Origin of the sequence: Parapedobacter sp. 2B3, from assembly GCF_041925275.1 — a bacterium.
Classification (GTDB): domain Bacteria; phylum Bacteroidota; class Bacteroidia; order Sphingobacteriales; family Sphingobacteriaceae; genus Parapedobacter; species Parapedobacter pyrenivorans_A.
Genome location: NZ_JBHEUZ010000005.1, coordinates 1 through 56,665, shown reverse-complemented (window position 1 = coordinate 56,665; position 56,665 = coordinate 1). Strand labels below are relative to the sequence as shown.

Below are 56,665 nucleotides of genomic sequence, written 5' to 3'. Positions count from 1 at the left end.
CAGGCGCTCATCGATGAATTGATGTTTTTCATCCGCCATACGGGTCCGTCGTTGGCACCCTTCAACGCCTGGCTGTTGTCCAAGAGTTTGGAAACACTGGGCTTGCGCATGGATCGTCACTGCAGCAACGCGCTGGCTGTGGCCCAAGCATTGGAAGCGCATCCCGAAGTGGAAGAAGTGCGCTATCCGTTTCTGCCATCGCACCCGCAATACGAACTCGCCAAAAAACAGATGAAGGCCGGGGGCGGCATCGTAACGTTTGTCATCAAGGGCGGATTTGACCGGGCCAAGCGGTTCCTTGATGCCCTGGAGATGCTTTGCATCACGTCTAACCTCGGCGATTCGCGTAGCATCGCTACCCATTCGGCATCCACTACCCACTCGAAGCTCACCGAAGCCGAGCGGCTGCAACTGGGTATCCAGCCGGGTAGCATACGGATATCGGTGGGGCTTGAGGATGTAGCCGACATCATCGGCGACCTCGAACAGGCACTAACAAATAGCAGATAATGAACATCACGTTAACGAAAGTCAACGACGCCGTCCATTTTGAGGGCGCCAGCAACACCACCCAGGTAAAAGTGCACATCGATGGTTCCCCAGATATCGGGGGCGAGGGGCTGGGCGCCCGGCCCATGGAATTGGTGTTGATGGCACTCGGTTCGTGCAGCGCGCTGGATTTGGTGAGCATCCTCAAAAAACAGCGCCAGCAGATAGACGACATGCACATCAATGTGGAAGGTGAACGGCGGGAGGCGATCCCTCACATCTTCACACGTATCCATATCTCGTTTGCCCTGAAAGGCACCATCGACCCGGTGAAAGCGGAAAAGGCGGCCGAACTGGCGGTAAAGAAATATTGCTCCGTGCATGATATGCTCGCTGCCGGTGGTGTCGATATCACCTACGATGTGAAAGTAGGGTAAGAAAAACTTAACCTAGTTCAATGCGCGTCTGTAAAACGGGCGGTACCTTTGTATCGAACAATTAAAAGAGATTATGGCAACTACATGGAAATTAGATCCTACCCACTCAGAGGTAGCATTCAAAGTAAAACACTTGGTGATCACCACCGTTACCGGTTATTTCCGGTCGTTCAACGGCACGGTGGTAACGGAAGATGAATCGAACTTTACCACGGGCAAAGTTGATTTTACCATCGATACCACCAGTATTGACACCAACCAGTCACAGCGTGACGAGCACCTGAAATCCGCCGACTTCTTTGATGCGGCGAATCACCCGCAGATGACGTTTACATCGACTTCCATCGAAGAAAAAGGTAGCGATGAGTTTGTATTACGCGGCGACCTGACCATTGGCGGAACCACGAAGCCCGTGAAATTCGATGTCGAGTTTGGGGGCACGGTAACAGACCCTTACGGTAATTTCAAAGCGGGGTTTGAAGTGTCGGGCAAGATCAGCCGTAAGGAGTTTGGCCTTACCTGGAGCGCTGTTACCGAGGCCGGTGCAGTGGTTGTGAGCGACGACGTGAAAATACAGGCAAGCGTCCAGTTTGTTAAACAATAACCAATGCGGCAAGTGGGTGTTCTAACCGGAGCACCCTATTTTATTTCCCCGCGCCATATCCGCTCGGCCCAGCGTCCGATGTACCAGAATGACAATGCCAGCAACAAGAAGAATACAGCCCGGTTGATATTGTCCCAGAGGTACTCGAAAAACCGTGTATAAATGTTGATGATCAGAAAGACAATGCCGAATTCGCGGGCAACATTGTCGTGTTTTTTCAACCCATACCAAGCCAGGCCCAACGATACGGCCGACGACAACAACCCCCAATAGAAGATGTGCCACTGCCGCACCTGCGACCACATGTCCAAATCACTGTAGTTGCCGAAAATGGATAACAACCACAGCGCAGTCATCAGGTAAGTAAGTCCGATGATATACGTGAGTTGCCGGAATTGGCCAATTGGTCTGATTCGGTGTTGCCAAAACACCGAAAATGCAGTGAGTAACGCGCCGAACAGCGTAAAGCGCAAAGGGTAGTTCATGCCCCAGAAACGGAACCCCCAGTTGCTGTGATAGGCCGTTTCGGTTGCAAACCAGATCCCGAAGGCGGCCAATGTGAAGACCCAGATTAACCTGGAAGATAGCTTAACAGACAGGATGCCATAAACAACCACCGAAGCGAGAAACAACAGCGAGAAATGCCCCGACCCTTTGTCGATGATTTTCCCCAGGTAACCGATAAATGCAGCGGTCGCAAATACGCCAACGGCCATCAGGGCCTCGTTGCTGAACGTCTTGTCGGGGTGTTTGCGCTTATTCCGGAAGCCCCAGGCATAAAACACGGAAGCCAATACAAAACAGAAAACACAGATCACCACATCCGGTGTGTCGTACAGCCGCTCGATCCAACGGAGCACCAGCTGATCGGCAAACAACGAGAGAAATGCCAATACCACGCACGAGAGGGCTACCCAGAACGCATACTGGGCCAGCCTTTTCCAGTCAAAGCCCTTTACTTCATATGATTCGCCCAACCGCTCTGCAGCAACGTCGTCAAGCAGTCCCGTCTCCCGCCAGTGGGCGATGGCTTCGTCGATGGTTTCTTTTTCCTGCTTATTGACCATTAATTTTTTCACATGCCGGGTTTTCAAACGCTAAGGTAGGAATAATCGGTGCATATACCTTTTTGGCCTATAGAAGACTCATCAGTTTGATGGGGATATCCATCAGTTCTTCATCCCGCCGGATAATCAGCCGCACGTGCTTTCTGGCCGATGTCAGTGCCTTTTTATATTGCGCAAAATTCTGGTTGGCATTGTTGTCGACCGCGATGACGATATCGCCTTCCTCGAGCCCCCCCAGATCGGCCGGAGAGCCTTTCACGATGGAACCGACGATGATGTGGTCATTTATGTAGTACAGTTCCATGCCCGAGTAGGAATACTCGAATGGCTCGCGGTATAACGAGTTTGGTTTCAAGTGGATTTCTCGCCGTTGGTAGTTGACGATGAGGTTAAACCGTTTCAGGATCTGGTTGCCGATCAGTCCGCCCAGGTAGGGATAGGACGTCACATTGAACTCATCTTCGAATATCATGGTGGGCACATTGCGGAAGCGGTAGGGGCCCAGCCTGAAATCCTTCACCAGCGTCATCTCCATATCGAGTTTTCCGCCTACGCCGTGCGCTTCTACGGGAAATCGCTTGCGTTTCTTGCGCACGACGGTGCTGTCTGCTTCGAATTCCTGCGACAAAACCAATGAGAGCCCGGCTCCGATGTCGAAAAGGAAACGGGAATTGATTTTACGATGGTCCGTGATCTGGGCGGCGTGAACGGGGAGGGTTCGGATGAAAGGCCGCAATAGATGCCCCCCACGTGGATATTTTATCGTCCCCTGCGAGCAAACCGTGATCTCGTGGTCATCGTAGTTTATTTTCAGGATGTATCGGCTCAGCAGCGAATAGCCGATTACCCCATCGATGCGGATTCCGTAAACATACGATAGGAACTCATAGTCATTGATATGGAAGTTGAGGCTGTCTACGATGAGGTCATTTAACTGGAGTTGCTGGTTATATAGAAATTCGGCTTTCCGGACCCCCGCAATGCCACGGATGTTGATATCCGACTCTTCGGGCACCAGGTTGAGCGCATCGGCCGTCGTGGAATCCAGGGAGATGCCGCTGCTTCCGGTATCCAGGATAAAGTTTAACGTATCCGGTTTCCCTACCAAGGTGGCTTTGATGAGAATTACGCTTTCGGCTGCCAATGAAAAGGGTACCGTGGTCAGCGCCTTTGACGGCGGCGGGATAAATTCCTCCTGCGCATACGCCCCTATCGCAGCAAAGGTGCTAACAGCTAACAAGGGAGCTATAATTGGTAAGGCTTTCATAGCGGTGCCTTTGGGTTTGTTTATCAAAGATACGATTATTATGCCAACGCGCAATCCCGTCATCGGTGTTTCCGAGTGTCAGCAGCAATCCGTATCTTCATCCCCAAATTAATGCGTGCCAATGACCGAGCATAATGCGTTCCCGGACGGCCTCCGGCAACCTGGAGAGAACCATCCCATCACTTCATTGATCCTGCTGTTGGCCCTTGTTTTTGCCGGAGCAGTTATATTCGGTATGCTCTCGGTGTTTATCGGGCTTGCCGTAACCAATGGGTCTGCCGGCATCGGCAATCTCGAAGGGCTCCTGTCGGGCGATAGTTCCAATGCCGCCTTCATGAAAATCGTACAGGCGGGTTCCAGCATCGGCATGTTCGTCTTTCCGGCATGGTTGATGGGGCCCATCGAAAAGCGACGCCATCGGTACCTCGACTTCAAAGCTCCGGTTAACCCGCAGCTGTGGTTTATCATCGTGGGCATTATGTTTTTCTCAGCGCCCATTTTCGAGCAGGCAATCAAACTCAACGAACGGCTGGTACTGCCCGAAGCACTGTCGGGCCTGGAAAACTGGATGAGGGCCAAAGAGGCTGAGCTGGAGCAGTTGACACGCATTTTCCTGTCTGATACCACCTATTGGGGGCTCATGGTAAACCTCCTTGTGGTGGCCGTCATCGCCGCCGTCGGCGAAGAGTTCCTGTTTCGTGGGTGTGTGCAGGGCATCCTCATCCGCTGGTTCCGTAACCCGCACCTTGCCATCTGGGCCACCGCCATCGTGTTCAGTGCGATCCATTTACAGTTTTACGGATTCTTGCCGCGGATGTTGCTCGGGGCGTTGTTTGGCTATATGCTACTGTGGGGGAAGAATATCTGGTTGCCCGTATTGGCCCACTTCATCAATAATGCCACCGCGGTGATAGCCGCGTTTTACCTTCAGCGGCAAGGAAAGTCACTCGACGATATGAACTTCGGCGAACAAATACCAGTATACCTTTATTTTATTAGCTTTGTGCTTACCGGAGTCTTGCTCTATCAATACCACAAAACGGCCACGGAAAAAAACACACGACGCCATGGAAAAACACTGGGTTAAACTATTTACTACCGCCAATCCCGTCCAAGCGGAGATCACCAAGCAGATGCTTGAAGAGCATGGCGTGTCGGCGGTGATTATGAATAAGCAGGATTCATCTTATCGGTTTGGCCAAGTGGAGCTGTACGTCCACGAATCTGAAGAGGTGTTTGCTAGGGGCTTGATAGCCCAAATGGAAGGAGAAGATAGCGAACAATAGCCCACATGAAAATACGTGCCATCACTGCCCTCTTTTTTGTCATCGTTATGGTGGCCTCCATGTTGTTGGGGAGTTATATCTTCGCAGGTTTTTTTATCTTGTTGAGTGCCTACTGCGTAAATGAATTTTACCGGATCATCGGCGACGATACCGGTAAGCCGAACAGGCTGTTGGGGGCGCTATTGGGTACGCTCGGATTTGGGCTATTCGCCGGTTACCGTTTAGTCGCTTTCGATGTGCGCTACCTGCTATTGCTGATTCCGCTGGTCACGCTTGCCTTTATCCTTCCGCTTTATCAACAGCATGAAAAGCCATTCGGCAGCATTGCCTACACACTGTTGGGTACGGTCTATGTGGTGTTGCCGTTCATTGCCTTTTTCTCGCTGGGTTTTGTGACGGATGCGTATGACCACCGCTTGCCGCTGGGTTTCATGCTAATCCTTTGGGGTAACGATACGGGGGCATACCTTACAGGAAAGTTTTTTGGCAAACGCCGGCTGTTCGAGCGCATATCGCCCAACAAGACGTGGGAGGGATTTGTCGGGGGTGTGTTGTTGGCGTTGGTAACCTCCCTTGTGTTGACCCACTATTTTGCGGTATTGGCCGGGTGGCAATGGGTAGGTATGGCGTTGGTCGTTTCGCTGTTTGGCACCTTCGGTGACCTGGTGGAGTCCATGCTCAAACGCAGCCAGCAAGTGAAGGACTCAGGTGCGGTGTTGCCCGGCCATGGGGGCTTGCTCGACCGTTTCGACGGGCTGCTGTTTGCCGCGCCGGCGGTACTCGTATTTCTTGAGTTGGTGTACTGATTTACAAAACACATCGCATCATGCAGACGAATATACATGCCAATACATTTGGTTTTTTGGAGGCAATCAAAACAAACAACGATAGGGAATGGTTCCAGGAACACCGTGTGGAGTATGATCGCGCCTGGCAGAACATGAAGGATTTTACCGCAGGGTTGATTCAAGGGCTCGCCCAATGGGACCGCTACATTTCGGCAGATATTCCGGTGTCCAAGTGCGTCTTCCGGATTTACCGCGATACCCGATTCAGTAAGGACAAGACGCCGTACAAAACGTGGTTGGGAGCGGGGATTTCCACGGCCGGCCGCAAACTGAATGGGCCTGAATATTACATCCACATACAGCCGGGCAATAGCTTTGCGGCGGCGGGATATTGGCGGCCCGAGAAAGAACACCTGGCGGCCATCAGGCAGGAAATAGATTACAACGGTGCCCGCCTATTGGATATTGTGAATGAATCGGCTTTCAAAGAGCATTGTCAGCTAGATACACAAGATGTGTTGAAAAGGCCACCGGCCGGGTTCAGTGAAGATAATCCCTATATCGATTGGCTAAAGCTTAAGAGCTTCACCGCCTTTGAGTCGTTTACGGATGCTGACTTGCAACATGCGGACGGCCTGGAGCGTGTTTTACAGGCCTACCGCCGGATGTACGATTTCAAGCTGTTTCTCCACGAGGCGCTCGGCGAAGAATAAGCTAAGCAGGGAAACTGATTTTTCCCATGCACACCGCCGGCGAATCGAAGATCGCGGTAGCATGGACGGCCTTCCCTGCCACGGTCTCATTGGCCAACAGAGCAAAAAGAGCAGCTTCTTTCGCATCGGGTAGGAGCCCCAGCACCTCGAACGAAGACACGGGTATTCCCGTAAGCCCGAGGGTTATGCGCTCTACCAGTAAGGGGTTGTGCAGTCCGCCGCCGCTGATGTAGACACAGGGATTGCGGCATGCCTGTACGGCACGTTGCACGGACGCAACGATGGCCGATGCGGCGAATGCGACCAAGGTGGCCATTACATCATGGGTACGGAGGCTTCCGGTGCCACTGGCCCGCTGAGCCCGCTCAAGGTATGGGAGGTTAAACAATTCCGGACCGGTGGTTTTTGGGAAAGGAAGTGCAAAAAAATCGTGGTCGCACAGGGCTTCCAGCAGCGGCTCGCTGACGGTGCCTTTGGCAGCCACTTGGGCGTCACGATCCATTTCTACCCCGAAATGCGCCAGCATGTATTGATTCATGAGCGTGTTGCCGGGACCTACATCCGTGGCAAAACAGGGATTGCCATTCCCATTGGCGGCAGGAAGGAGCGTGAAGTTGGCAATACCGCCGATATTAAGCAATACACGCGTTTCATGCGTGTCGGTGAAGAGCAAGTAATCGCCGTAGGCCGCCAACGGTGCGCCCTCGCCCCCTGCAGCAACGTGTTTTTGCCTGAAGTCGGAAACCGTAATGATGCCGGTGGTTACGGCCAAGTGATCGCCGTCGCCCAGTTGCAGCGTGCTATTCGGGTAGTCGGTGGTGCCCGTGAGCGATTGCGGTGCGTGGAAAACCGTTTGGCCGTGGCTAGCGATGAGGTCGACATCGGCCGGTGACACCCCCCAACCGCGCAATGCTTCGTTTACCAGTGTCCCATGGAGTTTCCCGATGAGGGCATGGAGCCCACTGAGTACCAGTTGGTCCACGGTGCGTTTGGCAAAGACCTGCCGTACCCGCTCGCGGAACTCGTCGGTATATTCCTTGGTGTCAAAGCGGAGGAGCTCAAGCGTGGTGCCGGTACCGCTGCCCGCAATACGGCAGAGCGCGATATCTAAACCATCGAGCGATGTACCCGACATGAGGCCGATCACCAACCGGCTTGGCTGCTTGGCTACCGCAGATAGCTTATGGACATATGGATTCATAATTCGCTAAGATATGTATTTTGCAGTTTTACCTTGCCATCCTATTTTCTTGTAGCCGCCGCATAGGGGTCGGCGGAGGAGCATTGGAAAAATTGCTTTTGTATTGTGTATTAAAAGCAATTTTATCTATGTTTGGAAGGTGTTTTAGACCGGCTTGTGTTCATTCACCATGCCGCGTCGTCAATGTATGCATGAAGTAGTAAGTAAATCGTATTCAAATGACTTTTCCTAAAGATTTAAAGTACACGAAAGACCACGAATGGATTCGCGTAACAGGTGAAGAAGCCATCATCGGTATTACCGATTTTGCCCAGCGTGAGCTTGGCGATATCGTATTCATCGACGTCAATACCGTGGGTGATGAGGTAGCACAAAACGAAGTGTTTGGTACCGTCGAAGCGGTAAAGACGGTGTCCGACTTGTTTATGCCTGTTACGGCCACGGTGCTGGAGGTCAATGATGAAATAGACAGTTCGCCAGAGCTGGTCAATCAAGATCCATACGGAGCGGGTTGGCTTGTCCGTGTGAAACTGAACAACCCAGCGGATGCAGCGGGGTTGCTTTCCGCGGCGGATTACGAGGCACAGGTAGCCGTATAACAAGGGGTATCTCCTCACAAACGACATCTGCCGTGGTGGTGGATGTCGTTTCTTTTTGGCATTATAATGGCTCGATAGCAGGCAAAAGGAGAACATGAAACCTGCCATGTCAGCGCCTGACGAAAAAAGGCGGTGAAGATGCAGGTTCCATGAGGCCGTAAAGGACAAAATTGTTTTCGAATGAAACATTACATATGGGCGGTGTTGTGGGCCGTGGTCGTGGTGGTGTTATGCGGCTTGCCATCGGCGGCCACAGATGAAGTGCCGAAGTTTCCTGGAATAGATAAACTGGTGCATACCGGCTTTTTCTTTGTTTTCACTGTATTGCTCTACTATGGCGCCATTCGGCGGGTAGGGACATTCAAACCGTCGTGGCGTATTTCCATCAAGGTAATCGTTTTTTCCAGCTTGTTCGCGTTGCTTACGGAATTCCTGCAATGGAAGATTTTTATTTACCGCTCGGCGGAAGTGTGGGACCTTTTCGCGGATGCAGTAGGAACAGGGATGGGTGTATTTGCCTACCTCCTTTTGCATAACGTTTACCGGGCGGAAACCGTGCCGTCCAAAATAGCCCATGCCAAGAACGAAAGTTATGAAGTATAAAATTGTCCGGCTTGCATTGGCAGCTACCGTGATGGTGTCCGTGTCTTCTTGCGGGATTTTCAGCAAGGGATGCAAGTGCCCGTCGGTACATCGCCAAAAGGCGGTGGCCCTAACCGCGGATCCTTCGTCAACACTACAGCGCTTTGGCAATGGTAACCGCACTCACGCGGGCAGCCCCGTTTTCCAGCAAGGTGCTGGCACAGGCCTCGAGCGTAGCGCCGGTCGTCAACACATCGTCAACCAGTAGTACGTGCCGATCGGCAATCGCATCGATATCGTTTGCTTCAAACGTCTGTAACATATTTTCATACCGCTCGTAGCGGTTCTTATGGGTTTGGCTTTTGGTAGGCCTCTTTCGAACCAAGCCGTTTTCCGCCATTGGCAACTGCATCGAACGGGCAATGCCGTTGGCGAAAAAAGCACTTTGGTTGTATCCCCGCTTGCGGAGTTTTTTGGGATGCAAGGGTACCGGCACGATGATATCCGCTTGATTGAAAGGGGCGGTATCGGTAAGTGCCGCCCCGTACCTTGCCCCGATGACGGTGCCGATTTCGGGGCAGTTGCGGTACTTCAGTTGGTGGATGATCCGTTTTACGCGCGAATCCTCGCGGAAATACCAATAGGAAGCCACTGCCTCGATACGGACCCTGCCCCAAAGCTGCCGGGCACTGCTATTCTGCCTGTCTTGATGGGAATGGGTGCGGGGGAGGTGGTACCAGCAGGTGGTGCAGATAAGCTTTTCGCCGCTTACCAACGGGGCATCGCACCCTGCGCATGTCTGCGCAAAAAAAAGCGATGTCAAATCGTTGAAGTATCGTTTGACATGCATGGGTACTCAAGTGGTAGGGGTGGCTGTTTCCTTGATGGCCAACTGCCCGCATGCGGCATCGATGTCTTTACCTCGGCTGCGGCGCACATTAGTCGTTATCCCCCGCTGCCGGAGAAAATCGGCGAACCGGTCGATTTTGTCTGCTGCTGCATTCTCGAAATCGGCAAAGGCAATGGGGTTGTACTCGATGATGTTGACCTTGCATGGCAGGTGTTTGCAAAAAGCGGCGAGTTCTTGTGCATCCGTAAGGCCATCATTCACGCCGTTGAACACAATGTACTCATACGTAACCGGGTTCTTGGTTTTGGCGTAGTAATATTTCAGTGCCTCGGCAAGCGCACGCAGTGAGTTTTGCTCGTTGATCGGCATGATTTCGTTGCGTTTACTATCGTTTGCCGCGTGCAATGAAAGGGCTAAATTGAAGCGTACCTGGTCGTCGCCCAGTTTCTTGATCATTTTGGCGATACCGGCGGTGGAAACGGTGATGCGTTTTGACGCCATGTTCAACCCGTCGGGTGCTGTAATCCGTTCGACGGACTTCATCACATTGCTGTAGTTGAGCAATGGCTCACCCATTCCCATGTATACGATGTTGGTGAGGGGTTGCCTATAATGTTCCTGTGCTTGCTTACCGATGAGGACCACTTGGTCATATATCTCGTCGGCGTTCAGGTTGCGCTTACGGTCCATATACCCCGTGGCGCAAAACTTGCAAGTGAGGCTACAGCCCACCTGGGAACTCACACAGGCCGTCATACGGTCCGGCGCGGGGATCAGTACCCCTTCAATGATGTGGTTGTCGTGGAGCGCAAAGCTACTTTTGATGGTGCGGTCGCCACTGTGTTGTTCCCGCTGTACCCGTACGGCATTGATGGCAAATTCCTGCTTCAACGTGTCGCGTAGCGGCTTGCTCAGGTTGCTCATTTCCTCGAAATCAACACTCGATTTCTGCCAGAGCCATGAATAAATCTGCTTTGCACGAAACGCTTGCTGGCCCATGGCCGACAACTGGGCCTGCAATTGCTCGAGCGTCAGGCTACGTATATCGATTTTCGATTTGACCGCACACACGGCACAAAGGTACGGCTTTTTTTGCCGGTATTTTTTCCGGTTGTTTGGTTTGGCACGAAAAAAAACACATATTTGCCTAAGAAGCTATCTAAATTTATATCGTTAAAATGTTTGTCGCTTATTTTTGAGCGAGACGAGGCATGTTTCAGAAGAGATAGCAGGGCGCCTACCTCAAGAAAACAGAACGAAGTAGTAGCCAAAAAAAAGGCAGTGTATTACGTCAAATTAAGCCTAACCTGAATGACACGATAGGTAATTGGCTCTGTGAAGGAAGTGATCCCAGGTCATCGTAACCTTGGGCAAGTGTGTTTCGGTTTATTTGACTGCGACCAACGATGAAACCCATGCGACTATGAATACCTATTTTTCGGCGAGCTATGTGCTGCCGATTACCGGAAAAGCCATCAAAGATGGTATTGTCGAAGTAACCGACGATGGTATTATCCGAGGTGTTTATCCACCCGCAAGCCGGGCCATATCCGGAAAGGCGATCCAGCGGCACGCCGGCATCATTACACCGGGCTTCGTAAACACGCATTGCCACCTCGAGCTTTCGCATATGAAAGGGGTTATTCCGAAAGGTACCGGATTGGTTCCGTTCCTGCAACAGGTGATGGCACAACGGACCGCCGACGAAGCCACGGTGGTAGATGCAATGAAGGCGGCAGACAAACAGCTTTACGACAACGGTATCGTCGCCGTGGGAGACCACGCGAACACATGTATTTCGGCCGCTATAAAAAAAGCCAGCAAATTACATTACCACACCTTTGTGGAAGTGCTGGGGTTTGAATCGGCCTTGGCCGGGGGCAAATTGGCCGAGGCAATGGCTGTCGCCGCCCAATTTGGGAAGACCGATTGTTCCATTACCGCACACGCACCCTATTCCGTATCCAAAGAATTATTCAAGCTGATCGATGAAGGGGCCCGTAGGCAGCGAATGCCGTTGAGTATACATAACCAGGAAAGCGAAGCCGAGAACCGGTTGTTCCGGTATAAGGAAGGGCAGTTTGTCGACTTTTACAGGGCCTTGGGCAAGGATATCACCGATTTCAAAGCGCAGGCACGAAATTCCCTGCATACGGTTATGCCCTACTTGGCGACCGACACATCGGTTTTGCTTGTACACAATACCTACACAACGGCAAAGGATATCTTTTTCATTGAACGGCAGCGGAGGAACGTCACTTGGTGTTTCTGCCCCAACGCAAACCTATATATCGAGGGAACGCTGCCAAAGGTTCCTCACTTTGTCCAGTATGGGCATACGATCACCTTGGGGACGGACAGTCTTGCCTCGAATGATTGCCTATGTATTTTATCTGAATTGAAGGCTATCCACCAATATTTTCCGGAGCTTTCGTTTACCGACACCATCCAATGGGCTACCATCAATGGCGCACGTTTCCTAGGTGTCGCTGACGCGTATGGGTCGTTGGAAAGTGGCAAGACGCCCGGCCTGAACCTGCTCACCAAGACCCGGGGGCTCGCCATTACCCCCGACACCGAGGTGATGCGCTTGGTTTAATGCAATATCCAAAATGCGATGCCCAGCAGCGTCCCCAAACCCATGCCTACCACCACCTCTTTCCAAATATGGCGGCCCAGGTGTATCCGTGACCAGGCCAGCGGTACGGCAAACAGCAGGAAACACACCCCCGCAATCCAGTTGAGTGAAAGGACCAGAAACCCCAGGAATGCATGGAAGGCCAGGTGCATGGAGGCCTTTATCCGCCTATTTACCAACTGTGCTAGCAACAGTAGCCCCAAAGCACAGGCTAAAGCCAGCCGAAGTGTCCACGCTTGATTCGTGGCCCACACGATGATGGTAACAAGCAATAGGAGGAGGATGGTGGCAACGAACCATTTTTGCCGTTGCGCTTGGTCTGATACATCTAGGTTGGTGTACGTTCCCTTCCGTACCCCCCAGATGGTCCTCACCCCGATAGGTAAGAAGATACCACCCACGATCAGTAGGGAGAGGTAGATGGCTCGTTGCGTTGATTCAATACTGAAAAGTAAGAAAACAGCAAATAGCGGAACGGTCAGAAAAGGGTGACCTACGGTGGATATGACTTTGGCTATTGTTGTCTTCAAATGCGTATACCCTTGAACGCAGACGCTGGATATACCGGGTTGCGATACCCTGTGCAACACCAGCGTTGCGCTGCGAAGGTAGCCAAACTTTTGCAGGTAGGCAACGGCAACCCAACTGATTTGTGATCGCGGCTTTTACCGATGGCGCACGCCCCTCCCCCGGAGGGCCACGTACATGGTGTCGATGGCCGCCGGTTGCAGCATCCGGGTGAGGGGCACAGACCTGTCCAATGCGAATGAAAAGACCGTGTCGGGAGGCGCTACCCGCCTCATGATATTCCGGTAGCTAAACTGTTCATGTCCGCCAAACGGACTCTGGAAGGCTGCTGTGAGCGTATTGAGCACCGAGGCGGGGCGGAAGCGGACACTGTCTTTGGCGGTGTCCATGTTCGTATTTACGATATTGATGCAAACCAGCTTGATGGTCTTGGCGGTGTCCGGGTATGATTCAATGTGCCGCTTCAGGGCTTCGTATACTTCCAACGTGGTCGTTGTGCCCGAGTTTTCGTAGATCCCGCCATCGATTAATCGGCCGGCACCGTCGAGGTAATTGTAAGCATTGATTACCGGAAAGGCCTGGCTTTGGTTGACGCAGGCGATGAAGGGGAGGTTGTACCTTGGGTGGTGCTGCTTAAAAAGGCCATACAGGTCGGCAGCCAGGCTGAAACCGGTAAGATCAACCGGCGAAAACACACCGCGTTCCCCCGATTCGACAATGGCACTGTTGATGAAAAAGAGAGGTAAATCGGCGCGGGGTGCCGCCGAACCTTCGGCAACGTAGGGCGTTAGGTAGTCGTCCCTGAAAAAGCCGTCTATTTGCGCAGCGTCGACCGTCGGTGTGGCACTTGTGTATCCGCGTACCTCTTCCTCCTGGAAATAATAGTTCCGATCTTTTGGAAAAGTCTTTTGCGGGTGCGCGAGCTTGCTGAAAACTTCGTGCTTGGCGCCTTCGAAGCTGTCGCCGACTAATATGCCCCAAAAGGAGCTGCTGAGGTAATTCCTGCCGTAGATGGTTTTCATGCGGGGCACGATCGACGCCGCGTTTCGCGGTATATCCAGGTACTTGTCAGCCAAGAACATGGCAGCACCCGATGTGGATCCTGAAACGGTGGATATGGAAAACACCCGGTCTGAAAACCGGCTGGCAGGCGTGCTTTCCAAGCTGTCTAGGTAGTTCATGGCCATGAAGAACCATACCGCCGCACGCGAGCCGCCCCCCTGGCCGGAAACCAGGTACACGTCAAGCGTGTCCCCTCGATTGGGCATGCGTTTTGCCGCCCAACTGTCGAAATAGTCGGTCAAACTTGGTCTGGCTGCTGCTGAAGGGCCCTGTTCGGGCGGCGCCATCATTCGGCGGATACGGTGCGAATTGATGGAGTTAAATAAGAATAGAAAGATAGCGGCCACAGCAACAACCCGTACCAACGGCCGATACCAGACCCACGCCGCTTTCGGTGGATTCTCCGGTCGCTCGCGACCGTATTTTGCGGGGTCGCTATTGTAGATGGCCGTCACATTCAGCTGGGCCGTTACCAGCACATCGGCCAGAAACAAGTATAGCGAGATCCCAATGATCAACACGAAAATGGGAGATAACTGGCCGATTTCAACTGGCCACGCCCGGCTGTTGCTGGTTTGCAGCAACACCGCTACAACCACCGTGAACGAAAGCGAAAGGATATGGATGTATTTGCTTACGAAGTAGGAGATATCGACCACGCGCACGTCCACGTTTTCCGCAAACTTCATGTAGGCATAGTTGGCCAGGAGACCCACGAAGTTGGCCCCCACCACGAGGGCCGTAAGGCCGGCCGTGGTGGCACGCAACCAAAATCCCAACGCGCCGACTACTACAAGGAAGAGGGCAAATACGAGGCTCATCACCCCTACGTAGCGCAGCGCTTTCATACGGTTGCCCGCTTTGGTCTCGGCAACATTGTCCCACAAACCCTGAAATAGCCGCGGCACCCTTTTGCGACGGTATGCCCAATCGAGCAGAAAGACCGATAGCACTAATCCGGCGATGACCGCCACGGCAATAACGGGTCGGGCAGGGAAAAAGGAGAGGACCGTTACATAGAGAAAGATTACCCATGGCAGACTGGCAAAATACCGGATGGGGAACTGCATCCGCCCGGTGACTGTATCGCCATTGTAAAGTGCAATCAGCCCACCGTATAGCCGCTGGGATTTCACTGGCCGCCGCATAATCAGTGCCCACAGATCAATAGCCACCACAGGGATGACCCAATTACTCAACGCAAGCAAGGAAAATGCGGCGATAAGCAGGGGGATATTTAAATAGCCGTAGCTGCCAGGCTCGGTGAGGCTGACCACAATGTCACGGCCTACCTGTACTTTCCACAATATCAGGGGCACGGCCAGCGACAGAAGAATGTAAAAAATATTGTGTTTGATGGTACGGTAGAATTTCAGGAAGAAATCATAAAGTATACTCGTTGCCATATTGTCTTCCATAAATAAATCCATGTGAATCTCGGCAAACGAGCGAGGACAGGCAATACCTATAAATAGGTATTTTACGGAGACGGGTTACTTTTCCTTGAACAGCAAGTAGCCGGTGGCGTATATACCGTGGCTCGACTCCTCGTGGGGTGCCAGGAAGTCGCCATTCACTTGGTCCAAGAGCAACGTTATCGTAAAATGGTTGTTTTCCCGGGTGGTTTCCATCTTTTCTGCAGGATATAGAAAGCCGGTCCCATCATTTCCCCGCTGAGTAAGCTGCCCATTTTTATGCGCTTGGTAGATTTCGTCGACCAAAGGTGCCAAATCGAACAAGAGGGTGCTGTCGTTTTGCATGGCTACCTTAATAGCCAGTACACCATCCCGTTCTACGGAAATGCGAACGTCGTTCGTCCCGATACGTGCCGTGGCCGAGTCGGTACGGTACGGCTCGATCCGATAGCCATAGTCGTATCCCTGTATCGGTATCACGTCCGGGCCCTCGCGGTAAATCGAGAGATACCTCCCTTCGGACGCTCCGCTGAGCGGCACTTCCAAGAGGGCGAAGATGGTGTCTCGTTTCAACCATGTGATGCGGTAGGGTGGCAGCTCAGCGTTGGTTGCATCGATTTCGCGATCAAGGCTGCGCAGATCCACTTGGGTAAACGCCTGTAGGGATTGCAGGCCATGCGCTTCCAACAGATAAGTGATGATGCTCGGCCGCTGGTCTGTACCTTCCGTAGCGGCGTTGAGCGTCTCGGCGAGCCGCCGCTGCTGCGAATGGCGCGATACATGGGTGGCGCTCTGCGGGCCGAAGGTGCTCAACAATGCCAATACGGCAAGACTGACCGGAATCAGTTGGATGTCGCCTTTTCGGAAGCACAGGAAATAGGTGGCCGTGCCGGCCAGCCATAGGGCAAGCACCACCAGTAGGTGGCGTTCCTCTGTAAGCCCATAGTAAGATACGCGCTGGTAAACGGCTAGGACCAGCAAGACGATGAGCGGTATCATGGTGAGGTAGAACGACTTTGAAAACAGGGTTAACCAACGGTTCCCTTCGTCGTCTCGGATGGGCCATACGAGCAACAACGACAGGATGCCAAACACCGCGTAACCTGAAATGAGCATAGCCACGATGCCCTTCGGCATTTCCCAGTCGACGAGTATCTTTACTTCATAGAGCAGCAAAATAGCCAAGTAGATGGTCATCAGCGGTATGAGCACATACTGCGTAAATATCTTGAGTCCTTTTGGGTAGGATGCCCCTGTTGTTGCGGAGTCGAACACGGTGGGTACGCCCGCCAGGAAAAACAGGGTGTTGAAGCCGATGGCCACTACGGCGAAAAGCTGGCCATAGATTTCCGAAGGTAGGTCGAGGTTGAAAAGCTCCTCCACCCCAAAGATAGCCACCGCAAGCCCCGCATATAAAGATGCCGAGTAAAGAACAGCGGTGAGCAAACGCAAGAACAGGGCTTTATTGAAGTGCCAGAATTGGATGTTGCTGCCACGTTTGATGAAAGGGGCGAAGGCCACCAAGTGGTGGAAGGCAAAAGCAAGCAGGCCCAACCGTACCACATCGGTACGATACAGGGCGGGGTCGAGCACAGCATACAGTACGGCACACAAGATGATCGCCGCAAGCCGAAGGACCCACTTGCGGATGCCAGCATACTCCCTCGATTCGGCAAAAAGGTCGACAGCAAGGCCTAGCGTAAGTAGCAGACCGCAGGTAGCCAATAGCTGCCAAAGTTGATTTTCCAGCCTCGCGTCGATGGTTGGCTCACCGATCAGGAAGCACGCCAATAGCGTGGCGAAGACCACGACGATGAACACCGTAGGAAACCGTTGGGCAATGGCAATGGCGTTTCTTGAAAGGCTGGCAAGCGAGGGGAATTTCATGGCGTGCGGATTTATTAACCGATTATGGGAGATAAAATTAAACATAAACCAGCGAATATTTTTTACTTTACTAGTAATTTGCCATGCAACATTTATGGGCAACCCGCGACTTAACAGTGAATCACATAACGAAGATCACTTGCAGCCTACGGATAAAAAGGATGAAATCGAATTAGTTGCCTTGTGCCACCAAGGGCATGACACGGGTTTTACGGCACTGTACAACAGATACGCCCGCCCCGTTTATAACTCCATCTGCCGCATCGTATCACATACGGCCGAGGCCGAAGACATCCTGCAGGAGTCTTTCTACCACGCCTTTTCCGATATCCATAGGCTGCAGAGCGCGACGAGTTTCGGCTCTTGGGTTCACCGGATCGCACTTAACCGCTCCATTACCCACCTGCGGAAGAGGAAAATCATTTTCTCCGATACGGGGGGGCTGGATATTCCCGATGAGGAGGGCTATGACCTAGAAGCGGATCAGCTGTTTGATTGCAGGGTGGAGGATGTAAAGGAGGCCATCGATCAACTGCCACAAGGGTATAAGACCATATTGAACCTGTATCTCTTTGAAGATATCCCACAAGAGGAAATTGCAGGGATGCTGGGCATTTCGCACAGTACGGTGCGCACACAATACCACCGTGCCAAGAAAAAAATAATCCAGTCACTGAAAGATAGGACATTGTTATGAACGACCCACTAAAGAAATTTGTAAAACAGCACCGAGAGGCGTTCGATCTGTTGGATCCGCCCACGGGTGTGCTCCAGCGCTTGCAGACGCAGCTTAAGCCGGAAGCGCGTATGCCGGAACCTACCAGCAGACGTCATGTTTTGCCACGGTACCGGCGTGCAGCCTGGCTGGTTGCGGCGTCATTGCTTATCGGGCTGTGTACCTACCTGTTTTTTGATGGCGACGGAACACAGCGCCCTGCCGAACCCCAAATCGTACAGCACGTTGTTGAACGGGTACCGCCTTCCGATGAGCCTACGGCTAAACCCGACGTGGGGGCGGCAGCAGAAGCGCCCGCCAAGGAACCCAAACAACCAGCCATACGCAACACCATGGTCCATCGTGAGCCGGCACCGGCTCCACTCGCCGTTCGGCTGGCTGACAGCACCTCGGCAAGCACGCGTCTGGCCGCTATCCTGGAAATCGAGCAGTCGGAACATATGGATGAACAGCTGGTCACCATGCTGTCGCAGACCATGAACCGTGACGGGAACACGAACGTACGTTTGGCCGCTCTCGACGTGTTGAGCCGCCACCTCGATGATCCGCAGGTGGCCGACCTGCTGGCTACGGCCCTTACTACCCAAGATGATCCATTGGTGCAGCTAGGTATCGTGCGGATTGCCGCGCAGATTGATCATCTCGGCATCGAAGAGGCATTGTTTTCGGTGGCACGGAACCCCTATACGTTCGAAGCGGTGAAAGACGAGGCCTATGCCGTGCTGCTATATCAAGAGAAACTTTAAGCATACATAAATTACAAAAATTGAATACGATGAAAAGACAGACAATTACACTGGCGTTGCTTTTGGCCTTTTGCCTTCCAGTGTGGGCGCAGAAGCAATACAAAGTGGCCAGACCTTCGGGAAAACTTTACGTCAACCTCAACGGAGCCCGCATCGAAGGCTATGCAGGCAATGAGATTATTTTCAGTAACCAGGGGGCTCCTGATGAAGAAGACGAACGGGCCAAAGGGTTGCAGGCGTTGAGCAGCTCGGGCTTCATCGACAATACCGGGTTGGGCATCAATGTGGCAAAAAAGGGCGATGATATAACGGTAAACCCTGTCGGGAACAGCGATCGTAGCGATGTCTTGTACATCCGGGTGCCGCATACGGTCGATGTCGTTTTCAGCAATAACAAGGCCATCTTTGCCGATACCTTGCTGATCAAGAACATGAAGGGTGAAATCGAGGTCTCTACGTCTTATAATGACGTCGTTCTGGAAAACAACAGTGGCCCCATGAACATCAAAAACCTTTACAAAAACATTGAGGCTACTTTTGCCAACGACATCAAGGGACCCGTATCCATCGTTTCGGTTTACGGCCATGTGGATGTGGCCATGCCGGCATCGACCAAGGCCAACCTGACCATGAGTACGGGTTATGGCAAACTGTATGCAGCGGGCGACTTCAATGTGGCGATTACGCCCAAGGCGCTGGATGATGAAAGGAGCGCGGCTAGGTTAGCTGAAGAAGAAGCCAGGGCTAAGCTGGCAGAAAGGCTGGATTCCATGCCCGACATTGTGATGTCAGCGCCGCCATCGTCGGGTACCGGTATTTCAATCGCAAGCATGTTTCGCGGCGGGATACAGGAGAACATCGAAGGTACCATCAATGGTGGGGGTGTCGACCTCATCCTGAAATCGACCTACAAGAACGTATACTTGCGTACGAACTAGCTAGTTCTACAACATCCGTGCACAGCGCCCCGCATATGGATGTAGGGGCGCTGTCATTTTTGCGTTGGCATACGCTTATTTTAAAGAAAAACCGGAGATTAGCGCAAATTTTTTTCTGTGCATCCGGCGTACCAGAAGTGGCTAATATTGGGTATCCTTACACTTACGTGGGGCAGTTCCTTTATTCTCATCAAGCAAAGTTTGGTGATTTATACGCCCATGCAAGTCGGCGCATTGCGCCTGTGTATCGCCGGTTTGGCCTTGGTCTTTTTTGGGATACGGAGCTTTAAGCACATTCCAAAGAAACTCATGCCTTGGGTTATTGCAGGGGGAGGAATGGGAAATTTCATTCCGATGTTTCTGTTTCCGCTGGCGCAGGAGCGCGTAAGTAGTTCTATGGCGGGAATCCTCGATTCCCTTGTGCCCATGTTCATCCTTTTGTTCGGATTCCTTTTTTTCGGCGTCAAAAGCCGGGTATGGCAGGTGATCGGTGCGGCCATCGGTTTTGTTGGGGCTGCCATGCTAATGGGCGGCGATGCCAACGGCGGAGAAAGCGATGTGCTGCACTCGCTCCTTATCGTACTGGCCACCGCTTTTTACGGCATGAACGGCCTGATCATCAACCGGTATCTTTCGGGCATCCCCTCCTTTAAGCTGTCTGCTGCGGTCTTTACCATTTGGTTCGGCCCCTCGTTGCTCATTCTCGGGCTTACCGGTTTCTTTAGCACATTTGCCGGTACGGCGGGTCAATGGCAGGGATTGGGATATGTAGCCATCCTTGGCTTGGTGGGTACGGCATTGGCCATGATCCTGTTTTATAAGTTGCTCCAGATGACTTCCGCTATATTCGCATCGATGGTTACCTACCTCATGCCCATTGTGGCGGTGATGTGGGGGGTGCTCGACGGGGAACGGCTGGGGTGGTCGCATGCCTTGGGGGGCATGTTAATCCTGCTGGGGGTCTATTTGGTACAGTGGAAGCCGAAACGGGCGCGTGTAGGGACGGCCGGGGCCACGCCTTAGCCGAATACGTAGCCCAATAGATAATATAGGATGATAAAGACAATAATGGTTCCGAAACATCCGAATCCAAGTTTTTTCGCACCCCATCCTGCTATCAGCGCCCTGAATAATTTGTTCATAGTCGTTACTTCAATTAGGCTTACAACAACAAAAAACCCATAAGGTTTTGGGGAAATACCGCGGTATAGGGTTTTTAAGGCGAAAGCCGATCAATGGGTGTCAGCAGTACTTTCCGGAACTCCACCTCGGCCCCTTCTGCCTGGAGGGCAATCTGTCCTTCACTTACGGTGCAGTCGAAACCGTCGTTGACCAAGCCGCCATTCACCCATACACGGATATGCCTATCCAGCACCTCGATGGTCATGCGGTTCCATTCGCCAAGGGGGGCTTCCGAACCGTCGGTAAGGTTTTTGATTCGGCGGGCTTTGCCCTCAGAGGTGCCCCATTCGGCCTCCGGACCCCGTCGGGCTTCCATATCAGGCACACGGATGTCCTCACGGATGCACCAGAAATCGCCCGCATTATCATGCATCATCTGCACTTCGATAGATTGTGGGAACATCCCGTAAAGGATGCGCGGTGTGGATGCGTGTACCAATACCCCGCAGTTGCCCGGTTCTCCGGCGAAGCGGTATTCGACTTCCAAGCGGTAATTTTTGTAGGAGCGGTCCGTAATGAGATGGCCGTTTGGATTGCCCATGCTCACCAACAACCCCCCCCGCACCAGAAAAGGGCTCGCTACGTCCGCCGCGTTGTCCATGGCAGGCACATCGGCATGCCAGCCGGTCAAATCCGTACCGTTAAACAGCTTAACGGATTGGGAAAATCCAGGCATTACATATGCAACGGCGGTCATCGTAAGTGTGATAAACGGTAGCTTTGTATACATAATCGTTCGCATTTTTCTTTTCAGGGACCACAGGTCATAAAGCTAATAAGAAATTCGCATTGCCACAATAGCTGCCACAAACTGTTGGTTTTGAGGTAGCTTTGATATATCGATGGCATTCCAGGTTTTTATCCGAGGTAAACACCTGTATACAGGTATAAAAGCTGGGGGCACATTGGAAAAAAGGAATGTAACTTAGTACGTACGATAAATCGGGGTTAATCCTATATTAGCAACGCAGATAACAACGAGCTATGGATTTTCATTTCGACGAGTACGTAGACCGCCAACGAACCAACTGCATCAAGTGGGATGCGACAGAACCCGATGTACTGCCCATGTGGATTGCCGACATGGATTTCAAAACAGCCCCGGCTGTCCAAGAAGCTCTGCAAGCCCGTGTAGCGCATGGCGTATTCGGCTACACGCAAACACCTACCCGCTTTTTTGAGGCAATCATCGGATGGTGGCAAAAACGGCATGGATACACGCTGCAGAAAGAATGGATCCGGCCGGTTACCGGGGTCATACCTGCCTTGTCCGCTATCATTAGGGCGCTTACGGCCGCTGGCGATAAGGTGTTGGTGCAGCCGCCGGTTTACAACCATTTTTATATTGCTATTGCCCACTGCGAAAGGCAAGTGGTTGAAAACAACCTCTGTTTTGCAGATGGAACGTATGGCATGGATTACGCAGATTTGGAAGTGAAGGCGGCAGACCCCGCCGTGAAGCTGCTGATGCTATGCAATCCCCACAACCCCGCGGGGCGCGTATGGACGACCGAGGAACTCCACCGAATGGGCGAAATTTGTGCCCGGCACGGGGTGACGGTCCTGGCGGACGAAATACATTCGGATTTGGTGTACGAAGGGCATAAACACGTTCCATTCGCCTCGTTGGGCAGCGCAAAAGGACCCCGGTCCGTGACCGTGAGCTCCCCGAGCAAGACCTTCAACTTGGCCGGACTGCAGGTAGGCTACCTGTTTTCCGAGCATGCAGACCTCATGGAAAGGATCCGGCATTTGCTAACGGTACAGGAAATGGAGCTGTTGAGTCCATTTGCTATCGAAGCACTCATAGCCGCTTACGAACAGGGCGAGGGTTGGCTAGCTTCGCTTCTAGCTTATCTCAGCGGTAATTTTGCTTATTTGACCGACTTCTGCTCGGTGCACCTGCCACAGATCAACGTTGTGCCGTTGGAAGCCACCTACTTGGCGTGGCTTGACTGCCGTGCGATCCTCACCTCGTCGGCCGACTTCACCGAAAGGCTGGTCCGTAATGAAAAAGTATGGCTTAACCCCGGCACCCTGTATGGCGATGCAGGTGAAGGTTTTCTCCGCATGAACATTGCGTGCCCCCGATCGCTGCTTGAAGAGGGGCTGGCCCGCTTTGCGAAGGGGATAACGGCAGGTTAAGGAATGACCGGTTACAGGAGGTCAAACCCGATATCCCGACGGAAATTTTTGCCTTCGAAATAGATACGCCCCGCGTCGGCGGTGGCTTGCTGCAAAGCGTCGAACAAGGTGTCTTCCAATGCGGTGACCGCAATTACACGCCCCCCGGCAGTTTTTACTACCCCATCTTCCGCTGCCGTGCCGGCATGGAAAACCAGGGAATCTTTGACGCTCTCGATGTTGCTGATGACTTTGCCCGACTCATAAGGGCCGGGATAGCCGCCAGCCACCAATACGACGGTAGCCGCCGTTTTGGGCGAAAGTGTAAACGACCGATCCACCAGGTTCCCTTGGGCCACACCCTGCAAGAGGTCTACCAGGTCACTTTCCAGGCGCGGCAATACGCTCTCCGTTTCAGGATCGCCCATACGTACATTGTATTCGATGACGTAAGGATTGCCTTCCATATTCATCAGGCCGATGAAAATAAACCCTTTGTAGGGGATGTTGTCTTTTTTTAGCCCTTCGACGGTCGGGATGATGATGCGTTCCTCCACTTTGTCGAGGAACTCGTTGTCGGCAAAAGGAACGGGTGATACCGAACCCATGCCACCGGTATTGAGCCCGGTATCGCCCTCGCCGATGCGTTTATAATCCTTGGCGGCCGGCAGCACTTTATACGTATCGCCATCCGTGAGTACGAACACGGACAGCTCGATGCCCGAAAGATGCTCCTCGATAACGACGGTACTGCTTGCTTCGCCGAATTTGGCATCTGCCAACATCGCCTTCAGTTCCGTTTGGGCTTCTTCCAGGGACGTGCAGATCAGTACGCCTTTTCCCGCCGCCAGCCCATCGGCTTTCAGCACGATGGGGAGCTTCTGTGTCTTGAGGTAGGCCAGTCCCTCCGGCAATGTGGCACGGGTGAACGATTGCGACGCAGCGGTGGGAATGCCGTGGCGTGCCATGAAGCGCTTGGAGAAATCCTTGCTGCCTTCCAGTTGGGCCCCTTGTTGTTGCGGGCCGATGACCGGGATATGCCGCAGGTCGGCACGGTTAAGGAAATAGTCATGGATGCCTTTTACCAGCGGCTCCTCGGGGCCTACAACCACCATATCAATTGCCTGCTCTAGCACAAACGTTGCAATGCCTTCGAAATCGGTAACCTTAATGGGAATGTTCTGGCCATAACGGCTGGTGCCCGCATTGCCGGGTGCGATGTATAGTTGGGTGATCTGTGGGCTTTGGGCCATCTTCCAAGCGAACGCACTTTCCCGGCCGCCGGAGCCTACGATAAGGATATTCATCTTGCAAAGATATTTTTTTTACCTATATTTACCATATTACGTTCGAACCAATTGAGCTATGGAATAATGCGCTTACATCGTTTTCTTTCCCTATTGATAGTGTGCTGGTTGGCTATGCCGATAGTCCGCGCGCAAGACACCCCCGTGATCGAAGAGGTACTGGCTAAGCTGGAGGACTATGCAGGCATGTACCCACGCGAAAAAGTATACCTCCATTTGGATAAGCCCTATTATACCGTGGGCGATGACATCTGGTTTAAGGGGTATGTTACCCTCGGTGCCAATAACCAGCTTTCGGGCCTGAGCAAAATCCTGTATGTCGATCTCGTGGGTCCCGAAGACCGCGTCGTGCAGTCCATCCGCCTACCGCTCATTGCGGGAGTAACGATGGGTGATTTCCAACTGGTGGATTCCCTTGAAGAGGGCAACTACCGGATCCGTGCCTATACCAACTGGATGCGCAACTTCGAGCCGGATATCTTTTACGACCGTACGCTTCCCATAGGCAATGCCCGTACCGATCAGGTGGTTGCCCATAGCGTTTTTTCCTACGAAAATTCCCCGGTGCACCGCGTCCATGCCGAAATTTCGTTTACCGATCTGGATGGCGGGCCATTTGCAGACATGGATGCCAACTACCAAGTGGTCATGGAGGGACGGAATATTGCCCGCGGACGCGAAACCACCGATCCGGAAGGGCGCATTGCCTTCGATTTCGTCAATAAGCAGCCGTTCAATCTCCAATCGGGTGAAATACGGCTTGCCCTGTCTACCGCCGACAAGCGTATCGTCAATAAGCGGATACCACTGAAAACCACGTCGAACACCAACAGCATCCAATTTTTCCCGGAAGGGGGACATCTGATAGCAGGCAACCCGGCGAAGGTAGCCTTCAAGGCGTTGGCTCCCGAAGGGATAGGGGTGGCCGTGACGGGCCTCCTCCAAGATGGGGCGGGTACCCGTTTGGCAGAATTTGAGTCGGCTTATGCCGGTATGGGTAGTTTCAGTTTCATCCCGCAAGGAGGCGTTAGCTATACGGCTAAGGTAACCTATGCCGATGGGAGCGAAGCCGAGGTGGAACTTCCCGAAGTGAAGACTTCCGGTTATGCATTGGCGGTGAATAACCAAATGGATAAGCAGCTTTTTGTACAGGCATACGCTACCGAAGACCTAGTGCAGGGGCAGGAAATTTCGCTGCTGCTACAACGGGACGGAACTGTTTTTTATGCATCAAAGAGCAAACAGACAAAAGGGGAGGTGATTTTTACCATCCCGCGCGAAGACGTGCCGGCAGGTGTAGTGCAAGTGACCCTGTTTGCTGCGGAGCAACTCCCTGTGGCCGAACGAACGATCTTTAACCTGAATGACGGCGCGTTGTTGCCGTTGGCGATCGAAACGGAACATGAAACGTATGGTCAGAAAAAGAAGGTAACCGCGCAGCTAACCGTTGGGCAGCCTACCGATACCAATCGCGTAGCCACCCTATCTGCCGCCGTGGTAGACCTGGTTAAAGTGCCCATTGACAGTGGTACCCGCGAAGGGAATATATATGCGAACCTGTTGCTTACCCCGGATATCAAAGGATATGTAGAAACGCCGGATTACTATTTCGAAGAGACGGATTTTATTCGGCTTCAACACCTGGACAACTTGATGCTCACCCAAGGGTGGAGCCGTATCAACTGGCAAGACTTGGTGGCCGGAAGGAATCCGGCCATAACCTATGCCCCCGAGCAAGACCTGCGTATCAGTGGCGTGGTGACCAAACTAAATGGCAAAACACCCGTGCCCAATGCCATAGTGACCATTCTGTCCACGGGCAATTTCTCAGCGGTGGTAGATACGGTGACCGATGCCGAAGGCCGCTTCAACTTTGACCGGCTTTTGTTTTATGAAGACACCAAATTCGTTGTGCAGGCGCGGGATGAGCGTGGCCGGAAAAATGTGGATGTGATTTTGGATGAAGTGCCGAGGCAGCAGGTGACGCGCAACAGAAATACGCCCGATGCCACCATAGACGTAAACCAATCGATCCAAACTTACCTCAAAAATACGCTGGCGCAATTCGGGGAGATGGAGAAATACGGGCTGAAGGAAAAGACCATCCTGCTGGAGGAAGTGGATGTTACCAGGAAGGTAGAAAAGAAAGTCAAGCATTCGAGCAACCTGAATGGTCCCGGCAATGCCGATCAGGTGATTACTGCCGAAGACCTGGCCATGGGCTGCCCCTCGTTGAACACGTGCCTGCAGGGGAGGTTGGTTGGCGTTATTTTCCGGAATGGTGTGCCTTACTCTACCCGGTCGCCCAACCAACCGATGCAAATCATAATGGATGGCATGTATATGGAAGCCGAGGCACTTTCCATGATCAGCCCGTTTGATGTGGAAACGATTGAAGTACTGCGCGGCATTGGCAATATAGCCGTTTATGGAAGTATGGGCAGTGGTGGGGTCATTATCATCACGACCAAACGGGGCGACAGTGGTGGTTTCGTTAAGAATAGCTACACCCCGGGGGTTGTTACCCATAGCCCCCAAGGGTACTACGAAGTGCGCGAATTTTACGTGCCAGACTATAGTGCACCGGTCGATTCACTGGCGGGAATGAAAGATCTGCGTACGACGATCCATTGGGCACCCAATATCATTTCCGGCCAAGACGGTATCGCATCTTTTGAATTTTATACGGCCGAGACACCGGGCACTTACCGCATTGTAGTGGAAGGCTTGGATGTATATGGCCGTTTGGGTCGGGCTGTACGCTACATTAAGGTTGAGTAAGAAAGAATGGACTTTGTTAACATAACAGTTGAAGACCGGGTAGCACACGTGTACCTTGATCGCGGAAGGTCAAATGCGTTCCACCAGCCTATGCTCGAAGAACTGGGTAAGGCAGTGGAAGATGCCCAACAGGACCCCGCTGTGGAGGGCCTTATCCTGCATGGCAAGGAGGGGTTTTTCAGCGCCGGACTGGACCTCATTGCCCTGTATGACTATAATGAGGAGGAAGTGCGTCGTTTTTGGCACACCTTTATGGACCTCATCCGCGCACTGGTGGCATTTGACAAGCCCACGGTAGCGGCAATCAGTGGCCACAGCCCGGCAGCGGGATGTGTATTGGCGTGCTGTTGCGACTACCGCGTGATGGCCGATGGCGATTTCATAATCGGCCTCAACGAAGTGCCCGTGGGGCTCATTGTCCCTGAAAGTATCTTCCAACTGTATGGCTTTTGGCTGGGCAGGGCCCGGGCATATCGTTACTTGCTGGAAGGCAGGCTGCTCAAGCCGCACGAAGCGTACGAAGTGGGGCTGGTGGATGAAGTGGTCGATTGCCAGCGTATTCGATCCGCCGCTGAACGCCAACTCGGCAAATACAGGCAGTACGAACGTAATACGTGGCGGCAAAGCAAACGCAATATGCGTGAGGCACTGATTGCTGCGTTTGACGCTGCGCAAGACACTGCCATCGAGGCCCTGTTGAAGCAATGGTGGTCGCCTGCCACGCGCTCCATTGTTAAAACGATTATTGACAACTTGAAAGGAGGTAAATGATGGCAGTAGCGGGTGCATTGCGCGAAGGTGCCCTTCAGGGGAAAACCATCGTGGTAACCGGCGGCGGTACCGGACTGGGCCGGGCCATGTCCACTTATTTTTTGCGGTTGGGGGCCCAGGTGGTGATTGCCAGCCGCAAGTTGGAGGTGTTGGCAATAGCTGCCAAAGAGATGGCCACAGAGAGCGGCGGGCAAGTATTGCCGGTTGCGTGCGATATCCGTGATCATGATCAGGTAGAGGAATTGTTGAAGGCATCGCTTGATCGGTTCGGGCGGGTAGATGCCTTACTCAACAACGCGGCGGGCAATTTTATCTCCCCTACCGAGCGGCTTTCCGCCAACGCATTTTCCACCATCATTGACATTGTGCTCAAGGGGACGGCCAATTGTACGCTCACGTTCGGAAAATATTGGATTGCACACGGGCATCCCGCCAGCATATTGAACATCGTGACCACTTATGCGTTTACCGGCTCGGCCTACGTAGTGCCCTCGGCTGCTGCAAAGGGGGGTGTACTGGCACTCACCCGTTCACTCGCCGTGGAGTGGGGAAAGTATGGTATCCGCAGTAACGCCATTGCCCCAGGGCCATTCCCTACAAAAGGAGCATGGGAGCGGTTGTTGCCGGGCGACCTCGCCGAACAGTTCGATTTCAAAAAGCGTGTGCCGCTCAAGCGTGTGGGTGATCACCAGGAGTTGGCTAACCTCGCGGCTTTCTTGCTCTCCGATTTTGCGGGATATATCAATGGTGAGGTCGTTACCATCGATGGTGGCGAATGGTTGCAGGGCGCCGGGCAATTCAGCGGACTGGAAGCGGTGCCCGACGGACTGTGGGACGAGCTGGAAAAAATGACGCGGAAGGCGAAAAGCTAAAAGGTCGTGGACGGTGTGGGGTTACCTCCGGATCTTTTTAAGCACAGTTTCTCGGTGGGCAAGCCGTCTTCAACGCCCGTGAAGAAACTGGCGAACCCGAATTTCTTCAACAATCGTCTTGAGGCAGTGTTGGCCGGGTCGATGATGCCCACGATGTGTTTATTGGGGTCTATTGCTGATGCCAAGGCCAGCAGATGCTCACAAATCAGCGTTCCGTAACCCTTACGCCAAAACGGCTCTTTAAGTAAGTAGCCGATTTCAAAGACCGATTCGTCTTTTTTATAATGGACGAGCTTGCATTCGCCGATGCGGGTCTGCGTATCGATGTCAACGACTTTGAAGTAGCCGAGACGTGGGTCGAGTTGATTTGTTCTCAAAAAACGGTCGAATGTAGTCTTGGCGTCCGCCTTTGACATTCCCTTGCCCGTGATGTACCGCATTACCTGGTCGGATTTAACGAGCTCATAATAATCCGCAAAATCTTCGGGTATGTATTTTTTGAACACAAGATTATCTTCCATGTGGGTCAAACATATCGAAAATCCTTGCGAATCCAAATAGGTAAGTTGCGCCGATTAAACCCATTCTAAATAGCTTTTTCCTTCGGGCAGTCGGACGGACGATTGTTATATTTACCATAAATATAAACTTAAGAAAAATGACATATCGAATGACCGCTGCCGTGGTTGCCATTTTTGCCGGGATTCTTGCATTGAGTTCGTTTGCGCCGGAAAGCATGCCGCAGCCCCAAGAATGGAAAGCAACCAATTTAAAAGTGCTTCCGAAAAACATCACACAGGAGGAAATGAAACAGGTAATGGATGGTTTTAAGGTCGCCTTGGGCGTAAAATGTGGATTTTGCCATGCGCAGAATGCGGAAAATCCCACGAAGTTGGATTTTGCGAGTGACGCTAACCCCCATAAGGAGACTGCCCGGTGGATGATGAGAATGACGCAGCGGATCAACAAGAAGCATTTCAACCACCGTGATGAAAAAAAGGGTGAGATGACGCAAATCAGCTGTATGACCTGCCATAATGGCCAAGAAAAGCCGGTTACCGTTAGCCAGTAATTATGGCTTGTATGTAACTGGGTTTTTGCATAAGTTTGGCAAAGTAGTAAAATGATTCCCGCTATGGCAACACCGAATTTAGATCCAGCAATAAAAGCGAATGCCGAGGCTTGGTTGAAAGCCCCGTATGACGATGATACCATCCGGTCCGTCAAACAGCTCTTTGAAACGGAGCAATATACTGAACTGACCGATAGCTTCTATAGGGACCTGGAGTTCGGTACCGGAGGACTGCGTGGCATCATGGGCGTGGGCACCAACCGGATGAACAAATATACCATTGGCCGGGCCACGCAGGGGTTGAGCAATTACCTGCTGAAAACTTATCCGGGCAAACAGGTCAAGGTGGCCATCTCTTACGATAGCCGCAATAATTCACAGGCATTTGCACGTTTGGTGGCCGATGTGTTCGCCGCCAATGGTGTTAAGGTATATTTATTTGCCGAACTACGGCCCACACCGCACCTTTCGTTCGCGGTGCGGCACTTGGGATGCCAGGCAGGTGTGATGCTTACGGCTTCGCACAACCCGAAGGAATACAACGGCTATAAGGCGTATTGGAATGACGGCGGGCAACTGGTGCCGCCACATGATAAAAACGTTATCAACGAAGTATACGCTATCAAAGATCCAAGTGAAATACACTTCGGGCCGGTTGAAGAGAATATCACGCTATTGGGCAAGGAGCTCGACGACGCATACCTGGATGCCATTTCGAAGCTCGTAATCCGGCCGGACGCCGTAGCACGGCAGCGTGACCTAAAGGTGGTTTTTTCACCCATACACGGTACCGGTGTTACCTTGGTACCACCCGCCTTGGCGCGATGGGGTTTCACCCATGTGCAGGTTGTCGAAGAGCAGGCTACGCCGGATGGCAATTTCCCGACGGTGGTTTACCCGAACCCGGAAGAAGAAGACGCCATGTCGTTGGCCGTGAAAACCGGCCAGGGCATCGGGGCCGATGTAATCTTTGCCACCGATCCGGATGCGGATCGTGTGGGAGCGGCGGCTAAGAATACCCGTGGAGAATATCAATTGCTTAACGGCAACCAGATTGGGAGCCTGTTGGTCGATTATGTGTTGTCTTCGAAAAAGGAACAAGGTGACCTGCGGCCGGACGACTATGTGGTGAAGACCATCGTTACGACCAACCTTATTGCCGATATCGCCAACCGCTATGGGGTTACTTACTACGATACGCTGACAGGCTTCAAATATATCGGCGAGCTCATTAGCGGTAAGGATGGCAACGGCCGGTTCCTTGTGGGCGGCGAAGAAAGCTATGGCTATTTGGTCGGCGAGCTGGTACGTGACAAGGATGCCGTGGTTTCGGCGGTATTCATCGCAGAGATGACGGCCTACTATAAGGATCAGGGCAAAACGCTCTTCGATGCATTGGTCGATCTCTACGTGCAGCATGGGTATTACAAAGAGAAACTGATTTCGTTGACTAAAAAGGGCAAAGCCGGTGCGGAAGAGATCAAGGCCATGATGGAGCGTTTGCGCGGCAACCCGCCGCAGACGCTGGGTGGCATCGATGTGGCTGAAATCAAAGATTATGCGAACAGCGAGTCGTACAACTTCAAAACGGGCAACCGGGCGGTCATCAACCTTCCCAAGTCGGATGTATTGCAATTCATCACGGTAGACGGAGACGTGATTTCGGCCAGGCCTTCGGGCACGGAGCCCAAGATAAAATTCTATTGCAGCGTGAAGCAGCCGCTGGCCGATCGGGCAGATTTCGAGCGCGTGGGCCGTGAGCTGGAGGACCGCGTGGACCGCATCATGAAAGACATTGCCTGATATGCAGTGGGAGACCCTGTCGTCCGAATACCTCGTGCGGGCACCGTGGGCCGTGTTGCGCAAAGACGTGTGCCGCATGCCCAACGGCCATATCGTACCCGAATATTATGTGCTGGAGTACCCCGATTGGGTAAATATGGTGGCCCTTACAGCCGATAACCGGTTTATCCTGGTTCGGCAATACCGACATGGCGTACAACAGAACGTGCTCGAGATTCCCGGCGGTGTCATCGACCCCGGTGAGGATGCCGTTGAGGCGGCACGACGTGAATTGCTGGAAGAAACAGGCTACCGGTTCGATACCATAGAAGAAATTTCTTCCCTTTTTCCTAATCCCGCAACATCAAACAATATCACCACCACGTACCTGCTCACCGGCGGCGTAAAAGTGCAGGAACAGGATTTAGACGACCAGGAAGAAATCGAGGTCATACTGGCTTCGCCCACGGAACTGAAGCAGCTGTTGCTCGATAACCAATTCGGCCAAGCGCTGCATACCGCCGCGCTTTTCTATGCACTGGTGAAACTCGATTTACTCACATAACCTTACTCATCTGCAACGGCGCACTGTCCGATATCGAACACCACGTGTTCGGTATCGGACACTTTCGTTGGTGCTTCCTTTTTTGCTTGTTTGAAAAACAGCAGATTAACTATTTGGTAATGAATTTGGTGTGACGATGCGGGGTAGCGTAGTAGGGAAAGTTTATGGAAAATATACGCACTAGCTATCCATTATACAAATGAATAACCATGAGTTTGAATAACCTGAAGATTGCGTGGCGGAATGTGTGGCGGTCGAAGTTGTTTACATCGCTAAACATCCTAGGCTTGGCATTGGGGTTTGCGGGGTTCATCCTGGCATACCTGTATATCAATCGCGAAACAAGCTACGACAAGTGGAACCCGAATTATGAGCATATCTACTTGGTGGGGCTTACGTACCAGGGTCAATTCACGGACCAAACGCCTCCGTCGCTTGCGAACCGGATTAAGGAAAAAGTGCCCGAAGTGAAAGAAGTGGGAAGGGTTTACCACTATACTTGGGGTGGCACGCCGTTGTTTGGAGATGAAGTGGCCCTGATCAACAGTGCCAAACTCGCTGATAAAGGGTTTGCAAGGATAATGGCCGTGGAGCCACGAGGTTTTGCGTTAGATGACACGGCTTATTCCGGCGTTAATTTGGTGAGCGAGTCGATAGCCAAAATACTGTTCCGAGAAACAGGCGGACAACTGGCTGAGCCAAGGAACGTGGGGATGCTAAGTGCGAACGCAGGGATGTATGAAAAAATACATGGCATCGGGGAAAAGCGGTCGCTGTCCATTTTTGACTACGAGTTTGTATTAATCGATGACGATCGGATTCTGGAAGAACGGGAAGGGAACCCCTTTTTCTATCAAACATATATCCAGGTCCACGAGCATGCCAACCTTGCTGCTGTACAACGAAAAATAAACGACATCTATCGACAAGAAGTATCCCAGCACCAATATTCGATTTCCTCCGCTTTTGCAGGGGGTGAAGTTTATTTGGATCCGTTGAAAAATTTACACCTGCGTCCCAAAAACGGATCCAGTAGCGGCTATTTCATTGTGTTGGCGCTGGGCCTATTGTCAATAGTGATACTCATATTGGCGGCTGTTAATTTCGCCAACTTGATGGTTTCGCAGGCGAATAGGCGCGCGAAGGAGGTTGGTGTCAAAAAAATCTTCGGTGTTGGCAGGAAGCGGTTGGCATTGCAATTTTTGCTGGAGGTGTTTGTACAATGTTTGCTGGCCGCCATTATAGCCTGCTGGATGGTGGGGCTTTGCCAAAATGGGCTGCAAAAATGGTTTGGCTACGAAATCGGCGATTTCTCGTCAAATACCCGATTGATTTGGCAGTTCATCGCTGCCACACTTGCCACGGCGGTAGTCTCGGGGAGCTACCCAGCATTTTTCCTGTCTGGACTGAAGCCCACTAGCGTATTGAAAGGAGGGTTTTCCACGAGCCATCGCATGCAATGGTTTCGCAACGGCCTGCTTACCTTTCAGTTCGTTATCGCTATCCTATTCATCACGTCCATGTTTATTTTAAGCAGGCAGCTCGCGTATATCCGTAGCGAAGAGCGGGGATTCGAACCCAGCCAAGTAATCGCCTTAAAAAACTGGGGAATGTATATTCCCATAATCGAGGGGATTGACGGGTTACGGAATAAGTTGGTGGTCCATCCGGAAATCCAACATGTGACCGCCACGACCGATGCACCAGGGAATATAGAATCGCCTCCAATAAAGCAATTCTCTTACATTGACGCAGTAAAAGAAGCCGAGCACATTGGCGTATCTGATGACTATTTTGCGACACTGGCTATTCCGATAATGCAAGGACGGGGGTTTACTCGTGAATTTGCCAATGATACATCCCACTATGCCATCCTTAACGAAAGCGCCGTTGCCGCGTTTGGGATGTCCGAGCCAATTGGCTCGAAAATCAGTGGCTGCAACGTTGATTTCACCGTGGTGGGCGTTGTTAAGGATAGTAAAGTCCACGGTTTTGAAAAGCTGATACGGCCTACCGTATATTCCACGCGCGATGAGTGCGGCCCCGCCCGCTATAAAACGACCGTATTGGTGAAGACGGCAATAGGCGGAACACCGAAGGCCCTGGAACTGCTAAAAACAACGTGGGCTAACAATAAATATGCGGAGTCCATTCCCTTTATGTATGAATTTCTAGAACAAAACTATGCTGCGTTACATGCTCGGCAAGAGCAACTACGGGCTGCGACAAGCGGATTCACTGCGCTTTCAATAGTGATAGCGATGATGGGGTTGTTTAGCATGTCAGCCTACAGCATCAGCATCCGCGAGAAAGAGATGAGTATTCGCAAGGTGTTGGGAGCCTCGGTAGGCCAATTGTTTATGCAGTTAAACAGGCCGTTTTTCCGGATTTTATTGATTGCTAATTTAATTGCCCTTCCGGTGGCGTACCTATTGGTCAATCGATATCTAGCCACGTTCGCCTACCGCATCACCGTACACTGGTGGATGTTTGCGTTGGCCGGTACGGCGGCGTTGCTGATTGCCCTGCTTACCGTGGCCTACCAGTCGGTACGTGCAGCGCGGGCCAATCCGGTGGATAGCCTGCGGGACGAATAGTGATGATACTCGGTTAAAACAGAGGTTCGTGGGCGACACGATGCTGTGATATGACGGCACATGTTCGTTTCTTGTCAACACGATACCGTGTCGAGTCAAGACAGTATCGTCTCTTATCAACACGATATCGTATTGACTTGTCACAACGCTATGATGTGGCGAAACAGGTTCGTCTCAAGTCAAGATAACACTGTAATGGCTTGGGATAGTATTGTTCTGACGTGAGACGATATCGTGTTGACTCAAGACAATGTTAGGGCCGTGCGTAACGATACTGTCCCGGGCACACACCAATCCCCTCGCTTAACACACTGGTTCGGGTTCTTCTGCTGCAGCCATGATATCCGTTACCTGCTGCTCAAAAGGGGGGGCGGTAGCTTCGGTGGCGTGGGGCTCCACGGCCAAACGTGTATTCCGCTTTTGATAAAGGATGAAAGCGAGCGCAAACAATGCACCCCCTCCTGCCATGGCCGCGCCCACCCATTCCGGTGAGGCATATCCATAACCCATGGCAATAGGCAGGCCTCCCAAAAAGGCGCCTAGCGCATTTCCAATATTGAAGCTCGCCTGGCTCACCGAAGCGGCCAGCATTTCAGACCCTTTGGCGGTATTGATCATCAGCATCTGGATAGGGGCGCCCAGCGCGAAAGAAGTGCCGCCCAAAATGAATGTCATTACCAGCGTGGGAACGGGATAAATGGCAACGTAGTGCTGGATAATCAACGCAACCACCATCGCAATGAGCAGCATGATGGAAGCCTTGGCCGGTGAGACCAGGTCAGCCAGGCGGCCACCCAACAGGTTGCCGAAAAACATACCGAGGCCAGCCAGCATCAAGATGTACGTCATGGATGCTTCAGAGAAGCCCGCGACCTTGGTCATCAATGGCGAAATGTAGCTATACCATGAAAAAAGACCGCCGGTTCCGATAGCGATCATCCCCACAATCAGCCAGGCATCGCGCCGCTTGAAGAAGCGCAGTTGGGTTTTTACACTGGCCGCTTGCTTTGCAGGCATATCGGGCATCCAAAACTTCAAGGCCAGCAGTGTGATGATGCCCACTAGTACCACGATGGCAAACGAGTAGCGCCACATGAAGTGATGGCCAATATAGGTGCCCAGCGGTACGCCAATCAGGTTGGCAATGGTGAGGCCGGCAAACATGATGGAAATGGCCTGCGCCTCTTTGCCCGGTCGAGCGAGGCGGCTAGCTACTACCGAGCCCACGCCGAAAAATGCGCCATGAGGCAAGCCAGCAAGGACCCGCGAAATCAGTAGCGATCCGTAGCTCGGCGCAAAGGCCGTAAATGCATTGAAGATGGTAAACAAAAGCATCAGCCCGATGAGGATACGTTTGGGCGGGTACTTGCCAGCGATGACTACAAGCAAGGGAGCCCCGATGACCACACCAACCGCATAAGCCGCAATCAGGTGGCCTGCCGTCGGGATATCAATCGCTAAATCAAGTGCGATTTCCTCTAGCAATCCCATCATCACGAACTCCGTGATGCCGATGCCCAGACCACCAAATAAAAGCGCAAGTAAACTTTTCTTTAACTGCATATTTTCATTGTTTACAGCCTTAGTGTAAAACGGACACAAAGGTACGTCATTTTCCGGTGTATTTCATGTGGGAAATTAATAACAACAAAAAAATGATATAAAGTTGATATAGGAGTTGCGGTTCGCGGTGAATAGGTGTCCGAAACCGGACATGAAGCTGTTCGGAAACGAACACTTCCGGACTTTTGATTTCGGGTAGATTTCTGTATACTAACTGTTTACAATAATGGATGGATTTTGGCAGGGCTGGATGATATACATATATTTGGATCGTCAGTCCATAATGAGAATAAAGAAGACAAAACGAAATGATTCAATTAACTAACATATTCAAATGGTACAATGTGGGCGGCACCCGCTCCTTTGTATTAAAGGACATTAACCTCCATATCAAAGAAGGCGAGTTTGTTTCGATTATGGGCCCTTCGGGCTCAGGAAAATCCACCTTGCTCCACATCCTTGGCTTGCTGGATGAGCCCGACGAAGGCGAGTATCTATTTATGGATGAAAGCGTGCTCCGGCTGAAGGAGAAGCAACGTTCGTTGCTATATAAACAATACATCGGTTTCGTCTTCCAAGCCTACCATCTCATCGATGAATTAACGGTCTACGAAAACATTGAAACCCCGCTTATCTATAAGAACCTAAAGAGCAGTGAGCGCAAGGCTATTGTAGCCGACATGCTCGATCGCTTCGGTATTGTAGGCAAGAAAGACCTGTTTCCCACGCAACTTTCAGGGGGACAGCAGCAGTTGGTGGGCATTGCCCGCGCATTGGCCACCACGCCCAAGTTGTTGCTGGCAGACGAGCCAACGGGAAACCTCAACTCCAAACAGGGGGAAGAGATCATGAGCCTCTTCAAACAACTCAACGAAGAAGATGGCGTAACCATTGTGCAGGTAACCCATTCGGAGAAGAACGCGGAATACGGCAACCGGATTATCGAGCTGCTCGATGGGCAGATCGTGAAGTAATCGGCGATACTACTCGCCGTGCAACGCAAGCAATGCGCGGGCAAGTACCTCGTCAGAGCGGTTCTTTACCTTGAAAAACGCTTCGCTACCGAAATAATACCGGCCCAACAGTGCCTCGATATCGGAGCGTACCATTGATTTCGCGACCTTTGCTTCATCCGGTGTATATTCCATGCCCCTATCGCGGATGTACTCCAAAAAACGCTCGTATTCCTGCTCGGGCAAGAAGTATCCTTTGAGGTAATTTTCAACGGAATAGGACGGTACGGATGTCGTAAGCCTGCCGTATACATACGTTTCGATGAAGTTGGCCTTCCGTATCTTGCGGTACAATAAACTAGCACGGTTGCTATCTGCGGGAACGAACACATCGGGCGCAATGCCCCCGCCGCCATACACACGTCTCCCCGACGTTGTCACATAGGCTGTTGTGTCGCGGTTTCCCAATACAGGCAGGTTGGCGGTATGCCGGAGACTGTCTGAATGGATGGTATAGGATTTCTGGATACATCGTCCCAACGGGGTATAGTATCTCGCCACGGTGAGGTTCAACGCGGAGCCATCGCCAAAACCAAACTGTTCTTGGACCAAGGCTTTGCCATACGACCGCCGGCCTACGATAACGCCGCGCTCGAGGTCTTGGATGGCACCCGCGACGATCTCACTCGCCGAAGCCGAGTTTTCGTCAATCAGTACCGCCAATTCACCATCGCCGAACAGGCCCTCGGCACTCGAGTAGTAATCGACACGCGGCTCGTGGGCGCCTTGGGTATAGACGATCAACTGTTTGTCGTCGAAAAAATGGCTAGCCAAGGCCGTTGCCGCGTTGAAGTAACCGCCACCGTTTTCGCGCAGATCCAATACGAGGTGCCGTGCACCCTGTTTCTTAAGGTTTCGGAGCGACCGCTCGAAATCCTCCGCCGTTTTGGCACCAAACCGTTTGATCTTGATATATGCCGTAACACTATCGATCAGGTAGGCCACGTCGATACTGCTCACCTCCACGCGGTCGCGCATCACCTTGAGAGGTAGTGGAAGGTCCACACCGTTGCGGTGTATAGCGATCTCGATTGCGGTGCCGCGGCGGCCGCGGATTTTCTTTTCAAGCATTTTTTCCGAGATGGGTTTCCCGGCGATGGTATCCCCATTGATGGCCAGCAGTCTGTCGCCCACCCGCATGCCGGCCGTCTGTGCCGGGCCTCCGGGTATGAGTCCGACGGTCATCAATGTATCGTTTAAGATGTAGTATTCGATGCCAATCCCTTCAAAACTGCCTTCCAGCGTTTCGTTTTGTTTAAGTGCTTGGTTGGGGCGAAGGTATTCAGAATGGGGATCAAGTTGAGCCACGATCTCGTCAATGGCCAAGTCCTGCAGATCGTCGGTACCTATGCTGTCCACATAGTTATCGGCAATAAGGTCGATCAGGTGCTGTACCTTGCCGGAGTTGTCGATGATACTCAGGGGCAGGAGCGTATTCCTTCCTGTACGGGAGTTTTCGTCGGTGAAATTCTGCCCGAGCAGTAACCCCAATAACAGCACAGCACCGTAGGTAGCTGCCACCAACAAATTTTTTTTTGTCTCCTTGCGCATATCCTGAGATAACAGGTGCGAAATTAAACAGTTTTCGGCATTTTTAGCCCTCAGTGCATAAAATTTACATTATTCCCACAAGGCTTTAGCTCCTCGCGTATTTAAGTTGTCACATAATCTGGGATAATATTCCGATTTTTGTAGAAACTAGCGAGAGCGATGCACGAGATAGAGCCATATTACCGCTGGCGGGACGATTACATCGCTGCCGAAGATGAGCGCTCCCCGTTTTACGGCGTGGAGTACAGTGAGTTTGAATTTGACAAACAGGTTTATAATTTCCTGTTGCATCCCCAGTGGGATAGTTTTGGCTCCAATACCCTGTACCTAAAGGTCTTGTTTGCCGATTATTCCCGGAATTACGCCATTATAGAGCTGATTGGCGAATGGAACGACGCGATCTACAACGACATCATGCTGCTCAAACGCGAGGTGATAGACATCATGGTCGATGCAGGTATCCATAAGTTTATCGTTATCGGCGAGAACGTATTGAATTTCCATGCTTCCGACGATTGTTACTATGAAGAGTGGTTTCAGGACATCGAAGATGGATGGATTGCAGGAGTCAACTTCCGTGACCACGTGGTTGATGAGTTTAAGTCGAGCAACATAGACTATTTCATCAACTTCGGAGGCGTGCTCGGCGACCTGAATTGGCGTAACCAGAAACCGCTGCAGGTATACAAGACGGTCGAAGAGCAATTGACGAAACGGCTGCACTGATGGGGGCAACTGCTCTTAATACGATCTAAATACCCGTTGGTAAATCAACTTAAACCAAGCCGTGTACCCGTCGGGATGGGTGAGGACATCGTGCCGAATATCCGATAGGCTAAGCCAGCGGAAATCGGCTACTTCCATCGGATTGGGAACAGGTGGTTGGTTGCAGTGGCCAATAAACACGTGGTCTAACTCATGCTCCGTTAAACCGTTGCTGAACACGGCGTGATATTGGAAGGAAAAGGCAAAGGAGAGGCTGGCTTCCATACCCATTTCTTCCCGAAGTCGGCGGTGTGCCGCATCCATTGTGTTTTCTTTTGGAAGGGGGTGGCTGCAGCACGTATTGGTCCATAGGTTTGCGCTATGGTACTTATGGGCTGCACGTTGCTGCAGCAGGAGCCTGTCCTGCTCATCGAAGATAAAAACGCTGATGGCACGGTGTAGCGCCCCTTCGCGGTGGGCCGCCAACTTTTCCATCGTGCCTATCTCGCGGTCCCGTTCGTCAACCAATATAACTTGCTCTTCCATGATTCTCAAATCAACAAATCGTCACACCACCGAACCACCGCATCGGATCACACCGTCTTCACGTGCCGTTCGTCGTAGTTCTCAATATCGATAATATACTTGTTCCCTACCAGAAAATCGAAAAGCGGACGGGCTTCGGCCGATACCGGCATATTGCTCGTGGTAATGATTTGGTTCTGCGGCTTTTGGAGGTAAGGGTAGGCGTATAGTTTTACGTTTTTACTGAATAGCCCGCTGACGTACGATAGCAGCTCATCGGTGTAATTGCCTTTTGTATATTGCTTGGAGTTGAAAATATTGCGCAGGTTCGCAATGTTTGTCGAGATACCGACGTTGCGGGGCTTGAACTGTGCCAGGTATTCGGCCAAGTAATGGTTGCGCGTAAAATTCGAAACCAGGATATGGTTGCCCGTGCTGCATAAGTACTCGGCCCGTTCGGCAAAATAACACAAATCATCAGAGGTAAATTCCGGGGCACGGTCGAGTACATTGCTCATCAGCACCTCGATCATGACAACGAGGTTGTCGCCCTTGATACCCAAGTTGCGCTTGAACTGGTCGACCGCCAAATTGAACAGGTCGAAATTGGGGTTTGACCGCTGGCGGTATTTGGTCCGCAGGATCATGATGTCCTTCTTGTACAGGAAATCTTTGCTTTGGTATGCCGAACCTTCGGGATTAAAAATCGCCGCTTTGGAGAAACCCTTGGCGATGAGGTACAGGTTGATGAGCCGTTCGTTCACCCCTTCGAAAACCGGCCCGCTTACTTTCACCAAATCGATTTCCACCGATCCCGGCGATAGGTTGTCGGCCAAAGACTCGATCATTGTCTGTACATCCCGGGTATAATAATAGGCCGCAAAAACCAGGCTGACTCCCAAGATGCCCAATACCTTTTGCTGCAGCAGGTTGTCGCTATCCAACAACCGCACGTGGAAGATGATGTCATTCGGCGCACCACCTGCTTCGTGCTGAAAGCGGAGGCCGATCCAGCCATGGGGTTCGTTTGTTTTGCTGAAATTGAGTGCCGATACGGTATTGGCAAATGCAAATAGCCGTTTTTGCTGATACTTCTCGCCCACGAGCCGCTCGGTAAGCAGCTCGTATTCATGCTCAAGCATTTTCTTTAGGCGCGAGCGGCTTACATACCTACCCGAGTCTTCGGCGCCGTAGATGGCATCGCTGAAAGCCATATCATATGCCGATATGGTTTTGGCAATGGTGCCCGATGCCGCCCCTGCATTGAAAAAATTCCGCGCTACCTCCTGACCGGCACCGATTTCGGCAAACGTGCCGTATATCTTATCATTGAGATTGATTTTTAATGCCTTCCGCTTGGTTTCGTAGATTTCCCTTGCCATGCCGCAAAGATAGGTATTGCCAGCGATTTTGAATTGGCGATTTAATTTTCGACTTTTGACGCAGCACACGAGCACACACCCGCCCCATATCAGCGCTGTGGGATGTTGATGAATGACACTTAACTGGTTACTTACGACTTTTGACTTACGACCATCATGTACAAAACCCTCCAACCTGCATTGCAGCAAGAACTCCAAGCCATCAAGGATGCTGGCTTATATAAGAATGAACGGGTAATTGTAACACCCCAAGGAGCAGATATCCGTATCGAAAGCGGAGCGGAAGTTATCAATTTCTGCGCCAACAACTATTTGGGGCTTTCGTCCCATCCGGAGGTCATCGCTGCCGCCAAGCGCGCAATTGACAGCCATGGCTATGGAATGTCGTCGGTACGGTTCATCTGCGGTACACAGGATATCCACAAAACGCTGGAGGCCAAGATTTCCGAATTTCTGGGTACCGAAGACACCATCCTCTACGCCGCTGCATTCGATGCCAATGGCGGGGTGTTCGAACCCCTGTTGGGGGCCGAGGATGCCATCATTTCCGATGAACTCAACCATGCGTCCATAATCGACGGCGTTCGGCTCTGCAAGGCTCAGCGGTTCCGCTATAAGAACTGCGACATGGCCGATCTGGAAACCCAACTCAAAACCGCACAAGATGCCCGCCACCGCATCATCGTTACCGATGGAGCCTTCTCGATGGATGGCAGTGTGGCACCTTTGGGTGCGATTTGTGATTTGGCAGATAAGTACGAAGCGCTGGTGATGATCGATGAATCGCACTGTACCGGATTCATTGGCAAAACCGGCCGTGGCACGCACGAATTGCATGGTGCGATGGGCCGCATAGACATCATCACGGGTACCCTAGGTAAGGCGTTGGGTGGGGCCTCCGGCGGTTTCACGTCCGGCAGGAAAGAAATCGTAGACATGCTGCGGCAGCGTTCCCGACCCTACTTGTTTTCGAACACCTTGGCGCCCGCTATCGCGGGCGCATCCATCGCCGTACTCGACATGCTGAGCGAAACGACCGAATTGCGCGATAAGCTGGAGTACAATACGAAATATTTCCGCGAAAAGATGACCAAAGCCGGGTTCGATATCAAACCGGGCGTACATCCCATTGTGCCGGTGATGCTGTACGAAGCACCGCTGGCCCAGGAGTTTGCCGCCCGCATGCTGTCTGAAGGGATTTACGTCATTGGCTTTTATTACCCCGTGGTTCCAAAAGGGAAAGCCAGGATACGCGTACAGCTATCGGCCGCACACGAGCAGCACCACTTGGATGCTGCAATAGCAGCGTTTACAAAAGTGGGTAAAGAACTGGGAGTCATAGCGGCAGGATAGCCTGCCGCCGTAGGCCTTGGGTACAGGTCATCAAACACTAACCAGACAAAAAATCACAGAAGCAGATAAATTTCCATAGATTTTCCATACCTTTGCACCCTCAATTTTAAAATACCCGCACGGGATGCAGAAAATCAGAAATATCGCCATTATCGCCCACGTCGACCATGGTAAAACGACGTTGGTAGATAAAATCCTCCACTTCACCAACCTTTTCCGGGAGAATGAACAAGCCGGTGAGCTCATACTAGACAACAACGACCTTGAACGCGAACGCGGCATCACCATCGTTTCCAAAAACGTTTCCGTAAAGTACAAGGACGTCAAAATAAATATCATCGATACACCGGGTCACGCCGACTTCGGGGGTGAGGTGGAACGCGTATTGAAAATGGCCGACGGGGTTATCCTGTTGGTCGATGCTTTTGAGGGCCCGATGCCACAGACCCGTTTCGTAACCCAAAAAGCCCTTGCTTTGGGGCTCAAGCCCATCGTGGTGGTCAATAAGGTCGACAAGGAAAACTGCCGGCCCGACGAAGTATATGAAGCGGTGTTCGAGCTTTTCTTTAATTTGGACGCCACCGAAGAGCAGCTTGATTTTCCGGTACTCTACGGCTCCTCCAAACAAGGGTGGATGGCGACCGATTGGAAACAGCCTGCCGAAGATTTCACGCCTTTGCTGGAAGCCATATTGGAGCATATTCCCGCCGCCCCTTACCAAGAAGGCACCCTGCAGATGCAGGTTACCTCGTTAGACTATTCTTCTTTTGTGGGGCGGATTGCCATTGGCCGCGTGGCGCGTGGCGCCATCCGCGAAAATCAACCGGTTTCCCTCGTCAAGCGCGATGGTAAGGTTGTGAAATCACGTGTAAAGGAACTGCATACCTTCGAAGGCCTTGGCCGTGTGAAGGTGCAAGAAGTAAAAGCGGGTGATATCTGTGCCGTAGTCGGCATCGAAGGGTTTGATATTGGCGACACCTTAGCCGACTTCGAAAACCCCGAGCAACTGGAAGTCATCCATATCGATGAGCCAACGATGAACATGCTCTTTACTATCAACAACTCGCCGTTCTTCGGCAAGGAGGGTAAGTTCGTAACGTCGCGCCACCTTCAGGAACGCCTATATAAGGAAACGGAGAAAAACCTGGCGCTTAAGGTTGTCCAGACCAACTCGCCGGATTCGTATTTGGTGTATGGCAGGGGTATCCTCCATTTGTCCGTACTGATTGAAACCATGCGCCGCGAAGGGTATGAGCTTCAGGTGGGCCAGCCACAGGTGATCATCAAGGAAATCGATGGTGTGAAGTGCGAACCTATCGAGTCGATGGTAGTTGATGTACCTGCCGAGGTATCGGGTAAAGTAATTGAACTGGTTACCCAGCGGAAGGGCGAACTGCTCGTGATGGAGACGAAGGGCGAAATGCAGCACCTCGAATTTGACATTCCGGCGCGGGGTATTATCGGCCTGCGCAACAATGTCCTTACCGCCACTGCGGGTGAGGCCGTGATGGCACACCGTTTCAAGGCGTATGAGCCTTGGAAAGGCACCATTCCGGGGCGTTTGGCGGGCGTACTCGTTTCGATGGAAAAAGGGCAGACGACGGCCTATTCGATCGATAAGTTGCAAGACCGCGGCCGCTTTTTCGTGGACCCGGGCGTAGACGTTTACGAGGGGCAGATTGTAGGTGAGCACATACGCGATAACGATTTGGTTGTCAACCTTGTGAAAGGCAAGCAATTGACCAACATGCGGGCATCGGGCAGTGATGACAACGTACGCATCGCCCCGGCCATCAAGTTCTCACTCGAAGAATCCATGGAATACATCCAAGCAGACGAATACATCGAGGTAACGCCAAAGAGCATCCGGCTACGCAAAATTTACCTGACGGAAAATGAGCGGAAGGTAAACGCAAAGAAATTCCAATAGCGGATATCGAACCCCGGCGAATAGTCGGGGTTTTTTCGTATCTCCGGGCGAGGTCGGATGTCGGTGCGGTTTGCATCACGCGTAAGCATTGTTTTTGAAAGCAACAATGCCTAATTTTGCATTGTCAATTAGTCGTTATCTGTATGATTCAACGTATCCAGAGTGTTTGGTTGTTTCTGGCTTCGGCCACCGTATTTGCCCTGTTCTTGTTTCCTTACCTGCAATACGCCGATTTGGCAGGGATGGGCAAAGCGCTGAAAGTAACCGGTGTCTATCATGGTGTGGAAGGCCAGGCGGTACGTGCCGAGTTTTTTATCCTGCAAACCATAGCCACGGTATTATTGGGACTCTTCCCCTTGTACATCATTTTTAAGTTCCGGCAACGCAAACAACAGGTCCAGTTGATTGTTCTGGAAATCGTACTATTATTATTGTTTGGGGTTTGGCTCTATGTTTCGGCGAGTAGCGTACTTACCGAGGCGCAGCAGTTTCTCTCGGCACGGAATATCGGGGTAGGCTTTTTCCTCCTACCCATCGGTATCATCTTCCTGGGTATGGCGATTGGGGCTATCCGGAAGGATGAAAAATTAATTAAATCGGCAGATCGGCTAAGAGGATGAGAAAGATAGGTTTGTTCGTTGCTGTGGTATTAATCTCGGTGTCCACGGCGTTTTCCGCCAACAAGGGGCGTGCCCTGTCCGTACAGGATTCTGCCGGTGTGGTCATGGACAACATCCGGTTTGTTGCCACTGCCTACGCCATCGATTCAGCCACGCATACCGCCACGGTAACCCTGACGCTTACCTGCCTGTCGGAGCGATCGCGCGAATTGAAGGTCAATGTGTATGGTACGCAGCTGGTAGACGATCAACGGAAGGCCTATTATTTCTCTACCCTTACCATGGGGCGTGTTTTGATGCGGTTTGAAGATCGTCAGAATTACCTGCATTATCTCCTACAACCCAATACGCCCGTGCAACTGACAATCACGGCCGAGGGAATCTCGGCGCGAGCCACCGCAATACAGCTTGTGAAAGTGGTGTTTGAAGATAGTAAAGACGAAGGACGGTTTCTGGAGGCCTACCTCCCTGCCCCCGGCGAGTGATAACTACCGGTACCGGATTTGCTGTTGCCGATCCATCACGCCCATCTGATCTTTCATCATCTTTATCTGCTCGGCTAAGAGTTTGTTCTTGTCTGCCTTTTTTGCTTCCTGTAGGTATTTGGTTGCTTCCCGTTTGTTGCGTTTGGCCATGGCGATACCGGCGAGGCTTAACTTCGCAAGCGCTACGTTATGCCCCATATGCAATCCTAGTGATAAGGCTTTCTTGAAAAACTTTTCCGACTGCATGGGTGATTGTTGCGATTCCATCAACCCAAGCAGCAAGTGGTAGTAACCGTGTTGTGCACGTATAAGTTGCTTTTCGTAGTTTTTGATGCGGCCCAGCCACCCAGCAGCCTTTGCCATGTTCTCCTTGCGTAAGTAAAACTGGGCGATAAGCATGTTTTCATTGAAAAAGACCGTTACAAATGCCACGATGGTTATCAGGATACCTAAGATGCCCCACCCCCATTCGCCATACACAAACAGGGCCACGGTAGCGACCAAGAGGAGGGAGGATAGGATGATCCGAACAAGATTAGACATGTGCCGTTATATATGTTAGTTGATATAAATTTTTCTCTCAAATAAAAGATTGTGCAAATATCCGTTTATTTCAGCGCTTTACCAACTGGCCACAGACACATTTTACAATAAAGTGTATTTTTGCCGGTATGAGTGTACAATTGGAATCCGGTTGGAAGGCAGTATTGGGGTCCGAGTTCGAAAAACCCTACATGCAGGAACTTAAGCAGTTTTTGGTGGTAGAGAAACGCGACCATGCTGTTTACCCACCTGGCAACCTCATCTTCAATGCGTTCAACCATACGCCGTTTGATAAGGTAAAAGTAACGATATTAGGCCAGGATCCCTACCACAACGTGGGGCAGGCCCATGGCCTGTCTTTTTCTGTTCCGCCGGGTGTAGGCATACCGCCTTCCTTGCGCAACATGTATCAGGAACTGGTCGCGGATATCCCCGGATTCCAGCTACCAAACCACGGCGACCTTACGGCGTGGGCCAACCGCGGGGTACTACTGCTTAACGCCACGCTCACGGTACGGGCGCACACTGCCGGTTCGCATCAGGGCAAAGGGTGGGAAGCGTTCACTGACAAGGCGATCGCGGAACTTTCGAGCCGCAGACAGGGCATCGTGTTCCTGTTGTGGGGGCGGTACGCAAAAAACAAGGCGGCTCTCATAGACCACCGTAGACACCATATCCTCACCGCGGCCCATCCATCGCCGTTTTCTGCATACAGCGGTTTCTTCGGATGCAGGCACTTCTCAAAAACGAATGCCTTTTTGGCGCAGCAGGGGCTCGAACCCATCGACTGGCAGGTATAGTATCAGTACTCCATCGGTACGATGGGCTCTTTCTTGCTGGTAGACATGATCATCATGGTCTGGAATGTCTTCACGTAGGGAATTTTGCTGATTTTTTCCATGATGACCGCCTCATAAGCTTTGATATCTTTTACGTACACTTTGAGCATGAAATCACATTGCCCGGTCACGTGGTGGCATTCGGTTACTTCCTTGATGTTTTTAACCGCTTCGACAAATTCGGGGATGGCGTTGTGCGTGTGGAAGTCGAGCGATATCTGGATGAATGACTTGATGCCCAATCCCAGCTTTTCTTCGTCGACAAAGGCATGGTAGCTTTTGATATAGCCGGAATTTTCCAGCTTACGCACGCGCTCCAACGTTGGAGCAGGTGAGAGCCCAATGCTCGATGCTAACTGCAGGTTGGTAATCCTTCCATTTTCCTGCAGAAGTTTCAGGATCTTAAAGTCGGTCTTGTCGGGCTGGAACGGCATATTTCAGCAATTTGGATATGAACTATTCTTATAGGGTGTGTTTGCCAAATTATATTTGGCAATAGTACAATTTATTTTCCATATTGTCTGTTGGAAAATCTTGGTAACGCGGACTACTGTACGAATCCCGTTCATTATCACTGATTTGTAAAAATATGAAAAGCGGGTGCATTCTCGGAAATGAGCTGCCAATAGGCGAGGTTTATTGCCACTTTAATCGTAACTTTGCATCTCGAAAAGCCAGGCGGTAAGCCTGGGCGCTTATTGACCCGTTGTGGAGGCATGCTATGAGTACAAAAGATGACGCGTTGTTAAAAGAGCTTGCGCTCGAAGAATATAAATATGGATTTTCCACGGATATCGAAATGGATATTGCCCCTAAGGGGCTTAATGAAGATACCGTGCGGTTGATTTCTGCCAAGAAGAATGAACCCCAATGGTTGCTGGAATGGCGGCTGAAAGCGTTGAAGCATTTCCTGCAAATGGACATGCCCACCTGGCAGAACTTTGAGAATCCCGATGTCGATTTCCAGGATATCTCGTATTACGCCGCACCCAAGGCAAAACCTAAACTGAACAGCATGGACGAGGTGGACCCGGAGTTAATTGCGACGTTCGAGAAATTGGGGATTCCACTGAATGAGCAGAAAGTGCTGGCCGGCGTGGTGGCGGTAGATGCAGTATTCGATAGCGTATCGGTAAAAACCACGTTCCGCGAAAAGCTGAAAGAGCAGGGGGTTATTTTCTCTTCATTTGGCGAGGCTGTACAGGAACATCCCGAATTGGTGAAGCAATACCTCGGCACGGTAGTGCCGCAAACAGACAATGTATATGCCGCGCTCAACTCTGCTGTCTTCTCCGATGGGTCTTTCGTGTATATCCCCAAAGGCGTGCGGTGCCCTATGGAGCTTTCCACGTATTTCCGTATCAACGCGGAAAACACCGGGCAGTTTGAGCGTACCTTGATCATTGCCGACGAAGGTGCCTATGTGAGCTACCTGGAAGGGTGTACTGCGCCGATGCGCGATGAAAACCAGATGCATGCCGCAGTCGTAGAGTTGGTAGCACTGAAGGATGCGGAAATCAAGTATTCAACGGTGCAGAACTGGTATCCCGGCGATAAGGATGGCAAAGGGGGTATCTACAATTTTGTCACCAAGCGTGGTATCTGCAAGGGCGACCATGCCAAGATATCTTGGACACAGGTAGAAACAGGCTCCGCAATCACGTGGAAGTATCCCGGTGTCATCCTGAAGGGCGACCATTCCGTAGGCGAGTTTTATTCGGTGGCGCTTACCCGCAACAAACAGGTAGCCGATACCGGAACCAAGATGATCCATCTCGGTAAGAACACACGGAGTAAAATCATATCAAAGGGCATATCGGCCGGCGTGAGCCACAATAGCTACCGCGGATTGGTGAAAATTGCCCCCGGAGCCGAGAATGCCCGGAATTTTACCCAATGTGATTCCTTATTGATCGGTGATCGCTGCGGAGCGCATACCTTCCCGTATATCGAAAACAGGAATAAAGCGGCAACGCTGGAACATGAAGCAACGACCTCCAAGATCGGTGAGGACCAGCTGTTTTACCTTACGCAGCGCGGTATCGACCCGGAAAAGGCTGTGGGGCTGATTGTGAATGGGTACGCCAAGGAGGTGCTGAACCAACTGCCCATGGAGTTTGCCGTGGAGGCACAGAAGTTGTTAGCCATATCGCTTGAAGGAAGTGTGGGCTAATCATTTAAATGGAAGAAGAGTAGTGAAATTATCATGTTAAGTATCAAGAATTTACACGCATCAGTAGAAGATAAAGCGATATTAAAAGGCTTAGACCTCGAAGTGAAGGCCGGCGAAGTGCACGCCATCATGGGCCCTAACGGCTCAGGGAAAAGCACCTTGGGAAATGTATTGGCCGGAAGGGACGCCTACGAAGTAACGGATGGGGAAGTGTTGCTGGATGGTTTGGACCTGTTGGAGCTTTCTCCCGAAGACCGTGCCCGTGAAGGGCTGTTTTTAGCGTTCCAATACCCCGTTGAGATACCGGGCGTATCGAACATCAACTTCCTGAAAACGGCGCTGAATGAAATACGAGCTTATAAGGGGTTGCCGCCGATAGAGGCGCGGGAGTTCCTGAATAAGGTCAAAGAGAAGCAGAAATTGGTGGAGTTTGACGCCAAGTTGGCCAATCGCTCGTTGAACGAAGGTTTTTCGGGTGGGGAGAAGAAACGCAACGAGATTCTCCAGCTAGCGATGCTGGAGCCCAAATTGTCCATCTTGGACGAAACCGATTCGGGGTTGGATATCGATGCCCTCCGGATTGTGGCAAACGGCGTAAACCAGCTGCGGTCGGAAAGCAATGCGTTTATTGTGATTACTCACTACCAGCGATTGCTGGAATACATTGTGCCCGATTTCGTGCACGTCCTCTATAACGGCCGTATCGTCCGTTCGGGTACCAAAGAACTTGCATTGGAATTGGAAGAGAAGGGATACGACTGGATAAAAGAGACAGTCGACGCCTAATCAACGTTTTTTGAATTAGAAAAGGAGCGGCTATGTTGGATGAAGTGGCAACAGATACCATGATTACACAAACGAGCGATTCATTATATACCCAATTGATGAAAACGGCGGGCGAACGCCTGTTGGCCGGGAATCCGGGATCGGTGGGCGAAATTCGCAAACAGGCCTTGGAACGTTTCAAAGCTACGGGTTTCCCTACTGTAAAAAATGAGGACTGGAAATATACCAATGTGCAACCATTGGTCAACCAGGCGTACGCATTGGAGGCCGAAACATTTTCTGCAGACACAGCGTTGGAGAAAGCACGTATCCCCGATCTCGACGCGCACCGCGTGGTGTTGATAAATGGGCAATACAGCAGCGAGCTGTCTTCGCATGAGGCAATCCCCGGCCTGCAGATCATGCCCATTGATCAGGCGTTCGAGCGGCTTTGCTTTGCCAAATATTTCACTGCCTTTGCCGATAAGACGGATAATCCATTTGTGGCATTGAATACGGCGGCATTCACATCGGGCGTGTTTATCGAGGTGGGCAAGAATACCCAACTCCAGCGGCCTATCCATGTCATCCATGTCGCTGCATCGGCCAGTCCGCTGTTTAGCCAAACGCGTAACCTGTATGTGATGGGTGCTTTTGCCGAAGCGGAGATTATCGAGTCTTTCGTAACGGAAGAATCGGCAGCGCGCAGCCTAAGTAACCAGGTAACGGAGGTTATGGTACGCGAAAATGCGAAGCTACAGCATTACTACCTGCAGGTAGCCGGACCTCAGAGCAGTTACATCAATCACACGGAGATACACCAGGAAAAGCACAGTCTCTATAACAACTACAATTGCTCGTTTCCTGGTTCGGCATTCGTGCGTAACAACATTAATGTACGGCTCGGTGATAGCGAGGTGGAAAGCCACCTGTATGGTATCGCGCTTACGGCAGGTAGCCAGTTTGTAGATAACCATACCATTGTGGACCATATGAAGCCGCATTGCGAAAGCTACGAATGGTACAAGAATATCACGCAGGATACCTCTACGGCTGTGTTCAACGGCAAGATATTCGTGCGTCTGGATGCACAGAAGACCAACGCTTTCCAGCAAAACAACAACCTACTTATCGGTGAGAAATCAGCGGTTTATACCAAACCACAGCTAGAGATTTTCGCGGATGATGTAAAATGCAGCCACGGATGTACCATCGGCCAGTTTGACAATGATGCGCTGTTTTACCTAAGGGCCAGGGGAATCAGTGAAGCACAAGCGAGAATCCTATTGATACATGCATTTGCATTTGATGTAACCAGCCGCTTCGACAACGATACTGTGCGCCAATACGTGGAGCATTTGGTGGAAGAAGGATTGCAATAACACGCTCCTTTCGTCGACAGAAAAAGTTCGGCAAAATTTGTACAGGCCAAGTAGCTAACGGATCGCGGAGAGGTATTAAAGAGCGAAAGACGAGATTCGAACTCGCGACCCTCAGCTTGGGAAGCTGATGCTCTACCAACTGAGCTACTTTCGCTTGAATTTTCCACAAATGTAATGTTGGTCCGCCTTATTTTCAAATTTTTTATCGTGTTATCGCATCCGCACAGTTTATCCCGTCAATTGCTGCGGACACAATCCCTCCGGCATAGCCGGCCCCCTCGCCGCACGGGTATAGTCCGCTCATTTGCGGATGCTGCAGGGTGACGCGGTCCCTCGGTATACGTATAGGCGAAGACGTGCGCGATTCTACCCCTACAAGTACCGCCTCATTGGTGTAGTAGCCCTTCATTTTCTTGCCGAACAACGGGAGTGCTTTCCGTAGTGCGTCGTGGATAAAGGCGGGTAGTACGTCGACAAGGGGTACACTCTTGGTGCCTGGCTTGTACGAGTTGACGGGCAAGCTGTTGGACAATTTGCCTTCCACGAAATCGACCATGCGCTGGGCCGGTGCTACTAGGTTACCGCCTCCCAATACGTAGGCACGCTCCTCCACCTCATGCTGGAAATCCATCAGTGCGAATGGATAGCGTGCTACCTGTGGAATATCTTCCAGGTTCACCTGCACCACTGTGCCCGAATTGGCGTAGGGGTTGTTGCGTTTGGAGGGCGACCAGCCGTTCACTACTACTTCGCCCTTGTCTGTTGCGCAAGGCGCGATGACGCCACCCGGGCACATGCAGAAGGAAAATACGCCGCGGTCTTCCACTTGGTCTACCAAGCTGTAATAGGCTGGTGGCAGGTGTTCGCTCCGCACCAAGCAGTGGTACTGGGCCTGATCGATGATTTCCTGTGGATGCTCAATACGCACCCCGAGGGCAAACGGCTTGGGTTCCACCAGCCACCGCTTGCGGTGGAATAGTTCGAAAATATCCCGGGCGGAATGTCCCGTAGCCAAGATCACGTGGTTGGCCAGGAGTTGTTCGCCGGAGGCAAGTTCCACACCCGTAACGCTGCCTGCCTTTTGCAGCACGTCGGTTACGCGGCTGTTGAAATAGATTTCGCCGCCATGATCTAAAATGGTGTGCCGGATATTCTGGATAATATGAGGCAGTTTGTTGGTGCCAATATGGGGGCGGGCATCCACCAGGATATCTTCCGTGGCGCCATGGGCTACGAAAACGGCTAGCACCTGCTGCACGTCGCCCCGCTTATTGGATCGGGTATACAGCTTGCCATCGGAATACGTACCGGCCCCACCTTCGCCAAAGCAGTAATTCGAGTCGGAGTTTACAACGCCGTCCCTATTCAGCACTGCCAGATCGCGCCGTCGTTCCTGCACGCTTTTACCGCGCTCCACCACTATTGGACGGAGGCCCTTTTCCAAGCAGCGCAAGGCCGCAAATAGGCCTGCGGGTCCGGCACCGACGATGATGACGGGTGGGGCGGCTGCTACATTGGCATAGTTTACGGGCGAAATGTCGGGCGCGGGTAGCTCATCGATATAAAAGATAATGCGGACCCGGAATACCACACGCTTCCCGCGCGCATCGATGGAGCGCTTACGGATTTTCAAGCCCTTCACACGTTCAACGGCAATATTAAGTTTCGCCGCACCCGCTTGCAAAAGGTGTGTTTCATCTGAGATCCGCTCGGGGAGAACGCTTAATTCGAGTTCTTGCTGCATGTAATGATGTCGGGTTTTTATCCCGAAGTGTAACAAAGGTATAAATTTTGCAATCAAAGTATTAAATTAGTGGCATTATGCATTTAAAATCAATCAATATGAAGAGAAGATTATTCGTGGCACTGGTGGGGCTTTTTGCTGCCCTGTCATTTAGCTCGTGCGGTTACAACACCCTCGTAAACCTCGAAGAGAATGTAAAAGGCAAATGGGCGCAGGTAGAGAATGCTTACCAACGGCGGGCCGACCTGATCCCCAACCTTGTCAATACCGTAAAAGGGGCGGCAAATTTCGAACAGGAAACCCTCACCCAGGTAATCGAAGCGCGTGCAAAGGCATCTTCGGTAACGGTAGACCCCGAAAACCTGACTCCAGAAGCCATCCAGCAGTTCCAGCAGTCGCAAGATGCGCTATCGCAATCGTTGGGGCGTTTGCTGGTTACCGTGGAACGCTACCCGGAGCTGAAGGCCAACCAGAATTTCCTCGAACTGCAAGCACAATTAGAAGGCACTGAAAACCGCATCAGTACCGAACGGCGGGCATTCAACGAAGCCACCCAAGAATACAACTCATCGGTAAGGCGGTTCCCAAATAATATCACCGCCGGCCTTTTTGGTTTTAAGCAAAAAGGTTATTTCACCGCAGAGGCAGGGGCTGATAAAGCTCCTGAAGTACAATTTTAATATGCACCAATTTACCGAAGGGCAACAAGAGGCCATCGTACACGCCATCCAAGTGGCGGAAGGTTATACATCCGGCGAAATACGCTTGGCCGTTGAGCCTCGATGCAAAGGAGAGCCCATGGAGCGGGCTGCTGTATATTTCCACCGATTGGGCATGGACAAAACTGCCTTGAGGAACGGCGTGCTGATTTATATCGCTACCGATGACCATCAGTTTGCGATCATTGGAGATACAGGTATTCATGCCAAGGTTGCTGCCGGTTTTTGGGAGGAAACCAAAGAGCTGATGCTGGAACATTTCAAGCGGGGCGATCTGGTACAGGGACTGATTGAAGGGATTAAACATGCCGGGGAGCAGCTGCAGCACTTCTTCCCACGGCAAGATGACGATGTGAATGAGCTGCCTAATGACATAGCCTTCGGCGATGGTAAAGATGATTAAGTATTTTATAACGACAGTCATATGTGTTTTGTTGCTTGGGAGCGTGACGAGTGTGGATGCGCAGGATTTCCCGGCAACTCCCAATAAACTTGTCAACGATTACACCAATACGCTTTCCGCTGCCGACGTAGAACGGTTGGAGCGGAAACTGGTGGCCTTTGACGACAGCACGTCCACGCAGATTGCGGTGGTCGTGATGCAGTCTACGGGGCAATATGATGTTGCCGACTATGGCGTGCGGCTGGCACAGCGTTGGGGCATCGGGGGCAAAGAGCACGACAACGGTATCCTGCTCTTGGTGGCACTGGGCGACCGTGCGGTGACCATACAAACCGGCTATGGTGTGGAAGGTGCCGTGCCCGATGCGATTGCTTACCGGATCATCGAAAATGAAATCAAGCCACCATTCCGGCAAGGGGATTACTTTACGGGTATCGACCGCGCGACCGATGCCCTCATTGCCTACACAAAAGGCGAGTATAAAGCCGAACCCAAAAAAGAGGAAAGTAACGGCGGTATCGGCTCCCTTATTTTAATCGTTATCATCGTTGTTGTCGTTATAGCGCTGTCTGGCCGCGGTGGTGGCGGTGGTGGCAAGGTAATGGGTGGCCGTGGTGCTTCCGATTTATTGTGGTGGACGTTGCTGAGCGGTATGGGCCGTGGTGGCAGCGGCGGTGGCTTCGGCGGCGGTGGGGGATTCGGCGGTGGCGGCGGCTTCGGGGGTTTTGGAGGCGGCGGCTTCGGCGGTGGTGGTGCCAGTGGCCGATGGTAAATATGGATAGTAGAAAGGTAATGATAAAGAATGATATGATGAAGAAATGGGTTTTGATGGCGGTGGCTGCGTTGCCGCTGGCTGTTTGGGCGCAAGAGGACTTTACGGTTACGGCGAAGGTGGGCGCCTTGAATGCACCGGCGAAAGCATACCTGAGTTACCGGACGGCAACCGGCGCGGTGCTGGATTCGGCTACGGTGACGGAGGGAGCATTCAAATTCCACGGCACGGTCGCTGCACCCTCCCGGGCTTTGGTACTGCTTGCCCACGAAGGAGGTGATATCCGCCAGATGGAAGATCCCGATCGGTTGGAACTCTATCTCGAGAAGGGAGCTATCCAAGTTAGCTCCGCTGACTCGCTGGTCAATGCATCCGTGCGGGGCGGGGCGGTAAACAAAGACTTTGCGGCGTATAACGAGTCTATTGCCCCCTTGCAAGCCAAGATGGGGAACGTGATGACGCGGTTTATGGCCGCACCGGACGAGCAGAAGCAGGACCCTGCCTTTATGCAAGGCCTGCAGGCAGAAGCCATGGCTATCCAGGAAGAGCAGAAAGGGGTAGATTTCGCCTACATCGGCAAGTATCCGTCCAGCGTGGTCAGCCTCGATTTGCTCCTGCCCTATGTAGGGTCGGAGCCCGCGCAGGAGGTCATTGAACCCGCATTCAATAGCCTATCGGCGGCACTGAAAAATTCGGATAAAGGGAAAGCCATCGCTTTACAACTGGAAACCTTGAAACGGGTGGACATCGGTGCCACAGCTCCGGAGTTTAGCCAGCCGGATACCACGGGCACGCCGATTGCGTTATCGTCACTCCGGGGTAAATATGTACTGGTCGACTTCTGGGCAAGCTGGTGTGGTCCGTGCCGGCAGGAAAACCCCAACGTGGTTGCGGCCTACCAGGCGTTTAAGGACAGGAATTTCACCGTGTTCGGCGTATCGCTCGACCGACCCGGTGCAAAGGACGCGTGGCTGAAGGCCATCAACGACGATGGCTTGCAAGATTGGCCGCACGTGTCCGAGCTGAAGTGGTGGCAGTCTGATGTGGTGGAGCTGTACGGTATCCAAGGTATTCCCGCTAACTTCCTGCTTGATCCCGAAGGCAAGATCATCGCGAAGAACCTGCGGGGAGAAGACCTCCACACGACATTGGCGGCGCTACTCCGGTAAGCCGCACGTAACGGAATAAAACGAAATCGAAAACGCCCCGGGTTCAGGAACCCGGGGCGTTTTTTATGTGCGCCCGGCATGGGCGATAACTCTAGGGTGCAAGTCCCGAACACGCTTAGCAGTAGGAAGTGTTAGCCAAAGGC

Annotated in this window: 55 protein-coding genes and 1 tRNA gene (1 of these 56 cut by a window edge); 36 read left to right on the top strand and 20 right to left on the bottom strand. The window is 51.9% G+C overall.

Annotated features, from left to right (window positions below; translation table 11 throughout):
• From ACEVG1_RS07495 to ACEVG1_RS07485, 3 genes are all read left to right on the top strand, one after another.
• Positions 1-510 carry the 3' portion of a PLP-dependent aspartate aminotransferase family protein gene (locus tag ACEVG1_RS07495; RefSeq protein ID WP_374743005.1) on the top strand. It extends 660 nt beyond the left edge of the window, so the window shows 510 of its 1,170 coding nt (coding positions 661-1,170); its start codon lies beyond the left edge, outside the window; the stop codon is at positions 508-510.
• Positions 510-926 (top strand): OsmC family protein, encoded by a 417-nt coding sequence (locus ACEVG1_RS07490; protein ID WP_374743004.1) that lies wholly within the window; start codon positions 510-512, stop codon positions 924-926. Before ACEVG1_RS07495 ends, ACEVG1_RS07490 begins: the two co-directional genes overlap by 1 nt.
• Positions 927-999: 73 nt before the next feature.
• Positions 1,000-1,530, top strand: coding sequence for a YceI family protein (locus ACEVG1_RS07485; RefSeq protein ID WP_374743003.1), 531 nt, complete (start codon positions 1,000-1,002; stop codon positions 1,528-1,530).
• Between the two features lie 35 nt (positions 1,531-1,565).
• On the opposite strand, the gene ACEVG1_RS07480 is transcribed toward ACEVG1_RS07485, so the two are convergent.
• Positions 1,566-2,609 carry a DUF2157 domain-containing protein gene (locus ACEVG1_RS07480; RefSeq protein WP_374743002.1) on the bottom strand — a complete coding sequence of 348 codons (1,044 nt, stop codon included), beginning with the start codon at positions 2,607-2,609 and terminating at the stop codon, positions 1,566-1,568.
• A 55-nt stretch (positions 2,610-2,664) separates the two neighbouring features.
• Positions 2,665-3,864: an aspartyl protease family protein gene (locus ACEVG1_RS07475; protein ID WP_374743001.1), complete on the bottom strand. Its 1,200-nt coding sequence runs from the start codon at positions 3,862-3,864 to the stop codon at positions 2,665-2,667.
• Positions 3,865-3,985: 121 nt separating this feature from the next.
• Between ACEVG1_RS07475 and ACEVG1_RS07470 the strand changes: the two genes are divergently transcribed.
• The 4 genes from ACEVG1_RS07470 to ACEVG1_RS07455 are packed head-to-tail and all read left to right on the top strand — an operon-like array spanning position 3,986 to position 6,651.
• A complete protein-coding gene (locus tag ACEVG1_RS07470) occupies positions 3,986-4,951 on the top strand; it encodes a lysostaphin resistance A-like protein (protein ID WP_374743000.1) in 966 nt (321 codons plus the stop codon).
• On the top strand, positions 4,932-5,150 hold the full coding sequence (locus ACEVG1_RS07465) for a DUF2007 domain-containing protein (protein WP_374742999.1): 219 nt from the start codon (positions 4,932-4,934) through the stop codon (positions 5,148-5,150). The genes ACEVG1_RS07470 and ACEVG1_RS07465 overlap by 20 nt, the downstream gene beginning before the upstream one ends.
• A 5-nt stretch (positions 5,151-5,155) precedes the next feature.
• On the top strand, positions 5,156-5,956 hold the full coding sequence (locus ACEVG1_RS07460; protein WP_374742998.1) for a phosphatidate cytidylyltransferase: 801 nt from the start codon (positions 5,156-5,158) through the stop codon (positions 5,954-5,956).
• A 20-nt stretch (positions 5,957-5,976) separates the two neighbouring features.
• Positions 5,977-6,651 (top strand): DUF2461 domain-containing protein, encoded by a 675-nt coding sequence (locus ACEVG1_RS07455; RefSeq protein ID WP_374742997.1) that lies wholly within the window; start codon positions 5,977-5,979, stop codon positions 6,649-6,651.
• A gap of 1 nt (position 6,652) precedes the next feature.
• Here ACEVG1_RS07455 and ACEVG1_RS07450 read toward each other — a convergent pair whose 3' ends face one another.
• Positions 6,653-7,852, bottom strand: coding sequence for an anhydro-N-acetylmuramic acid kinase (locus ACEVG1_RS07450; RefSeq protein ID WP_374742996.1), 1,200 nt, complete (start codon positions 7,850-7,852; stop codon positions 6,653-6,655).
• 218 nt (positions 7,853-8,070) lie between these two features.
• On the opposite strand from ACEVG1_RS07450, the gene gcvH reads away from it, so the two are divergent.
• Together gcvH and ACEVG1_RS07440 are read left to right on the top strand one after the other, a co-directional pair.
• Complete coding sequence (gcvH, locus tag ACEVG1_RS07445; RefSeq protein WP_374742995.1) at positions 8,071-8,451, top strand: glycine cleavage system protein GcvH; 381 nt, start codon at positions 8,071-8,073, stop codon at positions 8,449-8,451.
• A 180-nt stretch (positions 8,452-8,631) separates the two neighbouring features.
• Entirely contained in the window at positions 8,632-9,054 is a 423-nt protein-coding gene (locus ACEVG1_RS07440; protein ID WP_374742994.1) for a VanZ family protein, read from the top strand.
• Positions 9,055-9,187: 133 nt separating this feature from the next.
• Here the strand turns inward: ACEVG1_RS07440 and ACEVG1_RS07435 are convergent, their stop codons facing one another.
• Both ACEVG1_RS07435 and rlmN read right to left on the bottom strand, forming a co-directional pair.
• Positions 9,188-9,883: a ComF family protein gene (locus ACEVG1_RS07435; RefSeq protein WP_374742993.1), complete on the bottom strand. Its 696-nt coding sequence runs from the start codon at positions 9,881-9,883 to the stop codon at positions 9,188-9,190.
• Positions 9,884-9,889: 6 nt separating this feature from the next.
• Positions 9,890-10,954 carry a 23S rRNA (adenine(2503)-C(2))-methyltransferase RlmN gene (gene rlmN, locus ACEVG1_RS07430; protein ID WP_374742992.1) on the bottom strand — a complete coding sequence of 355 codons (1,065 nt, stop codon included), beginning with the start codon at positions 10,952-10,954 and terminating at the stop codon, positions 9,890-9,892.
• A 352-nt stretch (positions 10,955-11,306) separates the two neighbouring features.
• On the opposite strand from rlmN, the gene ACEVG1_RS07425 reads away from it, so the two are divergent.
• The gene (locus ACEVG1_RS07425) at positions 11,307-12,482 is read left to right on the top strand and encodes an amidohydrolase family protein (RefSeq protein WP_374742991.1); all 1,176 of its coding nucleotides are present in this window, start codon (positions 11,307-11,309) and stop codon (positions 12,480-12,482) included.
• Here ACEVG1_RS07425 and ACEVG1_RS07420 read toward each other — a convergent pair.
• The 3 genes from ACEVG1_RS07420 to ACEVG1_RS07410 form a co-directional block, all read right to left on the bottom strand.
• Positions 12,479-13,051, bottom strand: coding sequence for a hypothetical protein (locus tag ACEVG1_RS07420; RefSeq protein WP_374742990.1), 573 nt, complete (start codon positions 13,049-13,051; stop codon positions 12,479-12,481). The genes ACEVG1_RS07425 and ACEVG1_RS07420 overlap by 4 nt on opposite strands.
• 135 nt (positions 13,052-13,186) lie before the next feature.
• Complete coding sequence (locus ACEVG1_RS07415; protein WP_374742989.1) at positions 13,187-15,517, bottom strand: hypothetical protein; 2,331 nt, start codon at positions 15,515-15,517, stop codon at positions 13,187-13,189.
• Positions 15,518-15,604: 87 nt separating this feature from the next.
• Complete coding sequence (locus tag ACEVG1_RS07410; RefSeq protein ID WP_374742988.1) at positions 15,605-17,413, bottom strand: DUF4153 domain-containing protein; 1,809 nt, start codon at positions 17,411-17,413, stop codon at positions 15,605-15,607.
• A 94-nt stretch (positions 17,414-17,507) separates the two neighbouring features.
• Between ACEVG1_RS07410 and ACEVG1_RS07405 the strand changes: the two genes are divergently transcribed.
• The 4 genes from ACEVG1_RS07405 (at position 17,508) to ACEVG1_RS07390 (ending at position 20,856) form a co-directional block, all read left to right on the top strand.
• The gene (locus ACEVG1_RS07405) at positions 17,508-18,110 is read left to right on the top strand and encodes an RNA polymerase sigma factor (protein WP_374742987.1); all 603 of its coding nucleotides are present in this window, start codon (positions 17,508-17,510) and stop codon (positions 18,108-18,110) included.
• Positions 18,107-18,895 (top strand): HEAT repeat domain-containing protein, encoded by a 789-nt coding sequence (locus ACEVG1_RS07400; protein WP_374742986.1) that lies wholly within the window; start codon positions 18,107-18,109, stop codon positions 18,893-18,895. Before ACEVG1_RS07405 ends, ACEVG1_RS07400 begins: the two co-directional genes overlap by 4 nt.
• Positions 18,896-18,924: 29 nt before the next feature.
• Positions 18,925-19,833, top strand: a complete 909-nt coding sequence (locus tag ACEVG1_RS07395) for a hypothetical protein (protein ID WP_374742985.1) — start codon at positions 18,925-18,927, stop codon at positions 19,831-19,833.
• A 117-nt stretch (positions 19,834-19,950) separates the two neighbouring features.
• Positions 19,951-20,856: a DMT family transporter gene (locus ACEVG1_RS07390; RefSeq protein ID WP_374742983.1), complete on the top strand. Its 906-nt coding sequence runs from the start codon at positions 19,951-19,953 to the stop codon at positions 20,854-20,856.
• On the opposite strand, the gene ACEVG1_RS07385 is transcribed toward ACEVG1_RS07390, so the two are convergent.
• Both ACEVG1_RS07385 and ACEVG1_RS07380 read right to left on the bottom strand, forming a co-directional pair.
• Positions 20,853-20,975: a hypothetical protein gene (locus tag ACEVG1_RS07385; protein WP_326327202.1), complete on the bottom strand. Its 123-nt coding sequence runs from the start codon at positions 20,973-20,975 to the stop codon at positions 20,853-20,855. The two genes, ACEVG1_RS07390 and ACEVG1_RS07385, sit on opposite strands and share 4 nt — an antisense overlap.
• A gap of 74 nt (positions 20,976-21,049) precedes the next feature.
• On the bottom strand, positions 21,050-21,745 hold the full coding sequence (locus ACEVG1_RS07380; protein WP_374742982.1) for a DUF1080 domain-containing protein: 696 nt from the start codon (positions 21,743-21,745) through the stop codon (positions 21,050-21,052).
• A 254-nt stretch (positions 21,746-21,999) separates the two neighbouring features.
• Here ACEVG1_RS07380 and ACEVG1_RS07375 point away from each other — a divergent pair, with 254 nt between their 5' ends.
• Positions 22,000-23,160: a MalY/PatB family protein gene (locus ACEVG1_RS07375; RefSeq protein ID WP_374742981.1), complete on the top strand. Its 1,161-nt coding sequence runs from the start codon at positions 22,000-22,002 to the stop codon at positions 23,158-23,160.
• An 11-nt stretch (positions 23,161-23,171) separates the two neighbouring features.
• Here ACEVG1_RS07375 and purD read toward each other — a convergent pair whose 3' ends face one another.
• The gene (gene purD / locus ACEVG1_RS07370; RefSeq protein WP_374742980.1) at positions 23,172-24,446 is read right to left on the bottom strand and encodes a phosphoribosylamine--glycine ligase; all 1,275 of its coding nucleotides are present in this window, start codon (positions 24,444-24,446) and stop codon (positions 23,172-23,174) included.
• Between the two features lie 114 nt (positions 24,447-24,560).
• Between purD and ACEVG1_RS07365 the strand changes: the two genes are divergently transcribed.
• The 3 genes from ACEVG1_RS07365 to ACEVG1_RS07355 are packed head-to-tail and all read left to right on the top strand — an operon-like array spanning position 24,561 to position 28,870.
• Positions 24,561-27,227: a TonB-dependent receptor plug domain-containing protein gene (locus ACEVG1_RS07365; protein WP_374742979.1), complete on the top strand. Its 2,667-nt coding sequence runs from the start codon at positions 24,561-24,563 to the stop codon at positions 27,225-27,227.
• A 6-nt stretch (positions 27,228-27,233) separates the two neighbouring features.
• Positions 27,234-27,998, top strand: coding sequence for an enoyl-CoA hydratase/isomerase family protein (locus ACEVG1_RS07360; protein ID WP_374742978.1), 765 nt, complete (start codon positions 27,234-27,236; stop codon positions 27,996-27,998).
• Positions 27,995-28,870 carry an SDR family oxidoreductase gene (locus ACEVG1_RS07355; protein WP_374742977.1) on the top strand — a complete coding sequence of 292 codons (876 nt, stop codon included), beginning with the start codon at positions 27,995-27,997 and terminating at the stop codon, positions 28,868-28,870. The genes ACEVG1_RS07360 and ACEVG1_RS07355 overlap by 4 nt, the downstream gene beginning before the upstream one ends.
• Here ACEVG1_RS07355 and ACEVG1_RS07350 read toward each other — a convergent pair.
• The gene (locus tag ACEVG1_RS07350) at positions 28,867-29,391 is read right to left on the bottom strand and encodes a GNAT family N-acetyltransferase (RefSeq protein WP_374742976.1); all 525 of its coding nucleotides are present in this window, start codon (positions 29,389-29,391) and stop codon (positions 28,867-28,869) included. The two genes, ACEVG1_RS07355 and ACEVG1_RS07350, sit on opposite strands and share 4 nt — an antisense overlap.
• A 137-nt stretch (positions 29,392-29,528) precedes the next feature.
• On the opposite strand from ACEVG1_RS07350, the gene ACEVG1_RS07345 reads away from it, so the two are divergent.
• The 4 genes from ACEVG1_RS07345 to ACEVG1_RS07330 all read left to right on the top strand — a co-directional run bounded on the left by ACEVG1_RS07345 (position 29,529) and on the right by ACEVG1_RS07330 (position 34,886).
• Positions 29,529-29,942: a c-type cytochrome gene (locus tag ACEVG1_RS07345; RefSeq protein ID WP_374742974.1), complete on the top strand. Its 414-nt coding sequence runs from the start codon at positions 29,529-29,531 to the stop codon at positions 29,940-29,942.
• Positions 29,943-30,005: 63 nt separating this feature from the next.
• Positions 30,006-31,745 (top strand): phospho-sugar mutase, encoded by a 1,740-nt coding sequence (locus tag ACEVG1_RS07340; protein ID WP_374742973.1) that lies wholly within the window; start codon positions 30,006-30,008, stop codon positions 31,743-31,745.
• Between the two features lies 1 nt (position 31,746).
• Complete coding sequence (locus tag ACEVG1_RS07335) at positions 31,747-32,289, top strand: NUDIX hydrolase (RefSeq protein WP_374742972.1); 543 nt, start codon at positions 31,747-31,749, stop codon at positions 32,287-32,289.
• A gap of 209 nt (positions 32,290-32,498) precedes the next feature.
• Positions 32,499-34,886 (top strand): ABC transporter permease, encoded by a 2,388-nt coding sequence (locus ACEVG1_RS07330; protein ID WP_374742971.1) that lies wholly within the window; start codon positions 32,499-32,501, stop codon positions 34,884-34,886.
• A 303-nt stretch (positions 34,887-35,189) separates the two neighbouring features.
• Here ACEVG1_RS07330 and ACEVG1_RS07325 read toward each other — a convergent pair whose 3' ends face one another.
• The gene (locus ACEVG1_RS07325) at positions 35,190-36,449 is read right to left on the bottom strand and encodes an MFS transporter (protein WP_374742970.1); all 1,260 of its coding nucleotides are present in this window, start codon (positions 36,447-36,449) and stop codon (positions 35,190-35,192) included.
• A 308-nt stretch (positions 36,450-36,757) separates the two neighbouring features.
• Here ACEVG1_RS07325 and ACEVG1_RS07320 point away from each other — a divergent pair, with 308 nt between their 5' ends.
• Entirely contained in the window at positions 36,758-37,423 is a 666-nt protein-coding gene (locus tag ACEVG1_RS07320) for an ABC transporter ATP-binding protein (RefSeq protein WP_374742969.1), read from the top strand.
• 9 nt (positions 37,424-37,432) lie between these two features.
• Here ACEVG1_RS07320 and ACEVG1_RS07315 read toward each other — a convergent pair whose 3' ends face one another.
• A complete protein-coding gene (locus tag ACEVG1_RS07315; protein ID WP_374742968.1) occupies positions 37,433-38,983 on the bottom strand; it encodes a S41 family peptidase in 1,551 nt (516 codons plus the stop codon).
• 189 nt (positions 38,984-39,172) lie between these two features.
• On the opposite strand from ACEVG1_RS07315, the gene ACEVG1_RS07310 reads away from it, so the two are divergent.
• Entirely contained in the window at positions 39,173-39,739 is a 567-nt protein-coding gene (locus ACEVG1_RS07310) for a hypothetical protein (protein ID WP_374742967.1), read from the top strand.
• A gap of 15 nt (positions 39,740-39,754) precedes the next feature.
• Here ACEVG1_RS07310 and idi read toward each other — a convergent pair whose 3' ends face one another.
• Positions 39,755-40,264, bottom strand: a complete 510-nt coding sequence (gene idi / locus ACEVG1_RS07305) for an isopentenyl-diphosphate Delta-isomerase (protein WP_374742966.1) — start codon at positions 40,262-40,264, stop codon at positions 39,755-39,757.
• A 47-nt stretch (positions 40,265-40,311) separates the two neighbouring features.
• A complete protein-coding gene (locus ACEVG1_RS07300; protein ID WP_374742965.1) occupies positions 40,312-41,625 on the bottom strand; it encodes a nicotinamide mononucleotide adenylyltransferase in 1,314 nt (437 codons plus the stop codon).
• A gap of 156 nt (positions 41,626-41,781) precedes the next feature.
• Here ACEVG1_RS07300 and kbl point away from each other — a divergent pair, with 156 nt between their 5' ends.
• The 4 genes from kbl (at position 41,782) to ACEVG1_RS07280 (ending at position 46,013) form a co-directional block, all read left to right on the top strand.
• Positions 41,782-42,978: a glycine C-acetyltransferase gene (gene kbl / locus ACEVG1_RS07295; protein ID WP_374742964.1), complete on the top strand. Its 1,197-nt coding sequence runs from the start codon at positions 41,782-41,784 to the stop codon at positions 42,976-42,978.
• 124 nt (positions 42,979-43,102) lie between these two features.
• Positions 43,103-44,908 carry a translational GTPase TypA gene (gene typA / locus ACEVG1_RS07290; RefSeq protein WP_374742963.1) on the top strand — a complete coding sequence of 602 codons (1,806 nt, stop codon included), beginning with the start codon at positions 43,103-43,105 and terminating at the stop codon, positions 44,906-44,908.
• A 143-nt stretch (positions 44,909-45,051) separates the two neighbouring features.
• Positions 45,052-45,528, top strand: a complete 477-nt coding sequence (locus ACEVG1_RS07285; protein ID WP_374742962.1) for a DUF4293 domain-containing protein — start codon at positions 45,052-45,054, stop codon at positions 45,526-45,528.
• Positions 45,525-46,013 carry a hypothetical protein gene (locus ACEVG1_RS07280; RefSeq protein ID WP_374742961.1) on the top strand — a complete coding sequence of 163 codons (489 nt, stop codon included), beginning with the start codon at positions 45,525-45,527 and terminating at the stop codon, positions 46,011-46,013. Before ACEVG1_RS07285 ends, ACEVG1_RS07280 begins: the two co-directional genes overlap by 4 nt.
• A gap of 3 nt (positions 46,014-46,016) precedes the next feature.
• Here the strand turns inward: ACEVG1_RS07280 and ACEVG1_RS07275 are convergent, their stop codons facing one another.
• Positions 46,017-46,556 (bottom strand): DUF2892 domain-containing protein, encoded by a 540-nt coding sequence (locus ACEVG1_RS07275; protein WP_374742960.1) that lies wholly within the window; start codon positions 46,554-46,556, stop codon positions 46,017-46,019.
• Between the two features lie 128 nt (positions 46,557-46,684).
• Between ACEVG1_RS07275 and ung the strand changes: the two genes are divergently transcribed.
• Positions 46,685-47,356, top strand: a complete 672-nt coding sequence (gene ung / locus ACEVG1_RS07270; protein WP_374742959.1) for a uracil-DNA glycosylase — start codon at positions 46,685-46,687, stop codon at positions 47,354-47,356.
• A 2-nt stretch (positions 47,357-47,358) separates the two neighbouring features.
• On the opposite strand, the gene ACEVG1_RS07265 is transcribed toward ung, so the two are convergent.
• Positions 47,359-47,829: an Lrp/AsnC family transcriptional regulator gene (locus ACEVG1_RS07265; protein ID WP_262248825.1), complete on the bottom strand. Its 471-nt coding sequence runs from the start codon at positions 47,827-47,829 to the stop codon at positions 47,359-47,361.
• A 287-nt stretch (positions 47,830-48,116) separates the two neighbouring features.
• Between ACEVG1_RS07265 and sufB the strand changes: the two genes are divergently transcribed.
• The 3 genes from sufB to sufD are packed head-to-tail and all read left to right on the top strand — an operon-like array spanning position 48,117 to position 51,715.
• A complete protein-coding gene (gene sufB, locus ACEVG1_RS07260; protein WP_374742958.1) occupies positions 48,117-49,568 on the top strand; it encodes a Fe-S cluster assembly protein SufB in 1,452 nt (483 codons plus the stop codon).
• Between the two features lie 33 nt (positions 49,569-49,601).
• The gene (gene sufC, locus ACEVG1_RS07255; RefSeq protein ID WP_374742957.1) at positions 49,602-50,354 is read left to right on the top strand and encodes a Fe-S cluster assembly ATPase SufC; all 753 of its coding nucleotides are present in this window, start codon (positions 49,602-49,604) and stop codon (positions 50,352-50,354) included.
• Between the two features lie 32 nt (positions 50,355-50,386).
• Complete coding sequence (gene sufD / locus ACEVG1_RS07250; RefSeq protein WP_374742956.1) at positions 50,387-51,715, top strand: Fe-S cluster assembly protein SufD; 1,329 nt, start codon at positions 50,387-50,389, stop codon at positions 51,713-51,715.
• Positions 51,716-51,796: 81 nt separating this feature from the next.
• On the opposite strand, the gene ACEVG1_RS07245 is transcribed toward sufD, so the two are convergent.
• Both ACEVG1_RS07245 and ACEVG1_RS07240 read right to left on the bottom strand, forming a co-directional pair.
• A tRNA-Gly gene (locus tag ACEVG1_RS07245) sits at positions 51,797-51,869 on the bottom strand.
• Positions 51,870-51,917: 48 nt separating this feature from the next.
• Positions 51,918-53,459, bottom strand: a complete 1,542-nt coding sequence (locus tag ACEVG1_RS07240; protein WP_374742955.1) for an NAD(P)/FAD-dependent oxidoreductase — start codon at positions 53,457-53,459, stop codon at positions 51,918-51,920.
• A 98-nt stretch (positions 53,460-53,557) separates the two neighbouring features.
• On the opposite strand from ACEVG1_RS07240, the gene ACEVG1_RS07235 reads away from it, so the two are divergent.
• The 4 genes from ACEVG1_RS07235 to ACEVG1_RS07220 are packed head-to-tail and all read left to right on the top strand — an operon-like array spanning position 53,558 to position 56,522.
• The gene (locus tag ACEVG1_RS07235) at positions 53,558-54,139 is read left to right on the top strand and encodes a LemA family protein (protein WP_374742954.1); all 582 of its coding nucleotides are present in this window, start codon (positions 53,558-53,560) and stop codon (positions 54,137-54,139) included.
• A 1-nt stretch (position 54,140) separates the two neighbouring features.
• Positions 54,141-54,581, top strand: a complete 441-nt coding sequence (locus ACEVG1_RS07230; RefSeq protein ID WP_374742953.1) for a TPM domain-containing protein — start codon at positions 54,141-54,143, stop codon at positions 54,579-54,581.
• Positions 54,574-55,353, top strand: a complete 780-nt coding sequence (locus ACEVG1_RS07225; RefSeq protein WP_374743202.1) for a YgcG family protein — start codon at positions 54,574-54,576, stop codon at positions 55,351-55,353. Before ACEVG1_RS07230 ends, ACEVG1_RS07225 begins: the two co-directional genes overlap by 8 nt.
• A 35-nt stretch (positions 55,354-55,388) precedes the next feature.
• Positions 55,389-56,522: a redoxin domain-containing protein gene (locus ACEVG1_RS07220; RefSeq protein WP_374742952.1), complete on the top strand. Its 1,134-nt coding sequence runs from the start codon at positions 55,389-55,391 to the stop codon at positions 56,520-56,522.
• Positions 56,523-56,665: the final 143 nt, after the last annotated feature.

Excerpts from the sequence above, each read along its gene's own strand:
- ACEVG1_RS07275 (WP_374742960.1), bottom strand. The coding sequence starts at position 46,556 with ATGTCTAATCTTGTTCGGATCATCCTATCCTCCCTCCTCTTGGTCGCT.
- ACEVG1_RS07410 (WP_374742988.1), bottom strand. The coding sequence starts at position 17,413 with ATGAAATTCCCCTCGCTTGCCAGCCTTTCAAGAAACGCCATTGCCATT.
- kbl (WP_374742964.1), top strand. The coding sequence starts at position 41,782 with ATGTACAAAACCCTCCAACCTGCATTGCAGCAAGAACTCCAAGCCATC.
- ACEVG1_RS07325 (WP_374742970.1), bottom strand. The coding sequence starts at position 36,449 with ATGCAGTTAAAGAAAAGTTTACTTGCGCTTTTATTTGGTGGTCTGGGC.
- ACEVG1_RS07340 (WP_374742973.1), top strand. The coding sequence starts at position 30,006 with ATGGCAACACCGAATTTAGATCCAGCAATAAAAGCGAATGCCGAGGCT.
- sufC (WP_374742957.1), top strand. The coding sequence starts at position 49,602 with ATGTTAAGTATCAAGAATTTACACGCATCAGTAGAAGATAAAGCGATA.
- ACEVG1_RS07280 (WP_374742961.1), top strand. The coding sequence starts at position 45,525 with ATGAGAAAGATAGGTTTGTTCGTTGCTGTGGTATTAATCTCGGTGTCC.
- purD (WP_374742980.1), bottom strand. The coding sequence starts at position 24,446 with ATGAATATCCTTATCGTAGGCTCCGGCGGCCGGGAAAGTGCGTTCGCT.
- ung (WP_374742959.1), top strand. The coding sequence starts at position 46,685 with ATGAGTGTACAATTGGAATCCGGTTGGAAGGCAGTATTGGGGTCCGAG.
- ACEVG1_RS07320 (WP_374742969.1), top strand. The coding sequence starts at position 36,758 with ATGATTCAATTAACTAACATATTCAAATGGTACAATGTGGGCGGCACC.
- ACEVG1_RS07415 (WP_374742989.1), bottom strand. The coding sequence starts at position 15,517 with ATGGCAACGAGTATACTTTATGATTTCTTCCTGAAATTCTACCGTACC.
- idi (WP_374742966.1), bottom strand. The coding sequence starts at position 40,264 with ATGGAAGAGCAAGTTATATTGGTTGACGAACGGGACCGCGAGATAGGC.
- typA (WP_374742963.1), top strand. The coding sequence starts at position 43,103 with ATGCAGAAAATCAGAAATATCGCCATTATCGCCCACGTCGACCATGGT.
- ACEVG1_RS07435 (WP_374742993.1), bottom strand. The coding sequence starts at position 9,883 with ATGCATGTCAAACGATACTTCAACGATTTGACATCGCTTTTTTTTGCG.
- ACEVG1_RS07310 (WP_374742967.1), top strand. The coding sequence starts at position 39,173 with ATGCACGAGATAGAGCCATATTACCGCTGGCGGGACGATTACATCGCT.
- ACEVG1_RS07405 (WP_374742987.1), top strand. The coding sequence starts at position 17,508 with ATGGGCAACCCGCGACTTAACAGTGAATCACATAACGAAGATCACTTG.
- sufB (WP_374742958.1), top strand. The coding sequence starts at position 48,117 with ATGAGTACAAAAGATGACGCGTTGTTAAAAGAGCTTGCGCTCGAAGAA.
- ACEVG1_RS07485 (WP_374743003.1), top strand. The coding sequence starts at position 1,000 with ATGGCAACTACATGGAAATTAGATCCTACCCACTCAGAGGTAGCATTC.
- gcvH (WP_374742995.1), top strand. The coding sequence starts at position 8,071 with ATGACTTTTCCTAAAGATTTAAAGTACACGAAAGACCACGAATGGATT.
- ACEVG1_RS07375 (WP_374742981.1), top strand. The coding sequence starts at position 22,000 with ATGGATTTTCATTTCGACGAGTACGTAGACCGCCAACGAACCAACTGC.
- ACEVG1_RS07355 (WP_374742977.1), top strand. The coding sequence starts at position 27,995 with ATGATGGCAGTAGCGGGTGCATTGCGCGAAGGTGCCCTTCAGGGGAAA.
- ACEVG1_RS07345 (WP_374742974.1), top strand. The coding sequence starts at position 29,529 with ATGACATATCGAATGACCGCTGCCGTGGTTGCCATTTTTGCCGGGATT.
- ACEVG1_RS07395 (WP_374742985.1), top strand. The coding sequence starts at position 18,925 with ATGAAAAGACAGACAATTACACTGGCGTTGCTTTTGGCCTTTTGCCTT.
- ACEVG1_RS07470 (WP_374743000.1), top strand. The coding sequence starts at position 3,986 with ATGACCGAGCATAATGCGTTCCCGGACGGCCTCCGGCAACCTGGAGAG.
- ACEVG1_RS07385 (WP_326327202.1), bottom strand. The coding sequence starts at position 20,975 with ATGAACAAATTATTCAGGGCGCTGATAGCAGGATGGGGTGCGAAAAAA.
- ACEVG1_RS07460 (WP_374742998.1), top strand. The coding sequence starts at position 5,156 with ATGAAAATACGTGCCATCACTGCCCTCTTTTTTGTCATCGTTATGGTG.
- sufD (WP_374742956.1), top strand. The coding sequence starts at position 50,387 with ATGTTGGATGAAGTGGCAACAGATACCATGATTACACAAACGAGCGAT.
- ACEVG1_RS07335 (WP_374742972.1), top strand. The coding sequence starts at position 31,747 with ATGCAGTGGGAGACCCTGTCGTCCGAATACCTCGTGCGGGCACCGTGG.
- ACEVG1_RS07330 (WP_374742971.1), top strand. The coding sequence starts at position 32,499 with ATGAGTTTGAATAACCTGAAGATTGCGTGGCGGAATGTGTGGCGGTCG.
- ACEVG1_RS07440 (WP_374742994.1), top strand. The coding sequence starts at position 8,632 with ATGAAACATTACATATGGGCGGTGTTGTGGGCCGTGGTCGTGGTGGTG.
- ACEVG1_RS07300 (WP_374742965.1), bottom strand. The coding sequence starts at position 41,625 with ATGGCAAGGGAAATCTACGAAACCAAGCGGAAGGCATTAAAAATCAAT.
- ACEVG1_RS07360 (WP_374742978.1), top strand. The coding sequence starts at position 27,234 with ATGGACTTTGTTAACATAACAGTTGAAGACCGGGTAGCACACGTGTAC.
- ACEVG1_RS07220 (WP_374742952.1), top strand. The coding sequence starts at position 55,389 with ATGATGAAGAAATGGGTTTTGATGGCGGTGGCTGCGTTGCCGCTGGCT.
- ACEVG1_RS07380 (WP_374742982.1), bottom strand. The coding sequence starts at position 21,745 with ATGTATACAAAGCTACCGTTTATCACACTTACGATGACCGCCGTTGCA.
- ACEVG1_RS07235 (WP_374742954.1), top strand. The coding sequence starts at position 53,558 with ATGAAGAGAAGATTATTCGTGGCACTGGTGGGGCTTTTTGCTGCCCTG.
- ACEVG1_RS07265 (WP_262248825.1), bottom strand. The coding sequence starts at position 47,829 with ATGCCGTTCCAGCCCGACAAGACCGACTTTAAGATCCTGAAACTTCTG.
- ACEVG1_RS07450 (WP_374742996.1), bottom strand. The coding sequence starts at position 7,852 with ATGAATCCATATGTCCATAAGCTATCTGCGGTAGCCAAGCAGCCAAGC.
- ACEVG1_RS07475 (WP_374743001.1), bottom strand. The coding sequence starts at position 3,864 with ATGAAAGCCTTACCAATTATAGCTCCCTTGTTAGCTGTTAGCACCTTT.
- ACEVG1_RS07240 (WP_374742955.1), bottom strand. The coding sequence starts at position 53,459 with ATGCAGCAAGAACTCGAATTAAGCGTTCTCCCCGAGCGGATCTCAGAT.
- ACEVG1_RS07455 (WP_374742997.1), top strand. The coding sequence starts at position 5,977 with ATGCAGACGAATATACATGCCAATACATTTGGTTTTTTGGAGGCAATC.
- ACEVG1_RS07365 (WP_374742979.1), top strand. The coding sequence starts at position 24,561 with ATGCCGATAGTCCGCGCGCAAGACACCCCCGTGATCGAAGAGGTACTG.
- ACEVG1_RS07425 (WP_374742991.1), top strand. The coding sequence starts at position 11,307 with ATGAATACCTATTTTTCGGCGAGCTATGTGCTGCCGATTACCGGAAAA.
- ACEVG1_RS07465 (WP_374742999.1), top strand. The coding sequence starts at position 4,932 with ATGGAAAAACACTGGGTTAAACTATTTACTACCGCCAATCCCGTCCAA.
- ACEVG1_RS07285 (WP_374742962.1), top strand. The coding sequence starts at position 45,052 with ATGATTCAACGTATCCAGAGTGTTTGGTTGTTTCTGGCTTCGGCCACC.
- ACEVG1_RS07350 (WP_374742976.1), bottom strand. The coding sequence starts at position 29,391 with ATGGAAGATAATCTTGTGTTCAAAAAATACATACCCGAAGATTTTGCG.
- ACEVG1_RS07490 (WP_374743004.1), top strand. The coding sequence starts at position 510 with ATGAACATCACGTTAACGAAAGTCAACGACGCCGTCCATTTTGAGGGC.
- ACEVG1_RS07400 (WP_374742986.1), top strand. The coding sequence starts at position 18,107 with ATGAACGACCCACTAAAGAAATTTGTAAAACAGCACCGAGAGGCGTTC.
- ACEVG1_RS07230 (WP_374742953.1), top strand. The coding sequence starts at position 54,141 with ATGCACCAATTTACCGAAGGGCAACAAGAGGCCATCGTACACGCCATC.
- ACEVG1_RS07225 (WP_374743202.1), top strand. The coding sequence starts at position 54,574 with ATGATTAAGTATTTTATAACGACAGTCATATGTGTTTTGTTGCTTGGG.